At 68.9% G+C, this 56,379-nt stretch carries 52 protein-coding genes and 3 pseudogenes; 28 read left to right on the top strand and 27 right to left on the bottom strand.

What is annotated here, in order from left to right; translation table 11 throughout:
• Positions 1 to 860: 860 nt before the first annotated feature.
• From ACWFRU_RS34700 to ACWFRU_RS34690, 3 genes and pseudogenes are all read right to left on the bottom strand, one after another.
• Entirely contained in the window at positions 861 to 1,580 is a 720-nt protein-coding gene (locus ACWFRU_RS34700; RefSeq protein WP_453692073.1) for an SGNH/GDSL hydrolase family protein, read from the bottom strand.
• Positions 1,577 to 2,047: a cupin domain-containing protein gene (locus ACWFRU_RS34695; protein ID WP_453692072.1), complete on the bottom strand. Its 471-nt coding sequence runs from the start codon at positions 2,045 to 2,047 to the stop codon at positions 1,577 to 1,579. Before ACWFRU_RS34695 ends, ACWFRU_RS34700 begins: the two co-directional genes overlap by 4 nt.
• 82 nt (positions 2,048 to 2,129) lie before the next feature.
• Positions 2,130 to 2,480: pseudogene (locus tag ACWFRU_RS34690) on the bottom strand (helix-turn-helix domain-containing protein); the annotation flags it as partial.
• A gap of 193 nt (positions 2,481 to 2,673) precedes the next feature.
• Here ACWFRU_RS34690 and ACWFRU_RS34685 point away from each other — a divergent pair.
• Positions 2,674 to 3,588 (top strand): replication-relaxation family protein, encoded by a 915-nt coding sequence (locus tag ACWFRU_RS34685; protein WP_453692071.1) that lies wholly within the window; start codon positions 2,674 to 2,676, stop codon positions 3,586 to 3,588.
• A 511-nt stretch (positions 3,589 to 4,099) separates the two neighbouring features.
• On the opposite strand, the gene ACWFRU_RS34680 is transcribed toward ACWFRU_RS34685, so the two are convergent.
• Genes ACWFRU_RS34680 through ACWFRU_RS34660 form a run of 5 tightly spaced genes read right to left on the bottom strand, consistent with a single transcriptional unit; the run spans position 4,100 to position 8,758 of the window.
• Positions 4,100 to 4,762, bottom strand: coding sequence for a class I SAM-dependent methyltransferase (locus tag ACWFRU_RS34680; RefSeq protein ID WP_453692070.1), 663 nt, complete (start codon positions 4,760 to 4,762; stop codon positions 4,100 to 4,102).
• Between the two features lie 13 nt (positions 4,763 to 4,775).
• Positions 4,776 to 5,888, bottom strand: a complete 1,113-nt coding sequence (locus ACWFRU_RS34675; protein ID WP_453692069.1) for a nitroreductase/quinone reductase family protein — start codon at positions 5,886 to 5,888, stop codon at positions 4,776 to 4,778.
• Positions 5,888 to 6,715, bottom strand: a complete 828-nt coding sequence (locus ACWFRU_RS34670; RefSeq protein ID WP_453692068.1) for an SDR family oxidoreductase — start codon at positions 6,713 to 6,715, stop codon at positions 5,888 to 5,890. The genes ACWFRU_RS34675 and ACWFRU_RS34670 overlap by 1 nt, the downstream gene beginning before the upstream one ends.
• Entirely contained in the window at positions 6,712 to 7,758 is a 1,047-nt protein-coding gene (locus tag ACWFRU_RS34665) for a type III polyketide synthase (protein ID WP_453692067.1), read from the bottom strand. Before ACWFRU_RS34665 ends, ACWFRU_RS34670 begins: the two co-directional genes overlap by 4 nt.
• A gap of 31 nt (positions 7,759 to 7,789) precedes the next feature.
• Complete coding sequence (locus ACWFRU_RS34660; RefSeq protein ID WP_453692066.1) at positions 7,790 to 8,758, bottom strand: UbiA family prenyltransferase; 969 nt, start codon at positions 8,756 to 8,758, stop codon at positions 7,790 to 7,792.
• A 108-nt stretch (positions 8,759 to 8,866) separates the two neighbouring features.
• On the opposite strand from ACWFRU_RS34660, the gene ACWFRU_RS34655 reads away from it, so the two are divergent.
• The 3 genes from ACWFRU_RS34655 to ACWFRU_RS34645 are packed head-to-tail and all read left to right on the top strand — an operon-like array spanning position 8,867 to position 11,605.
• Complete coding sequence (locus ACWFRU_RS34655) at positions 8,867 to 10,081, top strand: cytochrome P450 (protein ID WP_453692065.1); 1,215 nt, start codon at positions 8,867 to 8,869, stop codon at positions 10,079 to 10,081.
• 31 nt (positions 10,082 to 10,112) lie between these two features.
• Positions 10,113 to 11,108, top strand: a complete 996-nt coding sequence (locus tag ACWFRU_RS34650) for a polyprenyl synthetase family protein (RefSeq protein ID WP_453692064.1) — start codon at positions 10,113 to 10,115, stop codon at positions 11,106 to 11,108.
• 20 nt (positions 11,109 to 11,128) lie between these two features.
• On the top strand, positions 11,129 to 11,605 hold the full coding sequence (locus ACWFRU_RS34645; RefSeq protein WP_453692063.1) for a type II toxin-antitoxin system RatA family toxin: 477 nt from the start codon (positions 11,129 to 11,131) through the stop codon (positions 11,603 to 11,605).
• Positions 11,606 to 11,661: 56 nt separating this feature from the next.
• On the opposite strand, the gene ACWFRU_RS34640 is transcribed toward ACWFRU_RS34645, so the two are convergent.
• Positions 11,662 to 12,381, bottom strand: a complete 720-nt coding sequence (locus ACWFRU_RS34640; protein WP_453692062.1) for a methyltransferase domain-containing protein — start codon at positions 12,379 to 12,381, stop codon at positions 11,662 to 11,664.
• On the bottom strand, positions 12,378 to 14,342 hold the full coding sequence (locus tag ACWFRU_RS34635) for a prenyltransferase/squalene oxidase repeat-containing protein (RefSeq protein ID WP_453692061.1): 1,965 nt from the start codon (positions 14,340 to 14,342) through the stop codon (positions 12,378 to 12,380). The genes ACWFRU_RS34640 and ACWFRU_RS34635 overlap by 4 nt, the downstream gene beginning before the upstream one ends.
• A gap of 415 nt (positions 14,343 to 14,757) precedes the next feature.
• On the opposite strand from ACWFRU_RS34635, the gene ACWFRU_RS34630 reads away from it, so the two are divergent.
• Both ACWFRU_RS34630 and ACWFRU_RS34625 read left to right on the top strand, forming a co-directional pair.
• On the top strand, positions 14,758 to 15,825 hold the full coding sequence (locus ACWFRU_RS34630) for a Rieske 2Fe-2S domain-containing protein (protein WP_453692060.1): 1,068 nt from the start codon (positions 14,758 to 14,760) through the stop codon (positions 15,823 to 15,825).
• Positions 15,826 to 15,869: 44 nt separating this feature from the next.
• The gene (locus ACWFRU_RS34625; RefSeq protein WP_453692059.1) at positions 15,870 to 16,223 is read left to right on the top strand and encodes a winged helix-turn-helix transcriptional regulator; all 354 of its coding nucleotides are present in this window, start codon (positions 15,870 to 15,872) and stop codon (positions 16,221 to 16,223) included.
• Between the two features lie 135 nt (positions 16,224 to 16,358).
• Here the strand turns inward: ACWFRU_RS34625 and ACWFRU_RS34620 are convergent, their stop codons facing one another.
• Positions 16,359 to 16,922, bottom strand: coding sequence for a phosphatase PAP2 family protein (locus ACWFRU_RS34620; RefSeq protein ID WP_453692058.1), 564 nt, complete (start codon positions 16,920 to 16,922; stop codon positions 16,359 to 16,361).
• A gap of 162 nt (positions 16,923 to 17,084) precedes the next feature.
• On the opposite strand from ACWFRU_RS34620, the gene ACWFRU_RS34615 reads away from it, so the two are divergent.
• Positions 17,085 to 17,606: a hypothetical protein gene (locus ACWFRU_RS34615; RefSeq protein WP_453692057.1), complete on the top strand. Its 522-nt coding sequence runs from the start codon at positions 17,085 to 17,087 to the stop codon at positions 17,604 to 17,606.
• Between the two features lie 59 nt (positions 17,607 to 17,665).
• Here the strand turns inward: ACWFRU_RS34615 and ACWFRU_RS34610 are convergent, their stop codons facing one another.
• Positions 17,666 to 17,992 (bottom strand): pyrophosphohydrolase domain-containing protein, encoded by a 327-nt coding sequence (locus ACWFRU_RS34610; protein ID WP_453692056.1) that lies wholly within the window; start codon positions 17,990 to 17,992, stop codon positions 17,666 to 17,668.
• 442 nt (positions 17,993 to 18,434) lie between these two features.
• On the opposite strand from ACWFRU_RS34610, the gene ACWFRU_RS34605 reads away from it, so the two are divergent.
• A complete protein-coding gene (locus tag ACWFRU_RS34605; RefSeq protein WP_453692055.1) occupies positions 18,435 to 19,175 on the top strand; it encodes a class I SAM-dependent methyltransferase in 741 nt (246 codons plus the stop codon).
• Between the two features lie 245 nt (positions 19,176 to 19,420).
• On the opposite strand, the gene ACWFRU_RS34600 is transcribed toward ACWFRU_RS34605, so the two are convergent.
• From ACWFRU_RS34600 to ACWFRU_RS34585, 4 genes are all read right to left on the bottom strand, one after another.
• Positions 19,421 to 19,933: a hypothetical protein gene (locus ACWFRU_RS34600; protein WP_453692054.1), complete on the bottom strand. Its 513-nt coding sequence runs from the start codon at positions 19,931 to 19,933 to the stop codon at positions 19,421 to 19,423.
• Positions 19,934 to 19,963: 30 nt separating this feature from the next.
• Positions 19,964 to 20,740, bottom strand: a complete 777-nt coding sequence (locus ACWFRU_RS34595; protein WP_453692053.1) for a hypothetical protein — start codon at positions 20,738 to 20,740, stop codon at positions 19,964 to 19,966.
• A 66-nt stretch (positions 20,741 to 20,806) separates the two neighbouring features.
• On the bottom strand, positions 20,807 to 21,877 hold the full coding sequence (locus ACWFRU_RS34590; RefSeq protein WP_453692052.1) for a hypothetical protein: 1,071 nt from the start codon (positions 21,875 to 21,877) through the stop codon (positions 20,807 to 20,809).
• A gap of 477 nt (positions 21,878 to 22,354) precedes the next feature.
• Positions 22,355 to 22,732, bottom strand: a complete 378-nt coding sequence (locus tag ACWFRU_RS34585) for a MerR family transcriptional regulator (protein ID WP_453692051.1) — start codon at positions 22,730 to 22,732, stop codon at positions 22,355 to 22,357.
• 75 nt (positions 22,733 to 22,807) lie between these two features.
• Between ACWFRU_RS34585 and ACWFRU_RS34580 the strand changes: the two genes are divergently transcribed.
• Complete coding sequence (locus tag ACWFRU_RS34580) at positions 22,808 to 23,536, top strand: SDR family oxidoreductase (protein WP_453692050.1); 729 nt, start codon at positions 22,808 to 22,810, stop codon at positions 23,534 to 23,536.
• 880 nt (positions 23,537 to 24,416) lie between these two features.
• On the opposite strand, the gene ACWFRU_RS34575 is transcribed toward ACWFRU_RS34580, so the two are convergent.
• The gene (locus ACWFRU_RS34575; protein ID WP_453692049.1) at positions 24,417 to 24,923 is read right to left on the bottom strand and encodes a DUF6624 domain-containing protein; all 507 of its coding nucleotides are present in this window, start codon (positions 24,921 to 24,923) and stop codon (positions 24,417 to 24,419) included.
• A gap of 776 nt (positions 24,924 to 25,699) precedes the next feature.
• On the opposite strand from ACWFRU_RS34575, the gene ACWFRU_RS34570 reads away from it, so the two are divergent.
• The 10 genes from ACWFRU_RS34570 (at position 25,700) to ACWFRU_RS34525 (ending at position 39,643) form a co-directional block, all read left to right on the top strand.
• Complete coding sequence (locus ACWFRU_RS34570; RefSeq protein ID WP_453692048.1) at positions 25,700 to 26,617, top strand: conjugal transfer protein; 918 nt, start codon at positions 25,700 to 25,702, stop codon at positions 26,615 to 26,617.
• Positions 26,618 to 26,631: 14 nt separating this feature from the next.
• Positions 26,632 to 26,949 carry a hypothetical protein gene (locus ACWFRU_RS34565; RefSeq protein WP_453692148.1) on the top strand — a complete coding sequence of 106 codons (318 nt, stop codon included), beginning with the start codon at positions 26,632 to 26,634 and terminating at the stop codon, positions 26,947 to 26,949.
• Entirely contained in the window at positions 26,946 to 27,545 is a 600-nt protein-coding gene (locus ACWFRU_RS34560) for a hypothetical protein (protein ID WP_453692047.1), read from the top strand. The genes ACWFRU_RS34565 and ACWFRU_RS34560 overlap by 4 nt, the downstream gene beginning before the upstream one ends.
• Positions 27,545 to 30,259 (top strand): ATP-binding protein, encoded by a 2,715-nt coding sequence (locus ACWFRU_RS34555; RefSeq protein WP_453692046.1) that lies wholly within the window; start codon positions 27,545 to 27,547, stop codon positions 30,257 to 30,259. Before ACWFRU_RS34560 ends, ACWFRU_RS34555 begins: the two co-directional genes overlap by 1 nt.
• Before the next feature lie 346 nt (positions 30,260 to 30,605).
• Entirely contained in the window at positions 30,606 to 33,491 is a 2,886-nt protein-coding gene (locus tag ACWFRU_RS34550; protein WP_453692045.1) for a hypothetical protein, read from the top strand.
• Positions 33,488 to 34,669, top strand: a complete 1,182-nt coding sequence (locus ACWFRU_RS34545; RefSeq protein WP_453692044.1) for a C40 family peptidase — start codon at positions 33,488 to 33,490, stop codon at positions 34,667 to 34,669. Before ACWFRU_RS34550 ends, ACWFRU_RS34545 begins: the two co-directional genes overlap by 4 nt.
• 14 nt (positions 34,670 to 34,683) lie before the next feature.
• Positions 34,684 to 35,319 (top strand): hypothetical protein, encoded by a 636-nt coding sequence (locus ACWFRU_RS34540; RefSeq protein WP_453692043.1) that lies wholly within the window; start codon positions 34,684 to 34,686, stop codon positions 35,317 to 35,319.
• Positions 35,295 to 37,922: an ATP/GTP-binding protein gene (locus ACWFRU_RS34535; protein WP_453692042.1), complete on the top strand. Its 2,628-nt coding sequence runs from the start codon at positions 35,295 to 35,297 to the stop codon at positions 37,920 to 37,922. Before ACWFRU_RS34540 ends, ACWFRU_RS34535 begins: the two co-directional genes overlap by 25 nt.
• A gap of 547 nt (positions 37,923 to 38,469) precedes the next feature.
• Positions 38,470 to 39,237, top strand: a complete 768-nt coding sequence (locus tag ACWFRU_RS34530) for a hypothetical protein (RefSeq protein ID WP_453692041.1) — start codon at positions 38,470 to 38,472, stop codon at positions 39,235 to 39,237.
• A 10-nt stretch (positions 39,238 to 39,247) separates the two neighbouring features.
• Positions 39,248 to 39,643 (top strand): hypothetical protein, encoded by a 396-nt coding sequence (locus ACWFRU_RS34525; protein ID WP_453692040.1) that lies wholly within the window; start codon positions 39,248 to 39,250, stop codon positions 39,641 to 39,643.
• A 106-nt stretch (positions 39,644 to 39,749) separates the two neighbouring features.
• Here the strand turns inward: ACWFRU_RS34525 and ACWFRU_RS34520 are convergent, their stop codons facing one another.
• Together ACWFRU_RS34520 and ACWFRU_RS34515 are read right to left on the bottom strand one after the other, a co-directional pair.
• Positions 39,750 to 40,181, bottom strand: a complete 432-nt coding sequence (locus ACWFRU_RS34520; RefSeq protein WP_453692039.1) for a hypothetical protein — start codon at positions 40,179 to 40,181, stop codon at positions 39,750 to 39,752.
• A gap of 275 nt (positions 40,182 to 40,456) precedes the next feature.
• Complete coding sequence (locus ACWFRU_RS34515; RefSeq protein WP_453692147.1) at positions 40,457 to 40,663, bottom strand: EF-hand domain-containing protein; 207 nt, start codon at positions 40,661 to 40,663, stop codon at positions 40,457 to 40,459.
• Between the two features lie 337 nt (positions 40,664 to 41,000).
• Between ACWFRU_RS34515 and ACWFRU_RS34510 the strand changes: the two are divergent.
• A pseudogene (locus ACWFRU_RS34510) lies at positions 41,001 to 41,764 on the top strand (transposase family protein); the annotation flags it as partial.
• Between the two features lie 71 nt (positions 41,765 to 41,835).
• On the opposite strand, the gene ACWFRU_RS34505 reads toward ACWFRU_RS34510, so the two are convergent.
• Positions 41,836 to 42,267: a VOC family protein gene (locus ACWFRU_RS34505; RefSeq protein ID WP_453692038.1), complete on the bottom strand. Its 432-nt coding sequence runs from the start codon at positions 42,265 to 42,267 to the stop codon at positions 41,836 to 41,838.
• A 488-nt stretch (positions 42,268 to 42,755) separates the two neighbouring features.
• A pseudogene (locus ACWFRU_RS34500) lies at positions 42,756 to 43,545 on the bottom strand (SDR family oxidoreductase).
• A 182-nt stretch (positions 43,546 to 43,727) separates the two neighbouring features.
• Between ACWFRU_RS34500 and ACWFRU_RS34495 the strand changes: the two are divergent.
• Entirely contained in the window at positions 43,728 to 44,273 is a 546-nt protein-coding gene (locus ACWFRU_RS34495; protein WP_453692037.1) for a TetR/AcrR family transcriptional regulator, read from the top strand.
• Positions 44,274 to 44,501: 228 nt separating this feature from the next.
• Here ACWFRU_RS34495 and ACWFRU_RS34490 read toward each other — a convergent pair whose 3' ends face one another.
• The 6 genes from ACWFRU_RS34490 to ACWFRU_RS34465 all read right to left on the bottom strand — a co-directional run bounded on the left by ACWFRU_RS34490 (position 44,502) and on the right by ACWFRU_RS34465 (position 48,479).
• Positions 44,502 to 45,293 (bottom strand): aminoglycoside phosphotransferase, encoded by a 792-nt coding sequence (locus ACWFRU_RS34490; RefSeq protein WP_453692036.1) that lies wholly within the window; start codon positions 45,291 to 45,293, stop codon positions 44,502 to 44,504.
• Between the two features lie 17 nt (positions 45,294 to 45,310).
• Positions 45,311 to 46,219, bottom strand: coding sequence for a protein kinase domain-containing protein (locus ACWFRU_RS34485; protein ID WP_453692035.1), 909 nt, complete (start codon positions 46,217 to 46,219; stop codon positions 45,311 to 45,313).
• Between the two features lie 377 nt (positions 46,220 to 46,596).
• Complete coding sequence (locus ACWFRU_RS34480) at positions 46,597 to 46,971, bottom strand: ATP-binding protein (RefSeq protein ID WP_453692034.1); 375 nt, start codon at positions 46,969 to 46,971, stop codon at positions 46,597 to 46,599.
• Positions 46,972 to 47,002: 31 nt separating this feature from the next.
• Entirely contained in the window at positions 47,003 to 47,677 is a 675-nt protein-coding gene (locus ACWFRU_RS34475) for a class I SAM-dependent methyltransferase (protein ID WP_453692033.1), read from the bottom strand.
• Positions 47,674 to 47,859 carry a hypothetical protein gene (locus tag ACWFRU_RS34470; protein ID WP_453692032.1) on the bottom strand — a complete coding sequence of 62 codons (186 nt, stop codon included), beginning with the start codon at positions 47,857 to 47,859 and terminating at the stop codon, positions 47,674 to 47,676. The genes ACWFRU_RS34475 and ACWFRU_RS34470 overlap by 4 nt, the downstream gene beginning before the upstream one ends.
• A 146-nt stretch (positions 47,860 to 48,005) precedes the next feature.
• A complete protein-coding gene (locus ACWFRU_RS34465; protein WP_453692031.1) occupies positions 48,006 to 48,479 on the bottom strand; it encodes a hypothetical protein in 474 nt (157 codons plus the stop codon).
• Between the two features lie 371 nt (positions 48,480 to 48,850).
• On the opposite strand from ACWFRU_RS34465, the gene ACWFRU_RS34460 reads away from it, so the two are divergent.
• The 7 genes from ACWFRU_RS34460 (at position 48,851) to ACWFRU_RS34430 (ending at position 56,297) form a co-directional block, all read left to right on the top strand.
• Positions 48,851 to 49,720: a helix-turn-helix domain-containing protein gene (locus ACWFRU_RS34460; RefSeq protein ID WP_453692030.1), complete on the top strand. Its 870-nt coding sequence runs from the start codon at positions 48,851 to 48,853 to the stop codon at positions 49,718 to 49,720.
• Between the two features lie 17 nt (positions 49,721 to 49,737).
• Positions 49,738 to 49,941 (top strand): DUF397 domain-containing protein, encoded by a 204-nt coding sequence (locus ACWFRU_RS34455; RefSeq protein WP_453692146.1) that lies wholly within the window; start codon positions 49,738 to 49,740, stop codon positions 49,939 to 49,941.
• 1,722 nt (positions 49,942 to 51,663) lie between these two features.
• Positions 51,664 to 52,236, top strand: a complete 573-nt coding sequence (locus ACWFRU_RS34450) for a hypothetical protein (RefSeq protein WP_453692029.1) — start codon at positions 51,664 to 51,666, stop codon at positions 52,234 to 52,236.
• 491 nt (positions 52,237 to 52,727) lie between these two features.
• Entirely contained in the window at positions 52,728 to 53,111 is a 384-nt protein-coding gene (locus ACWFRU_RS34445) for an ATP/GTP-binding protein (protein ID WP_453692028.1), read from the top strand.
• 76 nt (positions 53,112 to 53,187) lie between these two features.
• On the top strand, positions 53,188 to 53,826 hold the full coding sequence (locus ACWFRU_RS34440) for an SAF domain-containing protein (protein WP_453692027.1): 639 nt from the start codon (positions 53,188 to 53,190) through the stop codon (positions 53,824 to 53,826).
• A gap of 6 nt (positions 53,827 to 53,832) precedes the next feature.
• Complete coding sequence (locus ACWFRU_RS34435) at positions 53,833 to 54,753, top strand: hypothetical protein (protein WP_453692026.1); 921 nt, start codon at positions 53,833 to 53,835, stop codon at positions 54,751 to 54,753.
• Positions 54,750 to 56,297, top strand: coding sequence for a CpaF family protein (locus ACWFRU_RS34430; protein WP_453692025.1), 1,548 nt, complete (start codon positions 54,750 to 54,752; stop codon positions 56,295 to 56,297). The genes ACWFRU_RS34435 and ACWFRU_RS34430 overlap by 4 nt, the downstream gene beginning before the upstream one ends.
• The last annotated feature ends 82 nt before the right edge of the window (positions 56,298 to 56,379 follow it).

The raw sequence follows: 56,379 nt of genomic DNA, 5'->3' as shown, positions 1-56,379 counted from the left end.
GGCCGGCCCCGCAGTCAACATGGGTCTTTTCCGCCCCGTCCGGGCGATGCACCGGCGCAGGTGCGGCTGCCCGGTGATCGGCGCGGATCACAGGTCATTCGACGCACAGGGCGGCCAGGTACACCCGGCACACTGCCTGGCCGGCAACACACCGCCCCGGCCCGCACCAGGTGCAGCTCTGCACGTGACACACCTACGCCCTGTAGACGGCCTCCACCGAAGCTCTGGCCCGTGGGCGCCAGTTGCGGCATGCAATACCGCCCCGCTGTCCCCGTATGTCCGGGCGCCCGGAGCCCAGTCATCCGCAGGAATATACGGGCGACGCGGCAGGCGTTCGGGTGCTGCCGGGTGCAGCGCTGCGTGTGCCGTTCCATGCGTGCCGTCCGGCGGCCCGTGGGGGACGAACACCACCGGACGGCTCCCAGCACATGCCCACCGCCAGACAGCTCCAGTCGTCAAAGCCACCATCAACGTGAGCAGCTGGTGCGGACCCGCCGCGGCGGCGCGGTCACAGTCGGCCGGGACTGCGACAAAGCGCCCACCAGCGCTACGCATTCCTCATCGCTCCGATAGGTGATCCGCGTCAACTTCTGCGACATCTGGCACCGCAGCCCTGAGCATGACGCAGCGACATACGCCACCTGGCCGTAGCTATACGAGAACAGGGCCGGAACGGAAAGCGCCTGCCGGTACTCGGCAACGGCGGGACGAGGCCTCAACCTGCGCTCTTAGCCAGCGCTTTGACCCGCGCCTGGTACGAGCAGCACACGGCGTCTTGACGATCGGCATCGAGCCGCTGCCCGAAGCCATGCCACCTCCGCGCGGTAGATGGCATCCCACTGGCCGGGCGCCGGAACCAGCTACGCGCTCTGGGTCAGCAGACCGGCGTCGATGACCTCAGCGATAAGGGCGGCGCCGCGGCTGTTCTGGTGGATGTGGTCGGTCGTGAGCATGAGACCTCGCCGCCGCGAGATCGTGTCGAGGCTGCGGCGCAGCACTGTGCGCTGGACAAGGACGCCGACGACCGCTGCGGGCGTCGCCTCCCGGTACGGAATCGGTGGCGGGTCCACTTGGCGCAGTTCCTCGATCTGGCGTTCGTGGAGCGGAAGGTAGGCCACCTCGTTGGTGGCGGCGACCTCGGCGATCATGCGGCTGTACGCCTGCGAGGCCTGGGCCGCTGCTCCGTCGAGTTGTTGGCCAAGGACCGGCAGCGACAGCAGACCAATCGTCGCGTCGGTCTCCGCTCGCAGCCGAGCGACGACGGCTCCCAGGCACTCTTGGAACCAGGTGGCCGACGGGCGATCGGGAAGCTGTTTGCGCTTCATGGCCTGCTCGACGGGGTAGCCGGCAAGGCTCGCTCGGGCATCGTTGGTCCCGATCAACACGGTGATCACATCGGGTGGGTTCGTGACGACGGCATCGAGGCGCTGCAAAAGGTTGTAGGCGAAGTCACCGTTGGCGCCGAAACGGGCAAGCTGCACGTCACCGGAAGGGTGGCGTCGTCCGAGAAGATCCAGGTAGTCGACGCTGAACTGCGCGCGCGTGAGGCTGTCGCCAAGGCACGCGATGCGTGTCGTCACGACGCTTCCTCCGGGTTGGGCCTGTTGACGCGTTCGGTCGGGCGGGTATCGGTCCGAGGATGGCGGTCGGTGTCGAGGGCAGCAGTGATGGACAGGGTGGGCGTCGGCTCCTCCGTGTCGCTCACGTGCCATACCCGGCCCGGGTTGATGGTGGCCGCGCCCGGCGCGAGAAGAGCTTGGTCGGGTACCGCGTCCGCGTCGCGGGTGACCGTCACGGACCCGTTGCGGCAAACGGCCAGTTCGTCGTCTGCAGGCTGGCTCTCGCAAGGGTCGCCGAGCCGGTCGCCATCGAAGATCGTCACGATCCGGCCCTCGGCGCCGGCTGCCACGACCGCAGTCCTGTAGGCCTGGAGCGCCCGAGGGTTCCAGGTGAAACCCTCGACGGGTTTCGCTCTCGATCCCGGTCCGCGGTGTGCGGGGGTCGTCCGCAGGTCCATGGCATTGCGTGCGTGGTTGACGAGTCTCATGCCGATGATCGTCCACAACAGCGATCGGGCGGTCTTGAAGAAAAGGGAAGAGAAGTCAACGTGAGGGGCAGACGGTTGGCGGCTACCCGGCTCCTACGAGGACTTCGCTGCGACGCCAGGCCGTGGGCGTTCGGCACGTGAACTTGCGCGAGTCCCAGGTGAGATGGACCGGGTCGGCATAGCCAGAGACGATTGCCACATCGCACCACGAGAGCGGGTCCTGCGCCGCCGCCGGTTCGTGCGCGTGCGCGAAGCCAAGCCTGAAGCGAAGGTCTTCGGCGACGGGCCCACCTCACCGCGAAACCGCTCGGGAGTACCTACGGCTCCAGCCGAGTTCCGCGGCGACCGCAGCAGCCTGGGCGCAACCCCGCACGGCGACGAGGCCGTGCCATGCCTCGACTACCGCGGGGCGCACCCAGCGCACATTGTCGTCGCAGACTCCCGCCTCGTAAGGGGCCGTGGTCGGGCCGACCACGGCCCGACCACGGCCTTTGTGTCCCCATCGTGACCGTGGTCGGGGCTTCGTGGTCGGTGGTCCGGTCGGGGCAGAGCGTTTCCTCGACGTTGGGCAACAACCCGTTCCGCCCTGGCCGTTGCACCATGTCTTACGCCAAGTAGGGGTGCCCGTGACCACACCCGCTGCCGAGACCGCCGCGTCGTACACTTCCAGGCTCGTCGAGCCGCTGCCTCATCAGCTTCTGTCCGCGCTCGCCCAGCACCGGATGGCCACCACCAGCCAGCTGCACGATCTGCTTCGGCCGAACGCCGCCCGTCAGACCGTCTCCGCCCCTTTGAACAAGCTGCTGCGGAAGGGGCTCGTCGGCTACACGGTGCTGCCCCAGTCCAACCGTTCCCGCGCCTGGTACCTCACGGGCGAGGGTGCCCGCCTGGCCCGGGACTTCCCCGCGCTGCGGGGCCGCCCTCCGTATCCGATCAGTTCCGCGACGGCTGCCTCGCTGAAGACACCGCACACGCTCACCGTCGTACGAACCCATCTGCCATTCGCGGCAGATGCCCGTCGGCTCGGCCACGAGCACGGCCCGTGGGACTGGACCCCTGAGGTATCTCACCCCATCGGTGAGGGGGAACGGGTCGTGAGCGACGCTGTCATGCACTACACCCTCGTCGACGGCGGACAACGGCTGAAGCTGCGCGCGTTCGTGGAGGTCGATCGCAACACCATGAGCAGCGGGCGTCTGGCCGGCAAACTCATCGAGTACGCCCGCTTCTACCTGTACCAGCCCACTCCCGTCGGACACCGCAAACCCGCGCCAGGGATGGGGGGTCCGGTGTGGCAACGCTGGTACCCCCTCTTCCCGCGTGTGCTGTTCGTCCTCACCCATGCCAGTCGCCGCACACTGGCGAACCGGACAGCCGACCTGCGGTCCATGGCCGACCTGCACCCCGCGGTCATCGAACTCGCCCGCCGCGTCCCCCTCGGTGCCGCCGTCCTGGAGGACTTGGAAGAGCACGGGCCTGCCGCTGCCATCTGGACGCCGCTCACCGGAGACACCGAACAGCGTGCCTGGAACGAACTCTGATCGGCGTCGACAGGCCCCGCCCAGGAAAGGGACGGCGACGTGAGTGGCTTCACGTGCGGAGCCTGCAGCACACCCAACATTGGCCGGGACGCATGCGAGGCCTGTGACACCGCCAGCCCGACGGCCACCCTGGAGGGCCTGACGGCCACTGCTTTGGCGGATGCCGGCCGCGCACGCGACCTGCAGGTCGAGGAAACCTCGCGCGGCAACCACGCGCTCGCCAGCCACCTCGGCAGGGTGAGCGACGTCCACCTCGATGATGCCCTCGCTCTGCGGCGCCTTCACCCAGGTGATCACGCTACGGGCTGTTCATGCCCTGAACGATGACGGTTCCTTCAGCCGCGACATGCCAAGGCTCGGCCGTCGTCCTAAGCGGTCGCCACGGAAATCGACTTCGACCGCTCGGCCGTCATCCTGTGCGAGCACGACGCCGACGCCATCCAACGCGCCCTGGCCGGTGCCGTGCTGGGGCAAGCACTGGGCCCAACCCCTCGCGGCCGGCCGCGAAGTCCTACTTGCGCGCGTGGAACAGGGCCACCGAACCCACCACCGTCACCTCGTGGCAGGCGAACGTCCGGGCCAGGCATGCCTGGAGGTCGTCCAGAGCGTCCTGGCGGTTGCACATGAACCCCCGCCAGTTGGCTGCCGCGAGCTGGAGGCGCGCCAGGGGGGTGTGGTGCACGCCCCGGGCGAGGATGGTCGATCCGAACAGCACGCCGCCAGGCCTCAGCACCGCGCGGGCCTGCTCGAAGATGACGGCCTTATCCGGCAGGGAGCCGGGCAGGCAGTGCAGCAGGTAGCACATGCCGACGGAGTCCACCGAGTCCGACGCCAGCCCCCACGGTTGAAGGACGTCGGCCTGGTGGAGGCGCGGTGCGTGGCGGCGCAGGCGGTGGGCCGCGGTGGCCAGTGAGTGCGGGTTGAGGTCCATCAGGGTCAGGTCCGGTGCGGGCGAAGGATACCGGCACTGGTCGAGCAGCAGGCCGGTGGCGACGCCGATGTCGAGGTGGTGGGCCGAGACGTGCCGGTCGTACAGCTCCACGATCCGTCGCTTGGGGCAGCGCCAGGTGAGCGGTGAGTTGATGCCGTAGACGAGAAAGTCGTACGCCCGCAGGAACCCGCGCGTGTACAGCGCCTGTCCCCGGTGGGCGGGGCTTCCGCGGTCCACGGTCATGTCACCCGGCCGCTCAGGCCGGGCGGGAGGTCAGACGCACCACGGGAATCTGCCGGCTCGTCCTGCGTTGGTAGGCGGCATAACCCTTGAAGTCCGCCGCGACACGCTCCCACCATTCGCCCCTCTCCGCGCCGGTCAGGACGGTCGCCCGCACGGGCCATGAGCGGTCGCCGATGCGGACGACCGCGTCCGGGTTGGTCACGAGGTTGCGGAACCATGCCGGGTGCTGGGCCGAGCCCCGGTAGGAGGCGACGACGATCACGTCGTCGCCGTCGCGGTAGGTGAACAAGGGGACCGAGTAAGGCTGCCCGTCCTGCCGCTTGACGGTGGTGAGGATGCCCACCTGTTGCCCCAGCATGCGGGTGCCCAGGCGGCCGCGTGACTTCTCGTACAGCACGGTGTGGGTGATGTTGTTCGCGCGTTGGACGAGCCTGCTCCAGCGGGAGACCCGTCGTCCCGTCGTTGTCGTCGTCATCTGTGCCGGTTCCTTTCCCGGTTCGCGGTCGTCACGCAGGCGCTCCCACAGCAGGGTCGGTACGACCCAGGCGGCATGGGCGAGCGCGAGGCGCTCGACGCTCGCTCCGTTCGCGCGCAGCCATGACAGGCTGCCGCCCGTGCACAGGGCGGCGGTGGTCACCGCGGAATTGCCGGTGGCCACATGGGCGGCGCCGTAGAGCACGCTCGTCAGGACCGCCGCGCGGACCGCCCCATGCCGGCGCGTGAGTCTGTCTTGCAGCAGTCCGCGCCAGAACAGCTCTTCTCCCGGTGCGATGGCCAGTACCAGACAGGCACACATGCGGGCCGGACCGGCCGTGGCCGCCACCCGGTCGAGCGCCTTCGCGTCCGCGTCGAGCCGGGGCAGGACCCGCCGCGCTCGTACGTCCGTGACGGCGCCCACGGCGAAGAGGCCAAGGCCGACGGGCAGCGCGGCGGCGACGTCACGACGCGACAGAGCACACCCGCGCAGCGAGCGGTCGGACAGCAGGGCGGCCAGGCCGAGGGAACCGTGAGCGAGGGTGAGCGTGCGCCAGTGCGCGTGTTCGGGCCCGCGGAAGGCCGCTGCCAGGCCGGCCGCGGCGAGGGGAACTCCCGTAGCCGCCACGAGCGTTGGCGCACCGATGCCCATCACGCTCCTCCGGTGCGCCGCAGGGAGGGGAACTTCGTGTGCACGCACCGCACCCAGAGCGCATCGGGCAGCAGCCTGCGCAGGGGCAGCAATACGTGGGCGTCGGTGCCCACCCGATAGCGTGCGCGGGGGCGCCGGGCCGTCACGGCGCGCAGCACGGCCGCGGCGACGCGGTGGGGCGGCACACCGCGGGGCAGGCGCACGGCCATCTGCCGCTCCATCTCCTCGACCACGTCGCCGTAGGGCCCGGCGGTGTATCGGCTCATGCCCGGCACATTTTCGCCCCACCGCGTGCGCACGGCGCCCGGCTGGACCAGCGAGACGCCGATCCCGAACCGGGCGACTTCCAGTCTGAGCACCTCGGACGCCGCTTCCAGCGCGTACTTGCTGCCGTGGTACGCCGCGCCCACCGGCAGCACCAGTTCGCCCGCCATGGAACTGACGTTGACGATGCGGCCGTTGCCGCGTGCGCGCATGCCGGGCAGGACGAGCTGGATGAGGCCGACCGGGCCGAAGACGTTGGTCTGGAACTGGAGGTCCCAGCGGTCCAGCGGCACCTCTTCGCACGGGCCCAGCTCTCCGTAGCCGGCGTTGTTGACGAGCGCGTCGACCCCTCCGTAGGCGGCGATCAGTTCTTTCACCACCTGGCGGCGCGCGCTGTCGTCCGTCACGTCCAGCCGCCGGACGACGCATCCCGCGTCGGCGAGCGGTTCCAGCGCCTCGACGTCGCGTGAGGTCGCGATCGTGGTGAATCCGCGGTGAACGGCCGCCAGTGCGACGGAGCGGCCGATGCCGGAAGAGCAACCAGTGATGAGGATGACCGTCATTGAAAGACACCCAGGGAGTAGTCGGCGCTGATACCAGGGCCGAAGCCGGCGATGAGTCCGCGTGCTCCGGTGGTGCCGGCGACGTCACTCGCGTACAGGCGCGCCAGCGCATCGAAGATGAGGGTGCTCGCGGTGTTTCCGTGCTCGGCCAGGGCGGCACGGCTGAAGCGGTGATGAACCGGATCGATGTCCAGGTAGGTCGTCAGGTCGTCGAGGATGCGCGGACCGCCGGCGTGCGCGACGACGAAGTCCAGATCCTGGTGGCTCCACTCGGCCTCCGTCAGCAGGTGTTGGATGCCCGGTGTCACCGCGCGCATGCTCGTGCGTACCCGGCTGTCGAGCCGGAAGTGGAATCCCGTTTCCTTGATCTCGTATGAGATCCAGTCGGCGGTGTTGGCTATGGTCTCGGCGGCCGAGCGCTCGATCCTGAGGCCGGAGGCTCCGGTGCCCTTCATGACGGCTGCGGCGAATCCGTCGCCGAAGAGGCCGGCGGTGAGCAGGGAGCCGACGTCGGTTTCGGTGGGCTGGTAGCAGAGCGAGCACAGCTCGAAGGAGACCACCAGGGCGTTGCGGTCCGGGTGGGCCCGGCAGTACTGCGTGGAGATGCTGATCGCACTGCTGCCGGCGGCGCAGCCGAGCTGGGCGACGGGCAGTTGGCTCAGGCGGGTCGGAAATCCCAGTTCGTTGATCATCCATACGATCGGTGACGGCATGCTGAAGCCCGTGCAGGACACGAACACCACGGCGTCGATCTCGTCCTTCGACAACCGGGCGTTGTCCAGGGCGGTGGCGACGAGTGTGGGCAGGTAGGTGCGGACGGCGTCCCAGTACAGCTCGGTGCGGGCGGCGACTCCCGGATGGCGCAGGGTTTCTTCGAGCGGCCGGAGAATGCGCCGCGTCTGGACACCGGTGTTCTCGATGAGCCGCAGGGCGACATCGAGGCGAGGATGGTCCGCATGGACGCGGCGGGCGCTTTCCAGGGTGTCCTTGAGGGTGATCTCGTAGTCGGGGAACAGCACCGCCGGACGGCACAGAACAGACATCCAATTACCGCCTCAATGCGGGGAGGGCCGGTCAGAGCCAGGTGGCCAGGACGAAAAGGGCGAAGAAGGCGGCGAGCAGGCGTGGCATGTGAAACCAGGTCGGCATGGTGGCGTCGAATCTCGAACGCGCCACTGCTACGGCGAGATACGCGGCATAAGGGAGGCTGAGCACAGGCGCCGCACAGCGAAGGGAGCCGAATTCCAGCGCCATGACGACCACGCACAGGTAAGGCGCCGCCAGCAGGCTCACGTACAGGATCTTGGCTGTGCGGCGGGAGAGCACGTGGGCGACCGTCCTTTTGCCCGCCCGCAGATCGTCGGTGAGATCGCCGAGATTGTTGTGCAGCATGGTCGCGGCGAACAGGAATCCGCCCGCCAGCGCGCCCAGCACGACGGGCCAGGTGAGGGTGTGGGCGTTGACCCACACCACGCTGCCCACGACGAGACAGCCGGCGAGCACGAAGTCGACGACCTCGCCCAGGGCCCGGTATCCGAGGGGCGCGGGCCCGCCGGAGTAGAGCAGTGTCACGAAGAGCAGGGGAACGATCACGAGCGATACGGGGCTCGTCGTGTACAGCAGGTAGATGAATCCGCAGGTGGCGACCGCGAAACAGGACAGGCCCGCGACGCGGACCTGCTGCATGGGCAGTCCCAGGGCGAGCGCGCTGCCCGGCCGGGCGTTGTCCGCTCGGTCGACCCCGCGCCGGTGGTCGTCGTAGTCGTTGATCAGCCGTCGGCCGATGCTCTCCGGGACGAACAGGGCCAGCGTGAGCAGGGCGCGGGGCGTGGAGAGGGGCCCGACGTACCGTGCCAGGGCGAGCGCGTACGCAGCCTGCAAGAGGATGACCACGGTCATCTGCAGGCCGAGCGCGGAGGTCCAGGCGCGGATCCGGCCGACACCGGCCGGGGCCGCCGCGAGGGCCGTCGTATCCGCGACTCCCGGCTCTCCGCCTCCCGTTTGCGCCGCTTTCGCACTCGCGACTCCCCTATACCCATCCACGGTCAGAATTAGAATGGGGTCGCGCTCGGCTGTCCAGAGACGTCGTTGTCCGGTGGGGACATTCTTGTCCTTATCTCGGCAACAAGTGCTCTGCTAGCGTCGAATTTCATGAGCTCTGACGCACGGGGCGAGCACCCGGATGAACTTCCGTATCCTTTCGGTGACACTCACGGGCTCGAAATGCACGCGCTGTACCGGCAGGTGCAGGACGACCGGCCGCTGTGTCCCGTGCGCATGCCGTACGGCGATCCGGCCGTCCTCGCGACCCGTTACGAGGACGTGAAGACCGTGCTCGGCGATCCCCGCTTCCACCGGGCGGTGCCGGCCGGGCGCGATCAGCCGCGGGTCACTCCCGAAGTGATCCCCATGGGCCTCATGGAAATGGACCCGCCCGACCACACACGCATCCGGCGGCTGATCGCGGGGGCGTTCACCGCCCGCCGCGCCGAGCAACAGCGGCCCGCCGCGCAGGCGTTGGCCCACACCCTCCTCGACACCATGCTCGCCGCCGGCTCGCCCGCCGACCTGGTCGAGAGCTTCTGCGTGCCGCTGCCCATCGGGGTGATCTGCGACCTGCTGGGCGTGCCGTTCGAGGACCGCGCCACGTTCCACCAGTGGATCCTGGCGATGAACGAGCTGCTGTCCGGCAACGGCGACCAGATACGCATGGAGAACATCGGCCATCTGACCACGTACATGGCCGATCTGGTCGCCCAGCGGCGCGCTCGGCCCACCGACGACCTGATCGGCGAACTGGCGCGGGCCCAGGACGCGGACGAGCGGCTGTCCGAGGAGGAACTGGTCTTCTTGTGCATGCTGCTGCTGGTGGCCGGCTACGAGACCACGTCCAACCAGATCGGCAACTTCGTTCATCTGCTGCTCACCCACCCCGATCAACTCGCCCTCCTGCGCGAGCGCCCCGAGCTGCTGCCCCAAGCCGTGGAGGAGCTGCTGCGGTTCACCCCGCTGAGCGTCTCCGCGGCGTTTCCGCGCTATGCCGCCGAGCCCGTGAAACTCGGGGACGAGATCGTGGCCGAGAGTCAGCCGGTGCTGACCTCCACGTCCGAGGCCAACCGGGACCCCCGGGTCTTCGACGATCCCGACCGGCTCGACATCACCCGTCCGATCACCGGCCATCTCGGCTTCGGCTGGGGCGCCCACCACTGCGTGGGTGCCTCGCTCGCCCGCATGGAGCTCCAGGTGGCACTCGGGTGCCTCCTGGAGCGGCTGCCCGGCCTGCGGCTCGCGGTCGACGCCGGGGACGTGACGTGGAAACGCAATCTGTTGTTCCGCGGTCCCCGGGAGCTTCCCATCGCGTGGTGAACGGACGGAGAATCCAGTGCATTCGACGCGTATGTCGTCCACGACGGAGCGGATCGTCTTCGCCCGTCTCGACCGTGACCTGAAACTCGTCCGGCAGTCCATGGCGCACGTCGCCGCGGTCGGCGTTCGTGAGGCGGAGGCTTCCTTCACCCACTATCTGAAGCGTCCGGGGCGGCTGTTCCGCCCGGTCCTGACGCTGGTCTCGTCCTACATCTTCGATGAGGCCGCGGAGCGGACCCCCTCGGTGGTCGCCGCCGCCACCGGCATGGAGCTGCTGCATCTGGCCACCCTGTGCCACGACGATCTCTGCGACCGGGCCGCGACCCGCCGGGGCTACCCCACGGTCAACGCCGCGTTCGGGGACGAGGCCGCCTTGTTGTCCGGTGACTATCTCCTGGCCTGCGCGACGTCCGCGTTCTCGTCGCTCGGCCGGCATGAGATGCAGGTGGCCGGCAACACGCTCAAGGACATCTGCCTCGGGCAGATGCTGGAGATGGCCGACGTGAACAACCTCGACCGCTCCGAAGAGGCGTACCTCTCGGTGATCTCGGGCAAGACGGCCGCGCTGATGGCCGCGTGCTCGCACGTCGGCGCCGCGGCGGCCGGGGCCGACGAGCCCGACCAGGAGATCATGGCCGCCTTCGGGCACAGCCTCGGCATGGCCTTCCAGATCTGGGACGACGTCCTCGACATATGGGCGCCGCCCGGAGCGACCGGAAAGGCGCGGGGCCAGGACATCGAGAACGGCGTCTACACCCTGCCGGTGATCCACGCGCTGCGTGAGGAGCGCACCGAGCTGGCCGCCCTGCTCGGCCAACGCCCGCTCGATCCACGGCAGTACGAGGAGTTGCTGCGGCTGCTTGACCGGTGTGACGCGCGGCAGCGGGCGATGGACTCGGCACGCCGGCACATCGAGCACGCCCTGACCGGCGTACGGCAGCTGCGCTCGCCGGTGGACGCCGTCGCCCCGCTCATCGACGTCGCCAGGCGGCTGATGCCCGAGATCGACCATCTGCTTCCGGAGTAGCCGGGGAGAGCGGGGAGAGTGTGCAGAACTCCGAGTTCGAGGCCGCGACCTATCGGGTGACGATCGACGCGCCGCCCGGCCATGTCCTGGCGACGCTGCGCGATGTCGCCGCCTATCCGGACTGGCAACCGGAGATCAGTTTGGTCGAGGTCCTGCGTCTCGACGGTCTGGGGCAGCCGGCGGAAGCCCGGTTGACGGTCACTTCCATGGGGATGAGCATGGCGCTCACCCTGGCCCTGGAGCACGGGGCACGAGAGATGCGGTGGTCCTTGGTCGAGGGCGACTTCGTGACGCGCAACGACGCGCGGTACACGGTCGCCGAAACAGCGGACGGCCGCACCGACTTGACGCTGCGTCAGGACCTGGCGATGAAGTGGCATCTGCCCGCCGTGGTGGCCAAACCCATGATCGCACGCAGGATCGGTGCGACCATGGACGCGCTCAAGCGCAGGGCCGAGCAGACGGCGGCAGGCGCGGCGGGCCGGCAAGACTCGTGACGTGATCAGGTCCGGCGGTTTTCACACACCGGTTTCTCGCAGGTCACCGGCGGCCTTCACACCGGGTGGCCGGTGGTCTTCGCCCCGGCCACTCCGTACAGCATCCGCGTCGACGTGACCCGTCGCATACGGACGTCGCCGTGGCGTCGGCCTGCCGCCCAGGACAGAAACTCGCGCGCGTCGGGGGCCAGGCCGAACGCCTCCACCGGCACGCCGCCCGCGGCGCAGGCGCGCACCAGTGTCCCGGGGTCGACGAAGAGGCGGTGGTCGTGGGTGCCCTTGGGGGCCGCCCAGGTGACGGGCAGGTGCTCGCCCAGGGTGATCACCGCGGTCCGCGCCAGCCACGTGTCGGCGATGGTGTCGATGATCAGCGTGCCGCCCGGCTTGAGCAGGCGACAGCACTCGGCCACCACGTCAAGTGGCCGCTCGACGTGCTCCAGACAGTGGCCGGCGACGACGACGTCCGCGTGACCATCGGCCAGGGGAATGTCCGCGATGTCGCTGATGATGACGTCGTCGACCCCGTGCCGCAGGGCCACCTCGGCGCTCAGGGGCGACAGGTCGACTCCGATGTGCCGGTATCCCTTGTCGGCGATGTACGGATGCAGCAGGCCGCCACCGCAGGCGATGTCGAGCAGGACCGCTCCGGGCCCGGCCGGGGGCGGGACGTGCTCGGCACGGGCACGGGCGATCCACCGCAGGCTGGAGAACGGTCCGCGGGGCTGCCACCACAGGGACGCCCAGGTGTCGTACTCGGCCGTCTCGACCGCGGTCATGCCTGGGCCCTTCGCTCGGCGTGCAGGGCCAGGGCCCACAGGGCGTAGGCGTTGGTGAGGGCGCCGTCGATCGCGTACACGTTGTCGGGAATGATGATCATCCACTCCTGGGTGTCGGTCCAACCCCCGTCGTCTTGCTGGTGCTTGACGAGGTGGTCGACGGCCGCGTCGATGCGTGCGGTGTCCACGACGCCGGTCGTGTAGGCGGCGATGACACACCAGGCCGTCTGGACGACCGTGCTCTGGCCCGTCGCACGGCGGGTTGTGTCGAACGTGGAAGGGACGTCTTCTCCCCAGCCGCCGTCGTCGTTCTGGTGCTGGTAGATCCATTCCATCGCCGATGCCACGGCGAGATGGCCGGAGCCAAGGCCCGCTTCCTTGAGGGCGAACAGGACCTGGGCGGTGCCGTAGAGCCGGCCACCCCAGCGGCCGCACCATGACCCGTCGGGGTCCTGCTGCTTCAGCAGCCACCGCAGCGCCTGGCGCACCTTGGGATGCCAGCCGTAGCCCTCCAGACAGAGCATCTCCACGATGTGCGCGGTCACGCATGGCGAGGGCGGCTCGATGAACCCCATTCCGGTGAGGACCCGCTTGCCGAGGAGGGACCAGCGATAGACGCCGTACCCGGACCAGCCGCCGCCGTTCGACTGCCATTCCAGGATCCACCGGATGCCCTCGGCGACGGCGGTGTCCATCTCCGGGTCGCGGTGCGCGCGTACCTGATTAAGGGCCGCGATGACCATGGCGGTGTCGTCCACGTCCGGGTTGATGGTCGGGATGCCCTCGTAGTCCCAGACCAGCGCGGGCGGATGGGCGGCGTTGCGGGTGGAGTCGCTGCGGTGCTCCATCAGCCAGCCGATCGCGCGGTCGACCACCGGATCGGACCCGGCCCGGCCGCCCGCCGCGGCCAGGGCGCGCAGGGTGATCGCGGTGTCCATGACGGGGCACGGGAAGATGCGCACCCGCCGTGTCCACGCCCCCTGGATCTCACTGTGGGCCCGCGCGCCGGCGTCGTCCTGGATCTCGCTGTGGGCCTCTCCACCGGCGGCGCCCTGGACCTCGTTGCGGATGCAGTAGCGGTCGCAGGCTTCCAGGCCACTGCGGACGACCGGGTGCCGGGTGCCGTATCCCAGCGCCCACAGGGCGAGCACGCACACCAGGGTCTCCGTCCAGCTGCCGCCCCAGCTCCCGTCGGGCTCCTGCCGGCCGAGCAGCCAGCGCTCCGCCTTGTGCAGGGCCCTGCGGCGCAGCGGCTGCGGGGACGTACGGCTGACGGCGTGCGCCACCCGCAAGGCCGCCCCTCCGGCCGCCTTCTTCGACAGAGAGAGCGCGGAGCGCCGGGGGGCCGCACCCGCGCGGCGCAACGGCTTGGTGTCGATGGGGAGTTCACGTACGGGACGGACGACTCCCAAGATGCCCACCGCGACGACGAGTTCGCGGGCCAGCGGCTCGAAGTCCTCGACGGTGCCGGGGAACCAGGAGGGCAGCAGGATCAGTTCGGGTGGCAGCGGAGGAATCTCGTCCCAGCTCACCACTCCGGCGAGGGCCAGCCAAAAGCGGGTGGGAACCAGCTCGGCCGCCTCGATGCCGCCGTGGGTCCGCACGAACCGGGCGGCTCGGTCCAGCCGTTCCCGGTCCTCCTCGTACCCGGCGAGCTGGAGCGCCACATGGGTAAGGACGGTGCTGGACACGTCGGAAGGACCCCCCGCGTAGAGGGAAAACCCCCCGTCGTCGTTCTGCTGGGAAATGATCCAAGCCCGTTCCTCGGCGATATGCGTGGCGTCGGCCCGGTCCAGGACGTGCTGCACGAGAATGTCGGCGGATTCCCAGGACGTCCCGCCGGTGGCGAAGTCGCCGGCCCAGCACCCCGCCTTCTCCTGCTGCTCACCTAATGCGGCCCGCCCCGCCGTGAGTGCGGGGAGAGCGAAAGGCCCGGTCAGGGAATTCTCAGCGAAGACCATTCGCGCACCGTAGCGGGCGTCGACCGGTGAGTCCATTGGGGAGAATGTCTTTTCCGCGCCTTCGTGGATGTGTTCCGTGAAATCAGGGGAAACTGGTGGCCGTGGGGCTCGGGCGGCACCCGAACCCTGGCTGATTCACCACGTCAGCGGGTGTGCGGGCGGGGCAGAGGCGGACAGTTGAGGTTAATGGCCATTGCCACAGGGGCCCTTGATGACGCTTTCCTGCCGCCCTCGCGGCGCGGCCGATTCCTGCCACTTCGCAACCATCGGAAGAACAGGCCTGATTGACCCCTAAAGCTTTACCGTGATAGGGCTTTTGTAATGCGTGTCGGCACACATGTGCCTCTTTATCATTCCGGTTATCCAGAGCGACGAACGGATATGATCCCTCATGCTCGGCTGGAAAAAGACAGATGTGACTCTGGCCTCCCCCGTATCGGCGAACAGGCCGCGACTGCCGTATCCCCATGGCTGGTTCGCGGTGGCCTTCAGCGGCGACGTGCCGCCCGGGCGGGTGGTGCGGCGCCGGTTCAAGGGCGCAGACCTGGTCGTGTACCGCACCCGGCAGGGCAGACTGCGTGTCATAGAGCCCTACTGTCCGCACCTGGGCGCGCATCTGGGGTTCGGCGGGAAGGTGGACGGCGAGGAACTGGTCTGCCCCTTCCACCACTTCGCCTACGCACCCGACGGCACGTGCGTACGGACCGGCTACGGGTCCCGCCCGCCCAAGGCCCGCCTGAGCCACTGGACCGTCCGGGAAGTGAACGGCCTCGTCATGGTGTGGAGCCATCCCGAGCACGCCGCTCCCTCCTGGGAGATCCCGGCGGCCGGGACCGATGAGTTTCCCCCGCCTGCCCGGCACACGACGATCGTCATCGACCACCCTCAGGAAGTCGTCGAAAACGCGATCGACATCGGGCACTTCGGCCCGGTGCACGGCACGTCAGGAGCGCGCATCACCGAGCCGCTCGGCATCGACGGGCCGCGGCTGACCATCGGCACCGCCGTGCACCGGGAGATCCCACTGCTCGGCCGCTCCGACGTCGTGTTCGACGTCGAGGCCCACGGTCTGGGCTACCTGTGCGTCCGCGCGCACCTGCCGCAGATGAACCTGTCGGCGCTCGTCCAGATCATGCCCACCCCCCTGGACCCCTGCCGCATCGAGACGCGCTTCACCGTCAGCGCCCGCATCGGCTCGTTCGGCGGCCGGCTGAGCGCGTACTCGTCCTGGCTGGCCACCCAGCTGTTCGCGAAGCCGTCGTGGCGGGGCATCGACCAGGACACACCGATCTGGCGGAACAAGACCTACCTCAAAAATCCGACGCCGGCCCAGGGCGACGGCCCGATCATGAGGTTCCGCGGCTGGGCGGAGCAGTTCTACACGGCTGATCCCGCCCGTCCGGATGACACCGAAAGGGGCGATGGCCCCGTGCCGCCTTCGTGGCCTGTGCCTGTCGACAAAGGATCGTCCACGCCCGCCTGAAGGCACGGTCCACTCATCGGCACACGGACGGAGGACTTGACGCGATGGCCATGCCGCCGCCCGAACACCGCGACGAGCGCCAGAAGTTCCAGGACGCCTACGAGGCCGCACGGATTCTCTCGGGGAAATGGATATTCGCCGTGCTGCTCCAGCTCGCGGCGAGGGGCCCCAGCTGCCACAACGACCTGGCCCGCGCGACGGGACTGCTCGAGAACAAGCCGCTGGACCGGGCGCTGCGCCAGTTGGTGAACACGCAGCTGGTCGACCGGACGGTGCATGACGTCGGGGGCTCAGTACCGCGCGTGCGCTACCGGCTGACACCCAGGGGCTACTCGGTACTGCCGATCATCGACGACCTGGCGGTCTGGTGGCAGGCGTCGGAGGCGGGCGAACAGTGACCGGGCCGTCCCTGCACGGGACCGGTCCCCGGTCGCCCGGGCCGGCTTCCTCCCCGACGGGCTCGGCGGCGGCAGGTACATGCCGCGGGCATGGCAGCGAGTCGCGCCCAAGAGCACTCCCGTGCAGGCGGGACCTCACCTTCTGCTGTTCCAGCTGCTCGGTCCGGGCAGGAGAGCCGGGGCATGACGGGTGAGGCGAGCGGCGGCCAGACCGATGGCAGCGCCCGCAGCGACATCGCTAGGGAAGTGGGCGCCCGACGGGACCCGTTCGAGAGCCACCATGGCGGTCGGCACCGCGCACAGCGCACCCGCGGCCGGCCAAGTAGGAGCGACGGCGGCGGTGAAGGCGACCGCGGCCGCGGTGTGCCCGGAGGGGAACGAAGACGAGTCGGGGCGGTCCTCGACCTCGTCGTGCGGGATCCAGTCCACCGGCGGCCTGGGGCGGTCGGCCAGTTGCTTGCCCAGGCCGTTCGACGCCAGTTGCGCCACAGCCAGGGCCCCCAGCCCTGCCGCCGCCGCCTTGCGGCCCCGCCATCCACCCCACCAGACCATGGCGGCAGCGACCGCGCACCACAACTTCGTATTCTCTGCGGCCTCCTCCACCGCCGAGAGCACCTTGGCCGTCGTCGGTGGGATACGCGAGGCCGCCCGCTGTGTCAGAACCCGGTCAGTCTTGTGCCAGCTCGTCAGCAACTTCATGAACTGCGGTTATCCCCAAGCAATGCTTGTTAAGCAGCCGGACGGGCATGATCAGTGCCAACGTGGCCACCCGCCGGGGGCAGGATCCCGGGAATAGGCGGGAGGAGCGGGGGGAACCGAGTCATTCACCAGACGGTCGGCATGCGGGGAGTTGATGAGGCTGTGAACAACAGCGGCGGCGTGGACCGGACTCAGCAGTGGCTGGCCATCTATCTCAATGACCATCTGTCCGGGGCCACGGCCGGAGTAGAGCTCGCCAAGCGGATGGCCCGCGTCCACCAGGGCTCCGAGCACGGGCCCGGGTTCGGCGGCCTGGCCACCGAGATCGAGCTGGACCGGCAGTCACTCTTGCGCGTCATGGAGCTGCTCGGCGTTCCGGTCCGCCGCTACAAGTCCTACGGAGGCTGGGCGGCCGAGAAGGCGGGGCGCCTCAAGCTCAACGGCCGGGTGTGGCGGCGAGCCGCGCTCAGTACCGTCATCGAGCTGGAGGGCCTGTTGCTCCTCGTGGAGGGGAAGGTCCTGCTCTGGCAGACGCTCGGCACCGTCGCCGCCGACGAGACGCGCCTGGACCCCCAGCGGCTCGAGGAACTGCACGGGCGCGCCGTCCAGCAGCGCGAAACCCTGCGCGCACTGCACACCGTGGTCACTCAACGCCTCACGTCGCCTCAGGAGGCGCCCCACTGAGCGAGCGGCACCGCCGCGCACGGGTCCGGGGCGCGTGTACCGGCTTCGCGCCGCGGCGGTCAGCGATTGCCGGTCCAGACGATGCGCTCCGCGAAGCCGCCGCGCTCAAGCGCCTTGGTCTCGCGGATTCTCTCCAGCTGATCCGTGTCAATCCCCAGATCCGCGGCGAGCGAGTGCACGACCTCCAGAATGTCCGCGAGCTCTTCCGCCACCTTCTCCTCGTCGGCCTCCAGAACCTCGGCGGCCTCCTCGCAGAGCTTGTCCCGGAGCCGGTCCCGGTACTCCTGCGGGCCCGCGATGTAGGTGACCGGCTCCGCCCCGTCCTCGCGGATGATCTGCGGAATCCGGTCCCGCACCAACTTCCCGACCTTGCCGTAACGGTCCACCGGTTGTTCTCCCGCGCCTATGACCGCGAAGCCGCCCTGGTGGCCGCCCCCTCATGCCGAGGCAGCCTAGGCATGACACCTCACCACTCGCCAGGCGCAAGGCCGCTCCCACCCGTTCGGGGCCAGGAACACCTAGGGTCACCACCTCCCGCGCGTTCGGCTGCCCGCCCCTCGACGCCGAACCCAACGGGAAACAGGATCGCCCTCGTGAATCACGCCCGTGACCTGTACAAAGAGATGTGAACCAGCTTCTGGGCGAGGACACCACGGAAGAGAGCGAAGCCCTCGGCTGGTGCGTCGAAGGTGGCTTCGGGCTCAGTGTCCTCAAGGCCCCAGGGCTCGTCCGGCGGCGCAGGGGCCGAGCCAGGGCCGGGACGAAGCGAGGACTGGGCAGTGCCGTAATCGAGTTGACGCCCTCGGCAGGCAGTGCTGGAGTCCGCACGTGGACAGCATCCCCGCCAACCGGCGGCTCTGGAACCAGATCAGCAGCACCTACCAGCACAAGCACGATCCGCGAATCGGCGCCACACCCCGGCTGTGGGGCATGTACTCCATCCCTGACGCGCACCTGCAGGCCCTGGGCGACGTGACCGGCAAGCGCGTCCTGGAACTCGGCTGCGGCGCCGGCCAGTGGTCCAGGGCGCTGGCCGCCGAGGGCGCCACCGTGGTCGGGCTCGACCTGTCCGAAGCCCAACTCGCCGCAGCAGCAGGGGCGATGGGAACGGCCCGTTACTCGCTCGTGCAAGGCGCGGCCGAACAACTCCCCTTCGCCGACGAGAGTTTCGACCTGGTGTTCTGCGACTTCGGTGGGCTCAGCTGGGCGCCCCCGCACCTGGCCGTCCCGCAGGCCGCACGCGTCCTGGGCCCAAGCGGGCGCCTGGTGTTTAACGTCGCCAGCCCATGGTTCGAAGCCTGCTACGACGAAGCCGCCAGCCGCGTGACCACGACGCTGCAGCAGGACTACTTCGGGCTGCACACCATCGCCGAAGGCGACGGCGCGATGAGCTATCAGCTCACCTACGGCGACTGGGTCAAGGTCCTGCGCGGCGCGGGTCTCATCATCGACGACCTCATCGAGCCGCGGCCCGAACGCGCAACATCCAACGGCTACAACGAAACCGACCCACCCGACTGGGCACACCGCTGGCCCGCGGAACTGCTCTGGGTCACCCATAAACCGTAAAAGTCCGCCGCGCCGCGACATGAAGGCATCCCCTCGCCGGACACGCCTGGCGCCTGCCCGGCTGATTTCGGGCGGAGCCCGAGCCGGATCGAGGCGAGGGTGAGGGTGAGGGTGATGGTCCCGATTCGAAGTGCTGAGGCCCGCCGCCTGACGGCGACGGGCCTCACAAACATTCGTTGGCCACCGGTGTCTCGCCGGGCTGGCTCCTTCTTCGTTTGCCGCACGCGCGGCGGCTCGCTTCGCGCCTACCCGATGGCGGGCAGGAGACCCGCTCCGGGCCAGAGTGCACGCCCGGCTTGGGTCGCGCGCAGGTTCTGCGCGAGTGTCGCCAGGACGGCTGCGCGCTGATCGGGCCCGTGAGTTTCGCGCTGCCCGGTGTCCGGGTTGAAGTTGATCACGCGGGCGTGCGGGGCGCTGCACATCAAGGCCCTCTCGAGGGCGGGCAGTCCCAGGCCGAGGGAGTCGCACGAGCCGAACCGGGCCAGGGCGAGGACGTCATCCACCACGTTCTCCCAGTGGGCGGTCTGCTCCCATCCGGCACCGCCGTCGAGTTCGTGGGTGAGGGTCGACAGCGGCACGATCTCCCCTTGCGTACGCCGGCCTTGGTGGAGGTAGTGGTGCATGCGGGCGCCGTCGGGCTGGCGTACATGAGGGTGCAGCAGCGTGTCGGCCGCGACGATGGTGGTGTTGACCTCGATCAGGCCGTGCGGCGGGTAGTACGGCTCGTGGGCGAACAGGAAGTAGATCTCTTCAGGCACGGCGTCTCCTTCGGCGGGGTGTCACTGGGGTCAGTGCGGGTGGGACGGCCTACGGGCCGTGGTTTCGGCGGTGGGCGCGGGCCCGTGGCCCGGCGAGGTGTGGGCGGTGGCCGATTCGCTCGGCGCGGCGAGGGCGCGCCGGGCGCGGTCGGCGTCGTCGGCCTGGCGCGCGAGGTGGTCCAGCAGGCTCTCCAGGGCGAGCCACCTGCAGGTGGTGTCGGGGCTGCGGTCGGGAGCCGTGATGATCGTGGCGATCGACCACAGCACGCGGTGGCCGAGCTGAGCCGCATACGCGAGCTCGGGGCAGGGTTGGGAGGCGGCGGCGCGGGTGATGCCGGCGAGCTGAGCGATGAGCCGCTGCAGGTACTCCAGCCCAGGTCCGACGTCGATGACGCACACGTAAGCGCGGGCGCGGACATCAAGGCGGCCGGGCAGGCGGTCGACCAGCAGCGGCAGCAGGATCGCCAGCGGTAAGCCGACGGCGACGGGAAGGCCCGCATCGATCGCCCAGCTCATGCCGAGCAGGGCGCCCACCGCAGTCACCAGGGTTGCGCCGGTGACCGAGCCACCGTGGTCGAGGAAGAGGCGTAAGGGCGGGCGGCGGGTGAGCCAGCGCTGCGCACACCGTGCGCGCAGCGAGCGGCCGGGCGTGACGATGCCGATCTGCACCAGACGCTGCGGTGCCCCGTCGGGGGCGGTCGGGCTCCAGCACAGCCAGCCCCACGCCGTGCGTTCACTGGCAGGCAGCCGCCTGCGGCCGGGCGGGAGGTGGGTGCTCGATGCGGGGTGGGGCGGCGGGAGAGTCATCGGTGCCTCGATCCGGTGGACGACGGCGGGAATCTGGGAGGTGTAGGGGACAGGGCCTCTCGGAGATCAGGTGCCGCAGACGCTGCACAGGCCGTCGCCTGCGGGGTCGGCGCGGCGGGGAGTGGGCCCGGTGCAGGCGGTGCAGGTGGGCCAATCGAGGCAGGTCGGACAGAGGTCCTGGCCCGGGGCGCGGCTGGGACTGCCGCAGCCGGCGCATTCGACCAGCGCCCGGTGAAAGATCGCCTCGGCTACGGTGCGGCCTGCTGCGGCCGACGGCGCCGACTTGGTGGGCGGGGCTGCACTGCCTGGCACGGGAGTGGCCTGTGCCGTGCGCAGCCGAGCGGCGATGATCGCGCCGACCGTGTGGTGCAGCGGCCGGGGCAACGGCCGGTCGGCGATGACGTGGCGCACCTGCTCCGGCGTCCAGCCCGCCTGCAAAAGGTCCTGGACGACGTCACCCTGATCGGTGAGTGCCTGACCGGTGAGCAGCAGATCGGGATGCTGGGCGCCGAGCGACAGGAGTAGTTGCTCGCCGGCGGTGGGCGCCGGGCCGGTGGCCGTGGCGGAAGCGTGTGTCCGTCTCTGGTCCGCTCGGCCTCGCTGCTGGTGCAATGCGCCGGTTTCGCGGGCGGGTGCGTCAGGGACGGACGGATGGACGGAGTTGGTCTGCTGCTTCTTGGTGTTTTTGCTCTGGGTGTTCTTAGGTGTGCGGTTTTCCAGCGCTGGATAACCCTGCGCCGGAAAACCTGATTCTGGTTGCGACCTGCCGCTTTGCGCGATGGCGGTCGTGCTGGGGGCGTTGTCGCCCAGGAGGTCGTACAGATGGGCCGGGGCGTCGGTGATGGCGTAGATGACCTCGCTGAAGGTGCCGTCCTCGCGGCGCTCACGCTCCCGTGTGAGGTAGCCGTACGCCTCCAGTTCTCCAAGCCCTGAGGCCACCGCGCTGCGGCCGTCGGGACCGCAGCGCGCGAGCGCGGCCATGGTGATCCGCCACCCGTCGCGGTGCGTCGAGATCAGCCCGAAGATCCCCTTGGCCTTGAACGAGATCCGCTTGTCTCTGAACAGCGCGTTGGCGATCTGCGTGAAGCGATCGCCGGCCATCTCGCCGCGCCGGATCCCGGCGCCGTAGCCGGTCACCGAGGTGCTCCGGCCGGCGTGGCCTGTGCCCGTTCGCGGCGATGACCGCCGGGCGTGGCCAACACGGTGGCTGGCACAGGCCTGTTGAGCAGCAAGGGGTGTGCGTGGTCCATGCGCTGAGAGAACCCGGCGGGCCCGACCGGTGTGTCGACCACTGCGCCCTGACCACCATCACGAAGGGGTCACAACACGCTCTTCGCACGGTGGGAGACCTGGCCACCGGAGCGATGCGCCCGCCACCCGATGGTCCTTGATCGAACCGGTCTTCTCTCCATGGCGGGTGAAACGGACCCGGCCCTGGCACAGCCGTCCGGGTGCACGATCTGCGAGAGATCGTTGACGCAATCCTCCACGTCAACCGCACCGGCATTGGGGGTCGAAGCGGTACTGCCGGTAGCGGACATGTGTCAAAGACTCCTCATCGCCTAGCCAAGACAGCAAGGTGAGACCGCGGATGAGGCGTCTGGTCGACCGCGCCTACGGGTGCGTGTCCGTGACCGCGATGACCTCGTCGAGCTGGGCCAGGGCGGCCTGCAGGTCGTCGATCTTGGACTGGATGCGCTCGCGCTCGGCTCGCAGCATGGCGCGTTGCTCGGCGTCGGTATGCCCGGAGTCCCAGCACGGCAGGAGTTCGGCGATCCTTCGGCTGGTGAGGCCCGCGGCGTACATCGCCTGGAAGAAGCGGACCAAGGCGATGGCGTCCTGCCGGTACAGGCGCTGGCCGGACGGGCTGCGTTCCGCGATGAGTAGCCCTTGCTGCTCGTAGTAGCGCACGGCGCGCACGGAGACGTCGGCACCTCGTGCCACCTCGCCGATGCGGATCAGCCGCTCGGCTGCGGCCTCTGTGACGGTCATGGTGATTCCTCTCACCCCGGCCTCGACGGTCAGCACTTGCCTCTGACGCTAGCGTCAGGTTTTAGCGTACCGGCCATGGACATCAACAACTCAGTCGCCCTTGTCACCGGAGCCAACCGTGGTCTGGGCCACGCCTTTGCCCAGCGCCTGCTCGAACGGGGCGCCCGCAAGGTCTACGCGACAGCCCGCCGACCGCAGACCGTGGACCTGCCCGGGGTCGAGGTGCTGCCCCTCGACATCACCGATCCCGCATCCGTGAGGGCCGCCGCCGAGGCCGCCCCGGACGTCTCGCTCCTCATCAACAACGCGGGAATCAATACAGGAACCGACCTGGTGACCGGTTCGCTGGACGCGGTGCGGCACGAGATGGAAACCAACATGTTCGGCCACCTGGGAATGATCCGGGAGTTCGCGCCGACGCTCGCCAGGAACGGCGGGGGCGCGATCGTCAACGTCCTGTCCGCCATGTCATGGTTCGGAGGCAAGGGCGCCAATGCCTACCACCTGACCAAGGCCGCCGCCTGGGCCATGACCAACGGCGTGCGCCTGGAGCTCGCCGAGCAGGGCACGCTCGTCACGGCGGTACACCTCGGCTTGGCCGACACCGACATGGCGGCGGGCTGGCCCGTGGACAAGATCGCTCCGTCGGACCTGGCCGACGCGGCGCTCGACGGTGTCGAGGCGCGCTCGGCCGAGGTTCTCGCCGATCAGTGGAGCCGGGACATCAAGTCACGGCTGCCGCTGACGCCAGAAGAGTTCAACGCCGCAATGGACCGCGCGCTGGCGGCGCTGGTGGCAGCCTGAGGGGCCCCTCGGGCCGCGGACCTCGACCGGCTGTATCTCCATCAGCCTTGCCCGCGTGCCCCGTCACCAGCACACAGCCGGCGACGAGTAGCACGCAGCCGCCCTATCGCCCCCGTCGGGGATCGAGACCAAGCAGAGCGTCGAGCCGCAGACACTCACAGCTGGTGGGTGCAGGCATGCCGCAGATGGGCTCCACCGTGTCGGGACGATCCGCGGTTCGTCTCGCATCCTCCACGGTGCGAGACGGACATGCTCGGCGTCCAAAGCAGGTCGGCGGCGTGCGCAGCCGCAGCGGGGCTGCGCAACCGCGTGCGCAGTGCGCAGCGCCTCGACGACGTGACAAGTCCATGCTCTGTCGAGGGCTACCGTCGTCTGCCGCTTGGCACGATGGTGTGGCTGCGCAATCGCCGTACACGGGTGCCTGGCTGTCCTGCCAGGGCTGGTGGTAGATACCGACCACCGTCACCGGCGGCGCCCCGACCACCGTACTCCCGGCCCTGACCACTGCAGGCCACAGCCCTGCACAGAGGTGATCACCACCTCCTGGGCGTTCTTGCGGCATGTGGACGGTGAACGACGCATCGGTAGCTGCGCAGCCACGGGTGCGCAGCTCGCCGGCCGCAGTTTCCCTCCCCGCCAACAGCAGCGGCCGCGAGGGCCATTGGCCGTGCGCACCCCTCCCCCGCGGCTTCCACGGGAGGAGTGCGCAGCCTGCCGGAGCGCAGGGCGCCGGGTGTTCGGCACGAAGCTGCTCACGCCGGAGCGCACCGCCTGCCGAACGGTGGCGGCGCACACCCCGCATAGGGCCTGGCCGACGGATCATTGCCCCACGGCAAGTGAGCCTCGGGCAAGGGTCGCCGAGTGCGGCAGGGAGAGGTCGTCAGGCCATCGCGAACTTGGCAACGTACTCGTCGAAGGGCTCGATGCCGACTTCCGCACGTAGTTCATCCATGCGCTCGGGCTCTTCACAGGGCCACGGAACCGGCGCCCCGTCCCTCACGCCAGCGATCTGAGTGCCGTATACCTGCTTGCGGCCGTCATTGACCAGCGTGCGGTCGCGTAGAAAGGCCAGCTCGCGCGGGCTGGCCGAGCCTGCCGACACCGCCTGCTGCATCAGCTGCAGGGCGCGACGCTGGACGTCGAGCTGCCGGTCGGCGTGCTGTGCGATCAGCCAAGCCGCCCGTGCGGCCTCCTCGCCGACCAGTTGTGCCGTCGGCCAGCCGTACTCATCCATGATCTCGCCCAGTCGGTCACCGTGCCGCGCGGTCAGCCGACGCCACGCCAACTGTTCGGCCGGGTCGTCGCTGTTCGCGCGGATGGAGGACTGGTGGTCGGCCGCAGCCATGTCCGTCAGTTCCACCGTTAGCGCGGCAACGTCGTACGCCACTCTCAACTCCCAAAGCAACTCGATGCGTTGTGCTCGCTTGCCACCAACCCTAAAGGCGCATATCGGTAGTAAAGATCATTCTGGAGAACGGTGACAGACGCCTCCACGGACCGGGATAATGGATCTACGCTTGCAGATGTCATCGCCAGCTCCTAAGCCTTCCTGGGCAGGGGTACTGGGCGTTGTCGGCGGCCAACGCTTCTGACAGAAGCAGAATCCGGGATGCGGTCTCCGGCAGAAAGGCGCACGAGCTGGATGGCCAGGCAACGCACCGGAGCGACTGGCCCAACGTTCGGCTCGCGGTCGTGGCAGAGCTCCTTCGCGCGAAGTCCACTCAGCACCCCGAACTCGCCCAAGTCCTCGTTTGCGCAGGGGACGCCAGGATCAGCTACACCGGCCTCTTGGACTCACCCTCGTGGAGAGATGTCTCCGACGGTCGGGGACGAAACTGGATGGGGCGGTTGCTCAAACTGACCCGCTCCGAGCTCGTTGCCCAGCAGTTACTCCAGCCTGACAACCTCAGCGTGGCGCACACGGTGGGCCCGGCCGGGTGACGATTGCCGTGCCCCGGCCGGCCCCACCCCACCGTCGCTGCTGATCTCCTCGCGTTCCCGCCTCGGGGATGGTCGCGGGTGGTGGTAGCCGCTACGGCCGCGCCGACCACAAATTCGTGACGGCTTCGTGCCCGTGGTCGGGGCTTGGTGGTCGGCAAACCGGTCGGCACCGGCGGGTTGTCTCACGGCATCAGCCCCTTGAGACCTGCCGGGAGATCCCGCATGTTCCGATCCTCTGCATCACCACGCGCGGGGCAGCCTCCGGTGGCTGCCGGCGTGGCGCTGACCCAGATGCGGCGGCGCGTTCAGTTGGGCCGGGCCGGTGTCTGGGCGGCGTTGGCCGCCGGCCCGCTCGCGCTGGCCGTCGCCGTCAGCCAGCCCGCCGAGACCGTCGCCTCCTCCCCCGCCTCCAAGCCACAGCGCACCGAGCAGACCGCGTCGGTGGCCGATCCCTCGGGTTACGTCGCCGAGTTCGTCGACGCGTGGCTGCGCAGCAGCGACGACGCCAGCAGTGCGGCTGCCCGTCGTGCGCAGTCGATGGCCCCGGAGGTCTCCCTGCCCACCCTCAAGGACGATGCGCCGGCGCCGCGGCGGGTCACGCCGTTGCGCAGTGCACCGGGCAAGGGCGGGCAGTGGTCGGTGACGGTGGCCGCCCAGTACGCGGAGAGGGTGCGCTACTTCGCTGTGCCCGCGATCTCCGCCGCCGGCGGCGGCTCGTTCGCTGTGACCGCCGCGCCCGCACTTGTCGCCGCGCCCGCCCTGCACCCGCTGCCGGAATCCGACTACCGGGTCTCGGTCGAGGACGGTCCGCTGACGACGACGGCCGGTGAATTCTTGTCGGCCTATCTGGCCGGGCGCGGCGAAGTGGGCCGGTATCTCGCACCGGGCGTGACGATGTCGGCGCCCTCCCCCGCGGCCACCACGTCTGTGGAGGTCGAGGAGGTCTTGGCGCGTGAACAGAGCGCGGCCGGCGAGAAAGTGCCGCCAGATGGCACCACGGTGCACGTCCTGGTGGCGGTCGAGGCTCTCGATGCGTCGGGCCGCTGGCCCTTGTCCTACGAGCTGACGCTGTCCTCGCGCGACGGCCGGTGGGAGATCGCCGCGCCCGTTGCGGGCACGGCGGGCGGTGAGCGGCGGTGAACGCGCTCCATCAGATGGTGTTGGCGGGGAAGTTGGACGAGCTGGGGGATTCCTGGATCGCCACGGCGCAGGACTGGGGGTCCAAGGGCCTGCAGGCGGCGTTGATCGTGATCGTTGTCATCGTCATGGTGCAGCGGTTCTCGTTGAAGGCCGGGATCGGCGCCCTAATTCTCCTGGTGATCGCGCTGGGCCTGTACGGCTCCCGCCATGACCTGGCGGACATGTTCGAGGACGAGGTGAAGAACCCCGCCAAGGGTGCTCCCGCCGTCGGCCATCTCCCGTACCGAGAGGCTGACGTGCTCACGATCCGCGGGTGGGAGGGCCGGGCGTGAGCGCGGCTGCCGCGCCGCGCACGGCGCGCTTTTACACCGCTGCGCGGCGCCATCCCTGGGTGCTGGGCAAGCTCGCCGACTGGCGGCTGCCGCTGGGCCCCTACAACGCCGCACAGATCGCCCTGGCCGTCGTCGGGGGGTTCGTCCTCGCCAAGACGATCTCTGTATGGAATGTGCTGGGGCCCCTGCCCATCGCCGTGTGGCTGGTGGGGATCTGGCTGCTGCGCAGGCCCACGATCGGCGGCCGGCACCCGATCTCGGCAGCGGTGGGGATGGTGGCGCTGCTCGTACAGCCCGGTGGTGGGCGCATCGGCCAACGCGCGGCGCGCGATGCCCGCGCCGGCCGTCTGGGCGGCGGGTTCACCCTCGAAGACCTCATCGGCTGCGCCCCCGCGCGCAGGCCAGCCGCTCCGACGCTTTTGGGGCCGAGCCGAGTGCGCCGGGCCCGCAGGCCGCAGGCCCGGTCCCTCGCCGCGCACGGTCTCAGGGGGCGCCGCGCTCCACGCGTGCGTGCACCGGCTGCGGCCCCGCCTTGCGCGGTGACGCTGTTGGCCCAGGCCCGGCTGTGTGCACGGAACCAGACAAGGGGGACGTGATGCGGGTTCCCATCCGGCATATCGCCGGGCATCTGCTGTGGTCCACGCACGGTCACGCGTGGGCGATCTACCGGCTGCACCCCGGCCCGGATGCCGAGGGCCGCAGCCAGGAGACCGTCCCGGGCACCTATGTGCCCCCGGCCGTCCGCGACGAACTCCTCGCCAAGGTCACGCACTTGGTGCGCTCCCTGTCCGGCGCCCCCCGCCTGTTCGGGCTGTGCGCGCAGGTCGACCCGGCCGAGATCGCCTGGAAGATGGCCGACGGCCTGGAAGACGCCGAGACCGAGGACGGCCTAGCGCCCGCGGCCCGTTGGTGGGTGGACCACCTTGATGCAGCCCTCGATCTGCTGCAGGGCCAAGAGATGCACCAGCGCACCTGGTGGTTGGCCGTCCCTCTCCCAGCAGAGCACCAGGGCATGCAGGCGGCCGGCGCCCTGTGGGCGGAAGTCGCCGACACGCTCGGTCTGCGCGCCGCGCCCGTAGCCCGAGCCGAAGTCAGCGCAGCCCGCGAGCAGGCCGCACAGGTTGAGGCGCAGCTCACCGGCGGAGCGTCTTTCCGCCCGGCCCGCCCGGCGGAAATCGTCTGGCTGATCCAACACGCGGTGCACCGGGGCCTGGCCGAGCCGCTGCTGGGCGAGGCCGCGCTCAGCGAGCTGTATGGCGGCCAGGTCCGCGGCGGGCTGCTGCACTCTCCCAGCTACGCCGATCTCGGTCAGGTCCGCCTCGAGGAGGGCGGCACCGAACCGAAGGTTGAGGACGGCCTGGGGAAGAACGCAGGAAACGCGCGCGGCCGCGGCGGCAGGGCAGGCCGCGGCCCGTGGTGGACGACACGGTCGGCCTCGCCGCTGCGGCGGCGTTGGCTGCAGGTCGAAAGCGAGAGGGGCACCGGCTATCAGGCGCACCTGGCGCTGGCCGAGTGCCCGCCCGCCATCTCGCTGGAAGCCGCCGACCTGTTCGCACAGCTCGACGTCCTGGACTTCCCCGTCGACTTCACCATCGACTTGACGCTGGTGCCCGCGGAGAAGGCCCGCGCGCAGGTGCAGCACAAGAAGACCGAGCTGGTCGACCAGGCCGACCAGTACGACGCGCGGCCCACCGGCATGCCCGCCTCCCTGCCCGACGCCGCCCGCGACCTGGGCGAGCTGGACGCGCGGCTCTCACGCACCTCGGTGGAGGTGGAGGTGCAGGCCATCACCGCACTGACCGTGTGGGGGCCCACCGCACCGCTGTGCGACGCACGGGCCCGCGCCCTGGAAAAGCTCCTCGCGGGCGCCGATTACCGGGCGGTGCGCCCCGCCGGTCTCCAGGGCGATCTGTTCACCCTCGGGCTGCCCGGGGCGGTGCGCACGCACCGGTTGAAGGAATTCACCCAGCATCAAGTCAGCGAGGACTGGGCCCTCTCCGGCGCCTTCACCCACAGCGAGGTCGGTGATCCGACCGGCGTGCTGCTGGGCTTCGACCTGGACTGCGGCACCACCCGCCCCGTCCTGATCAACGTGGCCGACGCGCCCAAGCAGGACGCCTCCGCCTCCCTGGGCGTGGTCGGTGATCTCGGAGCGGGCAAGAGCGTGCTGCTCAAGTACGTCTCCCAGGCGGTCGTGGACCGCGGCGGGCGCGCCATCTGCATCGACCGCACCCCGGTGCGCGAGTGGGCCTCCTTTGCCGCGGCTGCCGCACCGGGCCGCTGCCAGATCATCGACGCCGCCAAGGCCGCCCTGTCCATCGACCCGCTGCGCCTGTTCCCCGGCGCCGAGGGCCGCCACTACGCGCTCAGCTACCTCACCCTGCAGCTGGGGATCGGGCCCATGACCACCTCCGGCGCGGTGTTGCACCACGCCATCGAGCAGGCCGCCACATCGCCCTCTCCCTCGATGAGCGGCGTCACCCACGTCCTGCGGCAGATGGCGGGAACCGAGAGCGGCAAACGCCAGGACGCTGCCGCCACCCTGGCCCAACTGCTGCGGCTGGTGGAGCAAAACCCCCTGGCCCAAATGGTGTTCGATTCCGTGCTGCCGCCGGTGAGCCTGGACGGCAGCGGCGCCAGCGACTTCATCGTCATCACCACGAGCGGGCTGAAGCTGCCGCCCAAGCAGGCCTTTGAACACGCGGAGATCCTGCACCAACAGCCGCTGGAGGCGCTGATCGGCCGCGCGGTGCTGTATCTGATCGCCGCGATAGCCCGCCAGGCCGCCTTCTCCGCACCGGAGCGGTTCTGCGCGGTCGCCCTGGACGAGCTGTACTGGCTGACCTCTTCGGCCGAGGGCACCGCCCTGGTCCACGAAATCCTCCACGACGGCCGCAAACACGGTGCCGGACTCCTCGCAGGCGCCCACGACGCCACCGAACTGGGCCCCGACCGAGGCCTGATGGCCTACCGGGCGCTGGCCCGCACCACCGAGCGCGAACGCGCCCGCCGCGGCCTGGACTTCATCGGCCTCAACTCCACCGATGCCGACCTCGTGCGGACGGTCACCTCCGGCCTGTCCCCCGTCGGCCACACCGACCGCGCCGGCGAAATCCTGCTGACCGGGCCGCGGCAGAACACCGGCCGCGTCAAGGTCGCCATCCCCGACATCGACCGCATCACGTCCCACATCACCACCACCCCCGGCCGGTACGCGCCCTCCCCTCCAGCCGCCGCCGGAGCGGACTTGGCCAAGCCCCCACCCACCGCTGCCCCGCAGACATCGGCTGCCACACGAGAGGGGACCTGATGATCAGCCGTGCGGGGCAGCGTGCCCCGCGGCGCTCCACCGGGTGCCGCGCGGGCGTCAGTTGTGTGCTGGTCTGCTTCCTGTTCGCCTTCGTAGGGGCGCATCTGGAGGCTTCGCCCGCTGGCACCCGTGCCGACACCAATGCCCGTGCGCCCGTCGACAGCCACCGACGTGCTGCCTGTGCACACATCTGGGGGCCCGCCAAGGCGTATTGCGAGCGCAGGCCGAGGCCGATCACCCCGTGTGCCCCGCAGGGGTCGCCCGGAGATGCCTGGGTGCTGTTGCCTCCCGCTGCCGCGCTGCTGGCCCTGGCCGGTGGGCGGCGGTGGGGACGGGCGGGCCCGCCATGATGCTCTGGCGTCTCGCACTCCGTCAGGGGCGCGGCCGCGGGCACACCCTGCTGCGCGCCCTGGCCCTGGCTGTAGTGTTCCTGGTCGTCAACGCGCAGGTCGCTTACGCGGCCGACGGCGGCCAGGACATGATGGGCCCGCTGAACGTGGACAGCTCCGAAGGCGTGCCGATCAACGGCTATGAACTGTCCGCCCAGGGCGGATCCATCTTCTCGGTGAAGACCAACGCCTATGCGTTCTTCATGAACGGGCTGTTCACCCTGCTGCGTCTGGTGGTGGGCCTGGCCTGCTGGGCCATCGCGTTCGCCCTGCGCTTCCCTCTGATCAAGATGCTGGCCGATCCGGCGCAGAACCTCTCCGACACCTATGACGACATCGTCGTCGACACTCTCGGCCTCAAAGGCCTCTTGCTGTCCTGGGCGTTCATCTTCGGCGGGATCTTGCTGGTGCGGGGCAAGGCCGGCAAAGGCCTCGGCGAGATCGTCCTCACCTTGGTGATCGCCGCGTTCGCGGCATCGGCTTTTGTCCGCCCCGACTATCTGCTGGGCCAAGACGGGCCCCTGGCCCAAAGCGAACGCTCAGCCTCGGAGGTCGCCCAGATGACCGTGGACTCCTACGACTGGGGCGGCAAGATCGCCAGCGGCGACGCAGGCCCCTGCGGCGCAGGACTGGCAGGCCCGGCGCTGGAAAAGTGCTACCAGCAAGAGAACAAGAAGTCGCCCTCTGCGTCCCGCATCACGGGGCCCATTCAGGACTCCCTGACCAACGTGACCGTGGTCAAGGGATACATGCTCGTGCAGTACGGACGCATCCTCGACCCGGCCAAGGCTGCGGACCGCACGGCTTACGCCCTGCACCTCAAGTGGGTCTCCGGCGGCTACAAGCCCACCTCAGCGGCCAGCACAGCAGACCGCAAGCAGGCCAACCACGCCTGCAGCAAGATCAAGGGGCCTGCTCACAAGTACTGCGTCAAGGGCAAACTGAGGAATTCCGCGGCAGTCCCCCGGGACGACCCTCCGCTCAAGTACACCCCCCTCACCCCCGGCGAGGCGCTGCTGGACTCCGCCACCCCGGTCCTCAACTCCCAAGATCAGCAGTTCGCCGCGTTCCTCAAGGAACTGGAGAAGGCCGGCCCGGTGGGCAAGGCGGCCGCCGAGTACGCCAAGGAACCCACCGGCTGGCGCACCGCGGGCGTCCTGATGCTGTTCGCCGCCGCGCTGCTCATCTCCGCGATCCCGCTGTCCGCGGCGTTCGTCCTGCTGGGCCTGCAGGCCGCCGATGCCGCCGCGGCCGCGGTCGGCTCGGTGATGCTGGTCTGGGCGATGCTGCCCGGGCCCAACCGCCAAGCCGCCTGGAAGTGGCTGGCCCTGCTGGGCGTTTCGGTGGCCGGCATGTTCGCCATCTGCACGTTCCTTCCCTCCTACGCCATCGGCATCGACGTCGTCCTCACCGACGGGCCCGACGTACCGGCCGAGCGCCTCTTGGCGCTCATCGCTCTGGCACTGGCCGCTCTCGCCCTGCACCGCAGGCTCCTGGCCGGTATCACGTCGGCCGGACAGCGACTGTCACTGCGGATGCGCTACGCCAAGATCGGCGGCACCCATCTGCCCGGCGACACCTCCGAGATCGGCGCCGCCCTGGCCGTCCACGGCAGCGCCACCATGGCCGCGGGCGGCGGCTTCGGTGTGCGGGCGATGGGCGGCCACTATGGCCGGCTCGGCACCCGTCAGCGCATCATGCGCTCGCTGGCCGCGATGACCGACGGCACCGGTATGCCCGTGGACACCGGGCGTCTGCTGTCGGATGCAGGCGCCGAGGCCTCGCGCGGTCTGGCCCCGTTCGCGCTGGCCGCCACCGGCGCCGGACTCGGGGCCCGCGGCGCGTGGGGGCTGCTGGTCGGCAAGCATCCCGGTGACAAGGCCCTGGAACGGATGCGCAAACCCACCGCTCACGGCGATCCCCCGGGCCGGGGCCCGCACTACGACGGCGAAGGCCAAGGAGGCCCGTCGGGCCCCGACGGGCCGCGCGGCCCGCGCCGTGGCGGACCACCGGACCGCTACCGCGAGGCGGACGGCATGGTCGTCAACCAGAAGACCGGCAAGGTGATCCACGATCAGAACGCCGACCGCACGCTGCTGTCCACCCGCGCCCACAACCGCCTGGTCCGCCTGCGCGGCTACCGCCTCCTGCACCGCGGAGGCCGCGTCACCTACGGCGCCACCCTGGGCCTGCCCACCACCACCCGGCGAGCCCGCCAGGGCGCCTCCGAACACACCAGGGACGCCAGACAGCAACTCGCGGTGTGGGGCAACACCCTGTCCGAAGACGCCCGCTCGTGGCGGCGCCGCGACAAACCGGCGGCGGGGGCAAACCGCGGAGACGGTCAAGGCCGTGGCCCTGCCGCGCCCTTGGGCCAAGGACCACCCCCCGGGCCCCCGACACCTGGGCCGCCCGAAGCCGATCGGCCAGCCCCTGAGGCAACATCCCGCCTCCGTGGGACTGCCTCGCCGCGCACCACCGGCGCCGGCCGCTCCAGCGGCCGGGAACCGGAACGGGAGAGACGGGCCAGTGACCTGAATCTGGGACCGGCCGGCCCCACGCGCTCCCCTCTGAGCGGCGGGAACCCCACCCCGCCGCCAGCCACGCCACGGCGGGCGGATCCCGGTCCAGACGAATCCACCCGGTGGCGGCCGCGGATCGACCCGGCCGAGATGCGCCGCAGTGCACCGACCGACCCGGCAGAGCTGCGCAGGCGCCTTGCCGACCAGCGCCGCGTGGGCCCTGAAGAGCTGCGCCGCCGCTTCGCCGAAGAGCGCCGGGCCCGCGAGGAGAGCCAGCGCCGCGACAGGGCGAATCCCGACGCAGGCGGGGAGGAAGGATGAGGCCGCCGCACGTCCGCACACGCACGCGGCCACGGCGGCGCAGGAAAGAGGGGTGCCTGCTGATCGTGCTGCTGACCGCTGCCAGTTGCGCCGCCCCGTTCGCCGGCGTCCTGTCCGCCGGGGCCCAACTCGCCCACGAGGACCGCAAGGAGAACGATGCCGGCATCGCATCGGGCGGCAGCCCCAGGGACATCCCGCCCACCATGCTGGCCGCCTACAAGAAGGCCGCCCAGCTGATCGGCCGCCATGCGCCCACGTGCCAGGGCATGTCCTGGCCGATCCTGGCGGGCATCGCGAAGGTCGAGTCCAACCACGCGGCGGGGCGCACCATCGCCAAGAACGGCGACATCCACAAGCCGCGCATCCTGGGCGTGCTGCTCAACGGCTCCGGCCAGGGCGGCAATACCACCACGTTCCCGGACACCGACGGCGGAAAATGGGACGGCTCCGCCCAAGGTGAGCGGGCCGTGGGCCCCTTCCAGTTCCTGCCCTCCACGTGGAAGACGAACGGGCGCGACGGCAACGGCGACCAGGAGAAGGACCCGCACAACGCGTTCGACGCCGCTCTGGGCGCGGCGGTCTATCTGTGCGGCAGTGGGCGGAATTTGACCAAGTCGAGCCAGCTCAAGGCGGCGATCTTCCAGTACAACCGCTCGAGCGCGTACGTGGCTAACGTCAGCAACTGGATCGCGCAGTACCGGGTCGCAGCGAAGGGCTCAGCCCACGGCCTGAACCTGTCCGCGGTCACGGGTAAGGCGAAAAGGGTCCTTGCCGCGGCGCTCTCCCAGCGCGGCACTCCCTACTCGTGGGGTGGCGGCAACGCCAAGGGCCCCAGCACCGGCTTCTGCTGCTCGCCCAGCGGCAAGAGCGGCGCCAACATCAAAGGATTCGACTGCTCGGGCCTGACCCAGTACGCCTTCGCCCAGGCCGGGATCCGTCTGCCACGCGTCGCCTCCGCCCAGGCCGGACGCGGCCAGCGCATCACCTCCAAGGGGGCGCTAAGGCCAGGGGACTTGCTGTTCTACGCCTACGTGCCCGGATCGGATTCGACGATCTACCACGTCGGGATCTTCGTGGGAGACGGACAGATGATCAACGCTGCCCGGCCCGGCACCACGGTTCGCCTCGACCCCGTCGACGCGATGTCCGGTTTTGCGGGAGGGGCACGAGTGTTGTGAGTCCCAAGGACACTATGCAGCAGCCCGTCCCGAGAGCTACGTGGCTGTTGCTGGCCTGCACTCTGGCCCTGTCGTCCTGCGGCTACCTGCTTTGGGGCGGCGAAACGGTCCCCCCACATGCCAAGGCGGAGGGCCCCCAGCCTGGGTCGCGAGCACAGCGCACCCCGGGAGCGCATCCCACCCCACACGCCCTCACCTCCACCGAGAACGCCCGCCCCCTTGCCCCCAACTCCACACCGCCGAGGGCACATACGCCCATACCACCGCCCCCGGGCGACGGGCGCGCCGCGGACCGGCAGATCCAGAACCTGATCGAAGAGGCCTGGCCCGCCGACCTGCCCGTCACGCAGGAACGGCAACTCCGCCAGGACGGCGCCCTGCTGTTGCGCGCGGACGCCACCGGCGAGGGGCGCGAACGCTTCCCCCAGGTGTTCGGCGACCGCCCTACGCAGCAGGTGGCGCCCGCGTTTAGCCGTTTGCGTATCCAGGCCGCCATCGCCCGCAAGGACCAGCAGACCGGCCGGGCGGTGGTGCACCTGGTATGGGCGGCAGTCGACCGCGGCGGCACCTACGCCGACGGCCGCGTCAGCGATCTCACCTTCCACCGACCGAAAGGACACGGCCCGTGGACAGCACTGCCCCGGCCATGACCGCACACGCCGCCCCGCTCATCGTCTCTGCCGCCATGGACGCGATGAGCGTCCTGCGCTGGCTGGCCGGCCACTGGTATCTGCTCGCCCTCCTGCTGGTCGCGGCGTACGGGGCGGGCGAGTACGTGGTGCGCCGCCTGGCCCAGAAGGCCTCCGCAGAACGTATGGCCCTGGAATTCACCCCCGCCCGGCACTTCGACCCCTGTCACGAGGAGATCTTCCGCCGGGGCGTGGAGCTGACCCGGGCCTGCACCGCGTTGCCCTGGTGGGCTCCGCGCCGCGCGAAGAGCGTACGGATCAGGCTGCGTTCCGATGGCCGCTCACCCTTCACCTACCGGCTCGAAGGACCCGCCGGGGCGGAACGGCTGCTGACCACCACCCCCTTCGGCCCGGGCGTACAGGTGGCCAAGGCCAAAACGGTTAACGACAAGAAGCGTCCGCACGAGGTGCGTGCGGAGTTCATTCTGCGCGGCAACCCCGTCGCTGCGCTGCGGGATGTGCCGCTGCAACCCGATCCGCTGCAGCCGCTGGTCGATGCGGTCGCCGATCTGCGAGCTGAGCTCGGTGATGTCGCCGAGATCTGCATCGACCTGCAGCGCGCCCCCAAATGGGCGCTGCGCGCCCGGCGCTTCAAGCTGATGCAGGAGGCTCGCCGCAGGGAGCATCGGGAAGCGGGACGCGCCGCGCGGTGGATGAACAGCGATGGTGCGCGCATGGACTCCTTCATCGGCCAGCTTCAGCATCTGGTCACTCCCGGGCGCCGGCACGGGGCCGGCGGCCGGGGCGTGGTCATGGTCGCTCCCCCAGTGCGCGTGGATCGGGAGCAGGCGCTGGGCAAGCTCGCCGAGGACTCACACCTGGTGCGGGTACAGATCCTGGTGCGCTGCGCCTCCGATACCAAAGGCCGCGCCGAGGCCCGCCTGGCACGCGTGCAAGCAGGTCTCGACGTGTTCGGTGGCTCCGCCCGATGGGCGATGAAAGGCCTGCGCATCGGACCCTGGCGGCTGGGCGCCGACCGGTGGCCCCGCCGCACCCGCTTCGATCTGCGATGGCGCACCGGACAATGCCTGCCCCCGGCCGCGAACTGGGTCAGGCTGGAGGAGTTGCTGGGGCTCTTGAAGCCGCCCACCACCTGGTGCCGGGTGCCGCTGCTCCCCCTCGACCTGCCCACCTTCGTCCACGGAAAGCCGGATCTGCTGCTGCAGGGCTGGTATCACACACCCGATGGCCGACGGCGCCTGGTGGCCACCCGCGCCGAGCAGACGCTCTTTGAGATCGGCGTGGGAAAAGCCGGAGGCGGCAAGACCGAACGGGCCGCCGCCCAGGCCGTCGGCTATGCCCACGCCGGCGGCGGTTTGCTGTTCATCGACCCCCACCACGACTCCTGGCGGCGCGTGGCCCCCTTCCTCGCCCACGACTCGATCATGGATCGCATCGCGCGGATCGACCTGCGGGCCGCGGGCCGCGGACCCAACCCTCTGCTCAGCTCCTGGAATCCGATCGGCATGCACCACCCCAGGCGAGCCGCCTACGAGGTCGTCGAGGATGTCGTGGATGCGTTTGCCACCGCCTTCGGATGGGACGACGCGAACGCCCCGCGGGCGATCGCCATCTTCACCGAAGCCCTCACCGTGCTGACCGCACTGAACGAGCTGGCCTGCCGCGCCGGGCGCCGTGAAGACCAGGCCACGCTCTTCCACATCCGGCCGCTGCTGACCGACGCCGGCTTTCGCACCAGTGCCCTGGCCGCCACCGAGCCAGCCTTGGATGCAGAATCGTGCGCCTGGTGGCAGACCACCTTCCCCGCCTTCCCACCCGAGGCCTTCAACGTGCTGCTCAACCCGCTGGCCCGGCTGGCCGCCAACCCCGTCACCCGCGCCTTCCTCGGCCAGCCGCACGGCGTCTACAACATCCGCTGGGCCATGGACAACCGGTGGATCGTGTGGGTAAGCACCGCAGGCAACGGACCCACCGACCGACTGCTGGTCGCCCTCCTCAACCGCGACCTGCTGCGCGCCGGACGCTCCCGCGTCGACCTGCCCGAGGACCAGCGGGTGCCCTTCCGCGGCTACTTCGACGAACTCATCACCCTCGCCAGCTCCGGCGCCGACTCCATCGCGAGCATGTTCGAGGACTTCCGAAAGTTCAACGTCCAACTCCATGCGCTGACCCAGCTCCTGGCCCGCCTGCCCATCTCAGTGCGTCAGTCGCTGGTGCAAAACGCCTCCACTCTCTCCACCACCCGAGGCTCCAAAGCCGCCGTCAGCCCGGTTACCGAGGAATGGGGAGAGCGGCCCAGCGCGGCCCAGGTCGCCGACCTCGACCAATACGACCACTACAGCTCGTTCACCATTGACGGCCGCCCCGTCGGCCCGGTGCTGATCCACGGCCCGCATCTAGACGAGGTCTTCGCCGAGCAGTACCGGCCCACCCGTCTCAGCGCCCTGGAACAAGCCGCCGACCGCAACGCCCAGGCACGCCCCCTCAATGAGCTCACCACCACGGCCGCCGACCAGCTGCAGCGCGTTCGTGACTTCCTACGGGACCACGCCCCAGCCACCAACAGCACCACCACACTCACCAAGAACAGCGACTACCAGTGATTTCCCCGTCTCCCGCCCAACCACCCCCAGCCGTAGAGACCACCCCAGGCCGTCAGCCGAGCGGCGGACCCCGAAGGCCGAGCCCCGTGCCCAATGCGTTGCGTCCGCAGCAGTCGCTGCCGAAGCCACCGCATCCAAGGCGCTCAACCATCCTGCTTCGCGTCCTTTTCCCGGCTGAGCCCTATCGCTAGGGAGAGCTGCGGAGCAGTCGCGCCGGTTCCATCCGTTGCCTGGGTAGCCGCCTCTTGTCGTCGCCAACTCATTGTGTTGTAGGGAGTACTTCCCAAGCCCCACCGGAGTAGACGACGCCCACGCAGGCCAAGAGGACGGGACCGCCGAGTTGCCAGGGGGGCTGTTGCCCACTCACCAGCCCGACCTATCACGACGTTTACGGAAATGATGAGCCGGAATGTGGCTTTCGGCACAGCGCTGCCGTGACAGACATGATCACATTCATCATGACCAACTGGGTGCGACGCTCCTGACGGCCGTCAGGAGCGGGGGAACGGCGCCCAGACATGTGTTGCAGATATGGAGCAGTTCGCACATGACCACCAGCACCACCCGGCCGCGCCGCGCATTGACCCGCGCTAGCGGCACGCTCGTCGCGGCAGTCACCGCGGGGGCCATCGTCGCAACCGTCACGGGCGCGCATGCGGCGGAGGCAGCTCCGGAGCTCCGTGCCGCCACCGGCATCGCGCTTTCCGCGGACGGCGACGGGTTCTCCGACTTCACGTCGGAAGAGCAGGAACAGGCCGCGGGAATCGCGAAGGGGATAGCGGAACTCGGTGTGACCGAGGAACAGTTCGCGGCCGCCATCAACGTTTCCCTCACCAGGCCCGCCCCCAACACCGAGGACGTCCAGAAGCGCTTGACGGACCTGCCCGCCACGCCCAGCGCCGAGCAGATCGTGCAGACGGCGTACCCGGACGATGCCGAGGCGCAGGCCGCGCTCCTGCCCCTCTTGGCCAATGAGGAAGTACGCGACGCTGCGCTGGCACAACTCAACACCGGTGCCGGCAACACCGATGCCCAGGGCAAGCAGAACGGCATCGCGCTGCGTGGTTGGTGGGACACAACCAAGTTTGCGGTCAAGTGCGGGGCGGCCGTCGCCGGCGTCCTCATCTCATTCGTACCGGCCGGGTCCAGCATCAAGGTCGCCCGGGCCGTGGCGCTGTTCAAGAGGTACGGAGCGAAGAAGACCGCCAACATCATCTGGCGGTTCGTGAACGGCAAGCACGTTGGCTCCAAGGAGCGCGAGGCCGTTAAGGCGTTCATCGGTATCAGCGCGATCTCCAACGCCTGCTCGAAGTGAGGTGAAGGCAATGACGATCGAGCATGTGGCAGTGATCGCTCTGGTGGTCGAGGTGGTGGTCATGGTGCTGGCGAGGTTCGGTACCGAGCGGCGCCACTGGAACCACTACAAGAACCGTGGGCCCGCTCCGCAGAAGCGCGACGACATCACGCATGTGTCATGGGTCCTGTACGTGGTCGCCGCCGTCGCCATGGTGGTCGCCGCAGTGACGACGCGTGTGGAACTGACCCTGTCCGCTGTCGGTACGTTCGCGCTGTTCGGCATCCTGCTTCCGGCGTTCGCCGCCAACTCCGTCATGGTGCTGGCGACATCAGGCCGCCCGGGAGCGGTGACCCGATGGCAGCGGGGGCTCGCTTACGCGGTCGCTGCCGGAGGCGGCCTGGTATCCGTCGGCCTCGTCGGCTGACAGCCTGACGCGACGGCCCGCCGGCTTCGGCGGGCCGCTCGGGCCCGAAAAAGGGACAGCGACCAGTCCGGGCCAACGCTCGCTGCCGACACAGTCGTGTCACGCATCAGTACTCCCGGTCCCAGGCCGGGGCATTGATCCCCCACCGGCCCGGCGGGCGTGCCCAATTCACCGGGTCCCAGTTGTGGGGCGTCAACCCGCAGCACGTCGGCGCCGAGCAACACCAGCATTCGACTGGCCCGGCCAGCATCCGGGTCAGATCCAGGACGCGCAGCCTCGCGCACGGCAGTCCGCCACCACCGAGCATCCGCTCGGGGGCTTCATCGATGCGTGCTGTCGTCAGCAGCGGCTGCCCGGCCGCCAGGACCCCCTGCTCGCTCATGGCCCAGTCCTGGGGGCCTCGTGCCGCGACGGCCAAACCGCCCCTCGCGTGAAGACTCTCCTCCACCTCGAGCGCGGTGAGCCCCCCGATCACCCGGGCCACCGCATCCACTGGCTCCTCGCCGAGGTCCTCCGCCACCCCGAGGGTGGCCAGCAAGCTGGCCCGGTGGTGCGGATAGTTGGCCGTTCAGATCGCGCACCGTACCGCGGCGAAAGGCAAGGGAGGGGACGGCAGCCGCCTCGGGACTACAGCGGGACTACAACTTGTGCCTGTTCCGACCCGACGGGCCGAAACCCGAACTCGAAGTTCTGCGGCTGCTGGCCCAGGGCCTGCGCAACGCCGAACCCGCCAGCCACCTCCATGCACGTACCGCAGGGGGACGTGCACGGTGCCGCGCGGGCGCATTCTCCGTTGCTCCACCGGGGAGACGCTCAGAGCCCCATGGAAGCCCGGAACTCCTCGAACGAGACCTTACGGTCACCGTCGGTGTCCATAGCGTCGATGAGCGCCTGCGCGGCCTCATCGGTGACGCCCGTCTCGCCGAGCTCCTCGACGACCTGCCGGTATTCCTCTGCCGTCAACTGACCGTCACCGTCGAGGTCGTAACGCTCGAAGACCTTCTGCGCCGCGGCTGCCATATCTACCACGTGGGCGCCTTTCTCTCGCTGTTCCAAGACGGCTCCACCCTAGTAGGGCTTGACCGGGATCATTCCCCGGAGGGGTTGGCTGAGGGCGAGGAGCGCTACCGGAGCGGCTGGAGCTACGGCCCCTTGACCTCTAGGCCAGGCGAACCCAGCGATCATGCAGCCCGCGTGCGGGAAATCCCGGACGCCCGGCCCACAGATCGGCGCTCGCCCGGATTGGACGGTCCAGATGGCGGGTTCCTGGTGAAGATCACGTCCTGATGCGGCTATGGGGCCAGGGGGCAACTACAGGTTGCCCCGTAAGTGATCTTGCCGTGGGATGATCTTGGCCGTGGCTGGTGTGATCACGGTGTCGGAGCCGTTCTGGATAGCCCCGTTCGCCGGACTGAGCCCGCGCGCCTTCGGCAAGTTGATGAGGCAGCTGCGCCGCGAGGGCGGCGACGTGCCGGGCCGTGGCCGGCCGTGGAAGCTCTCCCGGGAAGACCGGGTGCTCCTGGTGGCCGCGTTTTGGCACACCCACTTGACTCTGCGCCAACTCGCGCCGCTCTTCGGAGTGTCGAAGTCCACCGCCGATCGCGTCATCGACCATCTCGGCCGCAGGCTCGCGCTTGCCCCGCGTAGGCGATTCGCCAAGGACGCGGTGCTGATCGTGGACGGGACACGGGGACTCACCCGCGACCACCAAGTCGCCGAGCGGTCGAAGAACTATCGCTGCTCGACGAACCACCAGGTGGTTATCGACGCCGACAACCGCCTGGTTGTGGTAGTTGGCCGGCCCCTGCCCGGCAACCGCAACGACTGCCGGGCAGGGGAAGAATCCGGGGCCAAGGCCGCCGTCGGCCGGACACCCACGATCGCGACGGCGGCTAGCCCGGAACAGGTCTCCTCATCCCGCACCGTCGGCCCCGAGGCGGCGAACTGACCGACTGGCAGGCCGAACACCACCACGACCACCAACGGGTTGGCGCCCGCGTCGAGCACGCCTTCGCCCGGATGAAGACCTGGAAGACCTTGCGTGACTGCCGCCTGAGAGGCGACGGTGTGCGCCACGCGATGCACGGCGTTGCCCGCCTACACAACCTCGCCCTCACGGGATGGCTCCCGTCGCATGCGGGACCTGAGAGATCCCCGAAGACGGCTCCCCACCTCGTAGTCTCGGAGGAGAATCAGTCCAGGCAGAACTCGTTGCCCTCGATGTCCTGCATCGTGATGCACGACTCGCTGACGCCATCGGCGCGCTGCGTCAGCACGTGCTTCGCGCCGAGCGCCATCAGCCGTGCGCATTCGGCCTCGAGGGTGGCCAGGCGCTCGTCACCCACGAGCCCGGCGCCGGCCCGCACACAGAGATGCACCCGGTTCTTGACGACTTTGCCCTCGGAAACTCGCTGGAAGAGCAGACGCGGGGCCACGCCCGAGGGATCAGTACACGCGAAGTAGATCTCGTCCTCAGGCGGCAGCGAGTGGTGGTACTCCTCCCACGTGGTAAAGCCCTCCGGGACGGTCGGTACGACATACCCCAGCACCTCGCACCAGAAGGAGGCCAGGCGCGCAGGTTCCGCGCAGTCGAAGGTCACTTGGAACTGCTTGATCGCTGACATCGGCGCACGATAACAGGGGCCCTGCTCACCTCCCTGGGCGGGTGGATCCACACGTTGCCGGGAGGACGACCCCTGCCATCCGCTGCTGGGTCGTGCGGTCACAGGGGTGAACCGAGGTCAGTGCTTACCCAAAGGGAACCTCGATCCAGGCCAAGACGAAGGCGAGGAAGCGGACCGGCAGCCGCCTCGGGACTACAGCAGGACTACAACCTGCACCAGTTCCGACCCGACGGCCCGCGTCGTACTCGCAGCATGACCTCGTCCGCCGAGTGGGCGACACGCGGGGTACGCCACGATGGGCGGCAGGCGCGTGCGGTCACGCTGCCCGCGCGAGTGGAAGCTGATACCCCGAACGGGCGTTTCTCCATTTCGCTTTGAGGACGGACGTACTGAGATCGACTCGCCTCTTCACGTCCATGGTTTGCGCCCCAGGCCGTGCGGACTGGACCGAGGCGCGTGAAGGGCGCTGGGACGCGGCGCGCCTGGGGTCACACGGTCTTTATGGAACCGCCGTCGATGATGTGGTCTGCCCCGGTAATGCTGTCGGCAAGCGGCGAGGCGAGGAAGGCGACGAGCGCAGCGACCTCATCGGGGCTTACGAGCCTGCCGGTGACCATGCCCATGGCGGTCGGGAGATGGGCCAGGAGCTGCTGCTGCTCCACCCCCATCGTCTTGGCCAGCTCGGCTCCGTAGCCGTCGGGACTTTCCCACATGTCCGTGCGGACGGGACCGGGCGAGACGGTGTTGACGCGCACGCCCTGGGGGCCGAACTCCTCGGCCAGCGCCTTGCCGAACGCGGTCAGTGCCGCCTTCGCGGTGGTGTAGGTGATAGGGGCCCGCGTGCGGGGTCCTGGCCCCATTGGAAGAGATGTTGACGATGGCGCCGCGGCTGCCGGTGAGGTGAGGCAGCGCGGCCCGGGTGGTACGGACCGAGGCGAGGAAATTCAGGTCGAACGCGTCGTGCCACTGCTGGTCAGTGAAGGTGAGGAAGCCGCCCGTCTGGCCCTGCGCGGCGTCGCCGCCGCCGACGTTGTTGACCAGGAGATCCAGCCCGCCCAGCTCGGCTTCGGCCTGGGCGACGAGCCGGGCAGGGCCGTCGGCCGTGGAAAGGTCCACGGACACGCCGATCGCGCCGGTGGCCTTGAGCTCCGGCGTAATCGTCCGTGCCGCGGCCACCACCCGCATGCCTTCACCCACCAGCGCGGAGACGGTGGCCAAGCCGATCCCCCGGCTCGCGCCGGTCACCACAGCAGCCTTGTTCGTCAGTTGCAGGTCCATGGAGCACTCCCATCCATAGGTGAATCTTTCTCGGAGCGACAAACCTAGAACTTGCAACACCGATGTCGCAAGTAGTGGTGAAGCAGTAACGATCCCGTACTCTTCTCGAAGAGTCGGGGAGAGGGAGTCTCGTGGATCGAAAGAGTCAGCAGCGGCCCCTGCGCGCAGACGCGGAGCGGACCGTGAGGGCAATCCTGGAAGCTGCCGAGCGTGTTCTCAGCTCCAATCCGGCGGCCACGATGGAGCAGATCGCGGAGGCGGCGGGCGTCGCTCGGACGACCGTGCACCGCCGGTTCACCAGCCGAGAGGCTCTGGTGGACGCTCTGACAGCGTGGGCCACGCAGCAGTTCCACGAAGCCGTGACGAGCGCTCATCCCGACAGCGCTCCACCCCTGGTCGCCCTCTACCAAGCGACGGCCAACGTCCTCCGGGTCAAGATCGGGTGGGGGTTCGCCATGAGTAGAACCACACCGGAGGACCCCGACGTGGCACGCGCCCATGCCGATGTACTCGATCAGTGCGACCGCCTGTTCCAGCGCGCGCTGGAAGCAGGCGTACTGCGCCCTGACACGGACCTGGCATGGGCTCGCCGCGTCTATTACGCCCTCATTCACGAGGCCGCCCAAAGTCGCTCGGACGAAGCCGACAATGTCGATGAACTGGCAACTCTCGTCGTCGACACTTTGTTGCGTGGCGTGGGCCGGCAGGGCAGCTTCCTCAGCCCGTGACGCGTCCCGAATGCCGGTCGTGGCCTTGCCGCGTCGGGCTCACAGACCAGGGCGGCCAGCGGCACCGGGAGGAGGATGACGGGCGAGGTTTCGAAGAAGACCGCAACGGTATCGCGGTCGATGCAGATGTCATCCACGGTGAGTTGGCTGAAGATTGCGATCTTCTGTGCGTATACACGGATGTGAGTTGGCCGCCCTCAACAGCACAGCCACCTCGTGGGCCCCTCCTCAGGTGCGGTAGTCGCGCCAGGTTCTGGCCGCCTGCTGCATGAGCTGGGACCCCTCGTCGGCGCTCTGCGCCGCGACGCTGTCCCACCTACGGGCTTGTGCCCGCGAGAACGCCCATAGCGCCTCGTAGGAGGCGTGCCGCCATGCTTCATGTCCGGAAGCGGCGAACTCGGCCTGTTCAGGGTCGTGTCCGGCGGCGATGAGCCGCAGCACCCACAGTGCTGGGTCGATCCAGGCCGCGCCGAGGGAGGCCCGCGCCCAGTTGACGAGGCGGGCTCCGCCGTCGCGGACGAGTACGTTTTTAGGGTTCCACCTGGTGTGCAGCAGCGCGGAGCCGTCGAACAGGTGCAGTTCCTCGGACTCGGCGTAGGGGCGCATCCGGTCGGTCATCCGCTTTACCTCGACCGGTGGCAGTGGCCGCTCGGCGAGTTCCTCCATCACGTCGAGCGTCGGCTCCACGTCTTCTGTGCCGGGCTTCCAGTTGGCGTGACGGGCTTCGATGTGCGCGTAGCCGAGGATGTGCCAGTTGGTGTCGACGGCCTGCCACACGAGTTGGGGCGCGATGCCGGGCACGTAGGGGTTGATCGCGGCCTCCCGGCTCTGTGTCCGTACGCGGGGGTGGTCGGCGGGGAGGGCTTTGATGAACAGTGTCTCCACGTCGGTGCGCACGCGGGCGGTGATCGCCCTGTTCAGTCCGCCGGTCACGGTGTGGGCCTGCAGTACTCGGCCGCTGCGGTCCTCGATCACGTCCAGGACCGTTGGCGGGATCTTGTCCAGATGCTTGATGGGCATGCGTGCGTTCTTTCTGCTCAGGAGGTGCGGGCCAAGGTTTCGAAGGCGTACTGAAGGGAGCGGGCGCTGGGGCGGCGGGCAGGGTCGTGCTGCAGGCCGCGGTCGGTGAGCCTTTCGAAGCGGGCGAAGGGCCAAGGTGCCACCGCATCCCACGGTTTGACGTGTCCGGTGGCGAGTTCGGCGTGCAGGTCCGGGGTCGTCTGCGTGGTGTCTTTCGAGCTGATCGGGTAGTGCCCGCTCCAGCAGGCGTAGATCACCGCGCACAGCGACCACACCTCGGATTCCCTGGTCAGGACCAGGTTGTCGGCGGGCGCCGTGGTCCGGCGGGCGTGGGCCAGTTCGGGCGACATAAAGAAGTCGTAGGCGCCCCGGCAGGCCACGGCCCCCTTCCCGACGGCGCGGCCTGGGCTGTGCGCCATCGCGAAGTCCAGCAGCACCGCCCTGGTGGGTGTGATGAGGAAGTGAGGTTCCTGCAAGTCGCCGTGGAGCCATCCCGCGCCGTGCAGGTCGGCCACCGCCCGGCACATGAAGCCCGCGTAGGTGGCGGCACGTTGCGGCTCGGGATGGCTGCGGAGCTTCGCGAACGCCGACTCGGCGTCGGCGCCGACGATCCACCGCAGCACCAGCCACGACCCAGCCTCGTCGGGCAGAAAGCCATGCGCCCGGTACAGCGGCACGACCGCCTCGTCGCGCTGCAGGCCGATCAGCAGCTCCGCCTCGACGGCCGCCAGGAGCTCGGAGTCGGTGTGCCCCTGCGGGTCCTCGCACGGTGTGGTGATCTTCAGCGCGTACGGGCCGGTCGCCGTGTCGATGCGCCACAGCGCCGTGCCGCGCCGCTCGGCGACCAGGACGCCGCCGGTCTGTGCCGGCCCCCATACGGTGGTGACCACCTGGCGCATGATCTCGCGGGAGGCTTCCTGATTCACTGCAACTCCGCCGGTATCAAAGGGCATGGTCTGCATGTCTCCTCCGTCGGGTGTCGTGCTTTCCGTCCCCGTCACCGGCCGCCGACGACCGGTGACGGGCGACTTGGGGCACGGCGCCGGCTGCCATTCCGCGGCGGGAGACATTCGCGGTCGCCTGGCCGTGCCGTGCCGAGTTTCAGTTGGTCCCGGGTTCCGATCCGTGGACCGCCGGTCGCGGACCGGGACCCGGGGTCCCGTCGCCCAGCCCGCGCCCGCTCGGGCGGCCAGGGCGGCGGGGGCCTATGTCACCCCTGCGGCCGAACCCGGCCCCGGCCGCAGGGATTTGGCCCGTGCCCAAAGGCGTACGGAGAGGACAGCACGCTGCCGGGCACGGTGTGTCAGGGGTCTACCGGGGTCGGCCGGAGCGCGGCGCGGACGGTCTTTGCGTCGGCCTGCGGGGTGATGCTCCACGTGATCGTGCCGCCGCGGCTGACGACGCCGCCCAGGCTGCGCTCCGGACCGGCGGCAAGGGCCTGGTCGAAGTCGGGGAAGGCCGGATTGGGGTCCGTGACGTCGATGAGGAGGAGGTCGTGCGCCTCGGTGACGCGCAGGCAGGCGCGCAAGTCCTTCCCACTGTGTACGAGCGAGCCGTATCGCGCGGCGTTGTCGACCAGGCAGTGCAAGGCGTTGACTGCGGCGCCGTGATCGCCGGGCCAGGACAGCACGGTGAGCAGTGTTCGTGCCTGGATGCGCACGCGGGCCAGCAGCCTCATGCCCGTGTCGTCTGGAATGTCCAACTGAATTTCACGCAGGACCGGCGCGGTTACCGCAGCGGATTGCATCGGAAGGTCCTTCGATCAAAGGGAATACGGGGCTCTGGTGAGGGCTGTAGGGGCCGCGCAGAACCAGGCACGTGAGGCTGGCGTCGCCCTCGAGGTCGTAACGGGCACAACTTCCCCAGCGCGTGGCGAGTTCGTCGACGGCTTTGTCCGGTAGCCCTCGGTGACGCATGAACGGCGGTGCATGTTCGGTGACGTGCGTGGTGATGTGCACGACGCCAGTCGGCTTCAGCCAGCGCCGCGCGTCGACCAGGAAACGATGACGATCCAGGTACGCGATGGACAGCCTGCACACGACCAAGTCGAGTGAACCTGGCTGGAGCCCTCGGTGAATCGAGTCGGCGTTGAAGTCGTGCAGAGCGAACGTGATGTTGTCCTGGTCTCGGGTGTTGCGCCGTGCATGGCCAAGAGCCGTCGCAGAGAAATCAAGTCCGAGCACATCAAGACCCAAGTCTCCCAAGTAGGCGGCGAACTCCCCCCGGCCGCACCCAGCGTCAAGCGCGGCCATCCGGGGTTTCGGGTCGACGTACACCAGGAACATCTGCCGCTCGAAGTCGGTGATACCTGGCACTACGTGCTTGTCTGCCTCGTAGAGGCTGTTCCAGTACTCGGGGGTACTGGTCTCGCGCACGATGGTCACGTCTCAGGCTCCGGGTCGTTCTCGACGACGCGGATCCGGTGTAGGCGGGCGACCTGAAACGACGAGACCACCACGTGACCGGTGCCGACATTGAACAGACCCAGCTGGGGCGGGCGGTGATCCTTGGGAGCTATGCCGTTCAGGGCCTGGCCCGGATTGCGCTTCGGCAGGGGGCACGTCATCGCGGATGTTCCTTTCAGCGGAGCCGACCGGAGACGGTCAGCACCAGGGGGATGGTGATTCCGGCGACGGCGAGGACGATCAGGAGTTGCAGGCACCACTGCCACCAGCCCGGCTCCCGCTCGTCCAACCACCGCCGTGGTGCTCTTCAAGTGGCGGCTTCGGGCACGGCCACCAGCAGCAGGCCCGGGCGCTGCCCGATCCAGTGCACTTCTTCCTCGTACTCGTCATCACGGCGAGAGATCGCGTTGCGATCGACGACCGCGATGCCGTCGGCGAACCCGCAGTGCACCAAGCGCCTCGCCTCAGCCCAGCCGGGCCGGTGCTGCGGGGCGTGCGGGGCGTGGGTGTCGGTCAGCTCGTGCACGACGTCGTATCCGTGATTGGCGATCACGGCGCGTACGACGGCGAGGCCCTGGTCGGCACTGCCGCCGACCTCGCTGATGGCATAGGCGACGATCCTTCGCGCCCGGTCCGGGTTGGGCAGGTGCTCCAGGGCCTTGCCGTTGTAATCCAGGCGCAGCCGCTTCAGATACAGACCACGGTGCACCACCGGACGTGGCGACAGCCGCACCGGCTCGCCGTGCATCCACGGTCGGGTGTCTTCGTTGTCACGGTCCATCCAATTGGTGCCCCGCTTTGAGCCTGCTGTGCTGGGTGACATGGGGTGTCTCCGTAGGTCCGGGCCGTTGGTGGCTCGCCGCAGCGGAACGCAGGCAATAGCCGGTCACCAGGCTGGGGCCGTTGCTGAGCGCTGGGCGCACGGATCGCAACGCGTCTCTGGGACGCTGCTCTCCGTGCTCAACTACCGTGGTGCATGTGCGATTTACTGTGCAAGGGCAATGGCATAGACACTGGAATTGGCAATTGCCAGAACACACACAAGGGGTTGTTCAGATGGGTACAGGGGGTGGCACACTCAGGGACACGGCCTGCAACAGCGCAGGGCATAGGGCGTGTTGAGCACCTACAGGGCTGGGGAGAGGGTTGCCTGTGGCAGCTAAGCGCGGGGCTACGTTCCGACGCAGAGAACTCGGCAAGGAGCTTCGCAAGCTCCGAGAGAAGCAAGGGGAGACACTTCAAGAGGTCGCCAAGGCTCTGGGCTTCTCCCACTCGAAGCTCGCACGAGTCGAGATCGGTGAGAACGACCTTCCACGAGTCAGCGATCTTCAGGCCCTTATCGACTACCTAGCCCCAGAACTTCCCAAAGGAGACTTGGAGACTCTGCTCCAGCTCCACCGGGAGTCTCTGAGCAAGGAGCCGTGGACACCGTACAAGGCGTATATGCCGTCGAAGATGCCGACCTACCGAGGCCTGGAGCAGGACGCCACGGTCATGCGGGTCTGGCAGCCGGCGTTCGTGTACGGCTTGTTCCAAACGGAGGACTACGCTCGAGCGCTTTACCAGATCGCCAAGCCGGTAGACGAGACGACCACTGAGTACATCGAGCAGAACGTACGCCTCCGTCTAGAGCGGAAGGACCTCATCACGCGCCCGGATGACCCCCTGGAACTCCGAGTGATCATGGACGAGGCGGCCGTTCGACGGATGGTGGGCGGGCCAGATGTCATGCGCGCTCAGTACGAGGAGATCGTGAAGCTGGCCGAGCTCGACAACGTGACCATCCAAGTGCTGCCGCACGACGTGGTGACGTATCGATCAGAGAGCAACTTCACGGTCCTAGACTTCGCCGAAACCCTCGCCCCTGTCGTGCAGTCGGACATGTGGAACACGATCAGCGTTTCCGACGAGCGGCAGGACGTTCAGCGAAGCATCCGCCGCTTCGACGCCATGCGCGACAGCGCTCTACCCCCGGCTCGAACAGCCGAGTTTCTGCAACTACTAGCCCGAGAGTGGAAGTAGCCATCAATACCAAGATCATGTCCCCTGATGTGGCCCCCGAATCTGCCTGGTTCAAGTCCTCGTACAGCAACGACTCAGGCGGGTCGTGCGTTGAAATAGCGGAGCTTGACAGTCAGGTCGGCATCCGCGACTCCAAGGTCAAAAGCGGGCCCGCCCTCGTGGTGCCCGCTGCCGCCTGGTCCTCCTTCGTCGAACTCGTGCGCTCCCAAGAGCAGATGTAGCCACTATCGAGAGTCGCCACCTCCACCCACTAAAGGGGAAGGCGCCAGGCGGTTACCTGCCCGAGTAGCAAGGAAAGGTGGTACCTCCCTACGGGATTGTGGGAGGCACCACCTTGCCCTCTTCCGCGCGCGTTCAGACGTGTTACGGCCTCAACATCGCGCGCCGAGCGTACGTGCGTTACGCACATCCATCTCACCGTGTGCCATCGTCCGTACCTCCGCCCCCTGCCAATTGTCACGAACTGGTCAGGCGGGACGCCCAGCTCTTGGCGGGGGAAGCCGGCGGTCGCCATGTGAGCCTCCACCTCGCAGAGCAGGACAACCAGGCATTGCTCCTGGCCCTGAGTCACGGGCTTGAGGCCGCAGAGCTCGGCGACACCGTCCTCAACCAAACTGCGTTCGCTGGGCGCGGTGAGCTGCGGCACTGAGGTTCCCCCAGACGGCCGCCAAGTCTGGGCAGTTCTCGACGTCGCATCATCACAATCAGGTTTACCGAGCAACGAGTTCGGGCCCTACACAGCCGCGGGGTCGCGCACTGGGATCTCGGCAAACGGATCGTTCCTCTCCGCCTGCACGAGCGTACGTACGTACACTGTCCGGAGGGCCTCATGGGCCCAGCCGCCAGCGACCCGCCCGCGCAACTTACTGATCGTGACGCCCCATGGGGCAGTTCAATCGCGGCGCCCGAGCGGATGCACTGGGAGCGGCACACAAAGCACTACTCGGCGTACTCCTCGGCCCCGCCCGCCACAAGGAGAAGTCGACGGTGCACATCGCGACCGACCTACCGCATCCCCCACCCATCGAAATCGCGCCATCTTTCCCATCCAATCCACAGCGGTAGCCGCCCCATCGCTCGCAACCCAGCCCGGAACTCGGTGCCACGACGAGCCTGCCCGGCCGAATTATCGAGCGCTCGAGCGCAGGCGCCTCCAGCTTCCGCTTACTCGAACTCAACCTCTCTCCGCGCTTCCTTCAGCCGCTCAATCTGCCCCGGCCGAATGGGGTAGGACTCCGATTCCATGCACACGCTAGGGAGCCCACTGTTCCCCTCCCTCGAGGTCATGAACAAGCAACGCGCTCCGCGACACCGGTGCCGCCGGAATCGCACCCCACCGCTAACTTGCGAACGCGCTCTGCAGGCCTCCCCCTGAACAGGCAGAAGTTGGCCTCCACGTAGGACAACTGCCAACTCCATTCCCTGCCAGCGCTACCACCTGGGCGCGCGCTCAAGCACCCCGGAGGTAGACATCCCGGCCCGTCTCCGACCTCGCTGTGCGCTCAGTACCTGACCACCGCTCTGCGCTGTGGCCACGCACCCGCGGCAGGACACTCAGCCTTGGCCAAGCGGGGCACCAGACTCCGGATTCGCTCTTTATTGCAAGATTCGCCATTGCATCGACTGACCACCCCGCAGCACCCTGACGGCCGCCGACACAAGGCCTCATCTCATTCGTGCAGGTGACGTGTTGTGACCGAATTCCTATCAACTGCCGCACAAGACATAGGAGAACGGGGTGCCCCGTGGGCTTGCTGCGTCGTAGTGTGACCGCTAAGCAGACTGCATCACCGCAGCTCGCACCAGCCGCGCACTCCCCATCTCACCTTGCTCCAAGACCTGGGAGTTGACCGGCGCATCATCACGCCGCACTGGGAGACACAGTGACACGAGCGGAACGTCAGAATGCATATTCCGGCATTCGCAGTAGGAAAAAAGCGCAGGTGACGGAGGTGCTACTCGCCCTGTGTGCCGCCACCGTCGTCACCGCGTGCAGCAGTGACGGCGACGCCGACACGAGCAGCAACAAGCCTTCTCCCCCTCCCAGCAAAGCCTCTGAATCCGCCCCCACCAGGAGTGCGGACCCGCTGGCTAAGGACAAGCAAGCGGTACTCAAGGTCTACGAACAGATGTGGGAAGAGCAGGTCAAGGCCTACGCGAAGGGCTCGATCGACGGCACGGACCTGAAGAAGTACTCGACGAAGGACGCCCTCGGCCGCGTCATGGGTGACATGTTGGGGATGAAGCAGGCTGGCACCGTGACCAAGGGTGCTCCCTCACACGACACCAAAGTGGCGTCCATGGACCTAGACGAGAAGATCCCTAGGGCTCGCTTGTCCGACTGCCTGGATATCAGCGATTGGAAGACCGTTAAGCGGGAGTCGGGCAAGGTACAGCCGCTTCCCACGGAACAGCCGCCGCGCTACGAGACCACCATCGACGCTGAGAAGTGGGGGAAGACGTGGATGATCACGAAGTTCGAGCCGAGCGCCGACCGTTGCAAACCGTCGTCCTGACGCTCTTAACCGTCGCCTTGGCTGGAGCGGCGCTGCCCGGAGTCGCCCAAGCCGAGGACGGCAAGAGTGACGTCGGCGCGCCGTGCGGTCCAGCTTCGTGGATCTATGTGTGCCGCCAGGAGCCCGGCAGCGGTGGCGGACAAGCGCAACAGCCCGCCGATGAAGACCAGGGCGGGGGCAAGGGGAAGAAGAGCAAGCCTCGCCCACAGTTATGTGCTGTGGAGCGACTAGAACCGCAGCCTCCCAAGAGCGACCCTGTCTGGAGGGGGCACGAAGGTGACGGCGCCATCTATACCCGCACCTGCCTTGGCCAAGCTGGTGCGGCGATTGTCGCTGGTGCTCTGGGCGCACTCCCGCAGACCTTCTGGGCCGCTGAGGCGCCGGCCGTCGACGTCGACCCGGAGCAGTTGGCACGGGAAGCCGTGGACAGGATGCTGCTGGCCGGGCCAAAGATCGCTAGCCCGCGCGCTGCGGGGAAGTACACCGTCGGGGTGCCGATGTGGATGTGGGTCGAGCCCTCCCCCACCACGTTCGGCCCCAACTCGGCCTCCGCGACGCTCGCCGGAGTGACGGTGACGGCGACAGCAAAGGTGTCGACGATCCGCTGGTCCATGGGTGACGACAAGACCGTCACCTGCCAGGGCGCGGGCACCAAGTACAAGGCCTCCTACGGCATGTCCAAGTCGCCTGACTGCGGCCACTTCTACCGCACGTCGTCCAAGGACCGTGCGGGCGGCCGCTTCAAGGGCACCGCGACCGCGACGTGGGCGGTGGAGTGGCAGGTCACCGGCGAGGCCGGTGAGGAGGGCGCGTTCACCGAAGTGCGCGAGAGCGACTTTGAGGTGTCCGTGGGCGAGATGAGAGTCCTCGACTAGGCGGGATGGCAAGCACGTGTTGAAGAGCAGTACGAAGAACAGGGCGGCGGTGCCCGCCCCGCCGGCCGGGGACGTGATGCGTCCGGACCTGGACATTGTCGACCCGGAGCCGCCGCGCCGGCGGCGGCGCTCGTTCATGGTGATCGGCGGTGTGATGGTGCTGGCCGGTGCGATCGGCTTTGCCGGTCTGCTGAATGCTTCAAGTGAGCGCTCCGATGTGCTGGCGCTGGCCCGCGACGTGCCCGCCGGAGCGAAGATCACGGCCGAGGACCTGCGCGTGGTGGCCCTGCCGGACGATCCCGGGCTCAAGCCGGTGGCCGCCGCACAGAAGAACACGATCATCGGGCGGCGGGCTGCGGCCGCGCTCACCGAGGGCTCGCTGCTCACCTCCCGTCAGCTCACCGGCAGGGGCGGGCTCAAGGCGGGTGAGGCGTTGGTCGCCGTCGAGGTGAAGCGGGGCATGGCCCCGGTTGACGCGCTGCGGCCCGGAGCCACCGTCAGTCTGGTGACCCGTCCCAAGGAGGGCGAGGTCGGGGGCAAGGAGCAGTCCGAGCTCGCCGAGGTTGAGGGTCGTGTCGTCAAGGTGGGTGCCCCGTCCAGCAGCGGTGACGTGGTTGTCCAGGTGGCTGTGCCGGATGCGGACAGTGGTGTGGTGGCCTCGGATGCGAGCGCGGGCCGGGTGGCGATCGTGCTGAAGACCGCGACGGGGGGCTGAGGCGTGATGTCCGTGATGGTGCTCGTGGGCGGGCACGGATGCGGGGTCACCGTGTCCAGCCTGGCTCTGGCCCTGTCCGGCGCCCGTCCGTCGCTGCTGGTGGAGGCTGTCGCCAAGGCGGCGTCGATCCGTTCCGGCTACCGGCAGGGTGCCTGGGGCGGGGAGGTGGGGCTGTGGCATCTGGCCCAGGCGCACCTGCAAAACCAGCTGGCGGAGGCGTTCGAGGCGCATCTGCGGCCGCTGGATGCGCAGGGCGATCGGCTGCTGCTGCCGGGGTTGACCGATCCGACGCAGGCCGCCGCGCTGGCCGGGACGTGGGAGCCGTTGTCGCTGCTGCTGCAGGCGATGGATCAGCACGCCGGTTATGACGTGGTGGTCGATGCCGGGCAGGTCGTGGTCGAGGGCGGCGGAGTGCACCCGGGTCTGTTTCCCGCGGTGCTGGCCCACCGGGCCGATGTGGTGTTGCTGGTGGTGCGCAACTCGCTGACGTCGGTGGCGCAGACGCTTGCGGTGGCCCGGGTGTTGCAGGGCGAGCTGGAGCGGCGGGGCAGCGGTGCGGATGCGCTGCGGCTGCTGGTCATCCAGGAACTGTCGGCTGCGGCGGGCGGTTTGCGTACCGATGCGATCGCGCGGCGGTTTGGGGTGCCGGTGGTGGAGATGCTGCCGTGGGATGCGACGGCAGGCGCGCTGTTCACGCACGGGGCGCAGCGCCCGGTGAAGCTGGCGAAGCTCGGTTTGATCAAGCAGGCCCGTAAGGCGATGCACGCCATCGGGGTGGAAGTTCACACGCGGCGCCGTGCGCTGGACATGCCGGCGGCGCCGGTGAGTTCACCAGTGGTGGCCGGGGTCTTGCAGCGGCTGGCCTCCAGCCGGCAGGCCCCGCCAATGCCGCCCCCGGACCCCCGGCTGGGGGTGAGGGCCCCATGACCGACCGGTTCGGTGAGGCGCCCGCCGATCACGGGGCCCCCGCACGGTTGCAGGATGTGCTGAGCCAGGCCCTGCGGCCCGCGACTTTGGGCACTCCAGTCGCTGCGGGTGCTCGGGGTGCGGATCCGCATCCGCTGCACCCGGCGGTGGCGCTGACATCTCCGGCGTCTGTCGAGGTCAGCGAGCAGGGGGCGCTGTCGGCGTCGCCGCAGGACATTGCCGATCTGCGCGATGCGGTCAGCGATGACATCGTCGCGGCCGACGACAAGGAGCCGCTGGCCAACGAGAGCACCCGCCGGGAGCGGGCCCGCTCGCTGGTCGCCGAACGGGTGTCACGGTGGGCCGTGGACCAGGCCCGCCGGAGCACGGCACTGACACCCGCGCAGGTGACCACGCTCTCCCAGGCGGTGTACGACGCGCTGTTTCACGCCGGGCCGCTGCAGAAGTATTTGGATGACCCGGATGTGGAGAACGTCGTCGTGCTGGGTGAGGACGTGCAGGTCGACTACGTCAACCGGCCCACCGCGAAGGTTGCGCCCATCGCGCAGAACGACGACGAACTGATCGCGCTGATCAACCGGCTGGCGTCCAACTCCGGGCATCGCGAACGCCGGTTGTCGGCTTCCTCGCCGATGGTGAGCTTCCGCCTGCCGGACGGCTCGCGCGCCGAGGCCACGGTCTTGACCCCCGTCCCCTTCCTGGGCATTCGCCGGCACCGGATTTTGACTTCAAGCCTGGAGGAGATGCAGGCCTGGGGTTCCCTGTCCGGGGCCTTGGCCGCGTTCTTGCATGCTCTGGTGCTGGCGAAGAAGAACGTACTGATCGCCGGGGATGTGGGCACCGGCAAGACGTCCCTGCTGCGCGCGCTGGCGAAGAAGATTCCCGCAGAGGAACGGGTCGTCACCCTGGAGTCGGACCGCGAGCTGTTCTTGGACCAGTACGACCAGGGCGCCCAGTTCTTGGCCATGGAGTCGCGCGAGTCCAACGGCGAGCTCGTCGACGGGCATCCGGTCGGGCAGATCACCGTGGAGGACATGTTCCCGCACACCCTGCGCATGCTCTCCACCCGCGTCATCGTCGGTGAGGTCCGCGACCGGGAAGCCATCGCCATGCTCCAGGCGATGAGCGCGGGCGGCGCCGGTTCCATGTGCACGCTGCACGCCGCCTACCCCAACCTGGTGCTGCCTCGTCTGGTCACCCTTTGCCACGGCATGCACCGCGACGATGTCCACGAACTCGTCGGGACCGGCATCAACTTCATCGTCTATCTCAAGCAGATCAACCAGACCCGCATCGGCGGGCGCCGGCACCGGTTCGTCTCCCACGTTATGGAGGTCCAGCCCGGCGAGCGCGGCCACCCCTCCATCCAGGAGATCTTCGCCCCGAGTGGTTCCGATCCGCGCGGGGTGCCGCAGCTGGCGCCGTCCTGCATCGGCGAGCTGGAAGGCCTGGCCGGGTTCGACCGGCGCTGGCTGACCGTTCCCCAGTACGGGGCCTGGTCTGCGCCGCTGCGTCTGGTTGGCGGAAAGGAGAGCGCTGCCTAATGCTGAAGTCAAGCGGTAAGACGCAGTTGTGGCCGGGCTTCGTAGGGTGTGCGGTCGCGGAGCATTGCGTAGACGACGTTGA

Source organism: Streptomyces sp. NPDC055099 (genome assembly GCF_053607685.1).
This window is presented reverse-complemented; position numbering and strand designations above follow the sequence as displayed.

What these genes read in the sequence shown, in the direction of transcription:
- ACWFRU_RS34675 (WP_453692069.1), bottom strand. Translation starts at nt 5,888, where the DNA reads ATGGGCATCGGTGCGCCAACGCTCGTGGCGGCTACGGGAGTTCCCCTC.
- ACWFRU_RS34695 (WP_453692072.1), bottom strand. Translation starts at nt 2,047, where the DNA reads ATGAGACTCGTCAACCACGCACGCAATGCCATGGACCTGCGGACGACC.
- ACWFRU_RS34550 (WP_453692045.1), top strand. Translation starts at nt 30,606, where the DNA reads ATGATGCTCTGGCGTCTCGCACTCCGTCAGGGGCGCGGCCGCGGGCAC.
- ACWFRU_RS34505 (WP_453692038.1), bottom strand. Translation starts at nt 42,267, where the DNA reads ATGTCAGCGATCAAGCAGTTCCAAGTGACCTTCGACTGCGCGGAACCT.
- ACWFRU_RS34490 (WP_453692036.1), bottom strand. Translation starts at nt 45,293, where the DNA reads ATGCCCATCAAGCATCTGGACAAGATCCCGCCAACGGTCCTGGACGTG.
- ACWFRU_RS34430 (WP_453692025.1), top strand. Translation starts at nt 54,750, where the DNA reads ATGACCGACCGGTTCGGTGAGGCGCCCGCCGATCACGGGGCCCCCGCA.
- ACWFRU_RS34440 (WP_453692027.1), top strand. Translation starts at nt 53,188, where the DNA reads ATGCGTCCGGACCTGGACATTGTCGACCCGGAGCCGCCGCGCCGGCGG.
- ACWFRU_RS34565 (WP_453692148.1), top strand. Translation starts at nt 26,632, where the DNA reads ATGGTGTTGGCGGGGAAGTTGGACGAGCTGGGGGATTCCTGGATCGCC.
- ACWFRU_RS34650 (WP_453692064.1), top strand. Translation starts at nt 10,113, where the DNA reads ATGTCGTCCACGACGGAGCGGATCGTCTTCGCCCGTCTCGACCGTGAC.
- ACWFRU_RS34680 (WP_453692070.1), bottom strand. Translation starts at nt 4,762, where the DNA reads ATGACCGTGGACCGCGGAAGCCCCGCCCACCGGGGACAGGCGCTGTAC.
- ACWFRU_RS34545 (WP_453692044.1), top strand. Translation starts at nt 33,488, where the DNA reads ATGAGGCCGCCGCACGTCCGCACACGCACGCGGCCACGGCGGCGCAGG.
- ACWFRU_RS34525 (WP_453692040.1), top strand. Translation starts at nt 39,248, where the DNA reads ATGACGATCGAGCATGTGGCAGTGATCGCTCTGGTGGTCGAGGTGGTG.
- ACWFRU_RS34625 (WP_453692059.1), top strand. Translation starts at nt 15,870, where the DNA reads ATGGCCATGCCGCCGCCCGAACACCGCGACGAGCGCCAGAAGTTCCAG.
- ACWFRU_RS34670 (WP_453692068.1), bottom strand. Translation starts at nt 6,715, where the DNA reads ATGACGGTCATCCTCATCACTGGTTGCTCTTCCGGCATCGGCCGCTCC.
- ACWFRU_RS34455 (WP_453692146.1), top strand. Translation starts at nt 49,738, where the DNA reads ATGTCCCCTGATGTGGCCCCCGAATCTGCCTGGTTCAAGTCCTCGTAC.
- ACWFRU_RS34620 (WP_453692058.1), bottom strand. Translation starts at nt 16,922, where the DNA reads ATGAAGTTGCTGACGAGCTGGCACAAGACTGACCGGGTTCTGACACAG.
- ACWFRU_RS34640 (WP_453692062.1), bottom strand. Translation starts at nt 12,381, where the DNA reads ATGACCGCGGTCGAGACGGCCGAGTACGACACCTGGGCGTCCCTGTGG.
- ACWFRU_RS34480 (WP_453692034.1), bottom strand. Translation starts at nt 46,971, where the DNA reads ATGAGGCTGCTGGCCCGCGTGCGCATCCAGGCACGAACACTGCTCACC.
- ACWFRU_RS34515 (WP_453692147.1), bottom strand. Translation starts at nt 40,663, where the DNA reads ATGGCAGCCGCGGCGCAGAAGGTCTTCGAGCGTTACGACCTCGACGGT.
- ACWFRU_RS34570 (WP_453692048.1), top strand. Translation starts at nt 25,700, where the DNA reads ATGTTCCGATCCTCTGCATCACCACGCGCGGGGCAGCCTCCGGTGGCT.
- ACWFRU_RS34470 (WP_453692032.1), bottom strand. Translation starts at nt 47,859, where the DNA reads ATGACGTGCCCCCTGCCGAAGCGCAATCCGGGCCAGGCCCTGAACGGC.
- ACWFRU_RS34530 (WP_453692041.1), top strand. Translation starts at nt 38,470, where the DNA reads ATGACCACCAGCACCACCCGGCCGCGCCGCGCATTGACCCGCGCTAGC.
- ACWFRU_RS34665 (WP_453692067.1), bottom strand. Translation starts at nt 7,758, where the DNA reads ATGTCTGTTCTGTGCCGTCCGGCGGTGCTGTTCCCCGACTACGAGATC.
- ACWFRU_RS34555 (WP_453692046.1), top strand. Translation starts at nt 27,545, where the DNA reads ATGCGGGTTCCCATCCGGCATATCGCCGGGCATCTGCTGTGGTCCACG.
- ACWFRU_RS34635 (WP_453692061.1), bottom strand. Translation starts at nt 14,342, where the DNA reads ATGGTCTTCGCTGAGAATTCCCTGACCGGGCCTTTCGCTCTCCCCGCA.
- ACWFRU_RS34595 (WP_453692053.1), bottom strand. Translation starts at nt 20,740, where the DNA reads ATGACTCTCCCGCCGCCCCACCCCGCATCGAGCACCCACCTCCCGCCC.
- ACWFRU_RS34540 (WP_453692043.1), top strand. Translation starts at nt 34,684, where the DNA reads ATGCAGCAGCCCGTCCCGAGAGCTACGTGGCTGTTGCTGGCCTGCACT.
- ACWFRU_RS34435 (WP_453692026.1), top strand. Translation starts at nt 53,833, where the DNA reads ATGTCCGTGATGGTGCTCGTGGGCGGGCACGGATGCGGGGTCACCGTG.
- ACWFRU_RS34580 (WP_453692050.1), top strand. Translation starts at nt 22,808, where the DNA reads ATGGACATCAACAACTCAGTCGCCCTTGTCACCGGAGCCAACCGTGGT.
- ACWFRU_RS34585 (WP_453692051.1), bottom strand. Translation starts at nt 22,732, where the DNA reads ATGACCGTCACAGAGGCCGCAGCCGAGCGGCTGATCCGCATCGGCGAG.
- ACWFRU_RS34465 (WP_453692031.1), bottom strand. Translation starts at nt 48,479, where the DNA reads ATGGACCGTGACAACGAAGACACCCGACCGTGGATGCACGGCGAGCCG.
- ACWFRU_RS34655 (WP_453692065.1), top strand. Translation starts at nt 8,867, where the DNA reads ATGAGCTCTGACGCACGGGGCGAGCACCCGGATGAACTTCCGTATCCT.